This is a genomic window from Pseudomonas sp. BNK-7, assembly GCF_048072025.1.
Taxonomy (GTDB): Bacteria; Pseudomonadota; Gammaproteobacteria; order Pseudomonadales; family Pseudomonadaceae; genus Aquipseudomonas; species Aquipseudomonas danubii.
In genome coordinates this window covers 2,511,864-2,568,141 of the sequence record NZ_CP182252.1, presented here as the reverse complement: position 1 = coordinate 2,568,141, position 56,278 = coordinate 2,511,864, and the positions used below count along the sequence as shown (strand labels likewise).

Below are 56,278 nucleotides of genomic sequence, written 5' to 3'. Positions count from 1 at the left end.
CCAAGGGGTGACCCAGGGCAATGGCGCCGCCATTGGGATTGACCTGCGGCGCATCGTCGGCAAGACCCAGCTCCCGCAGTACCGCCAAACCCTGGCTGGCGAAAGCTTCATTGAGTTCGATCACATCGAAGTCGCTGACGGCCACACCCAGGCGCTCGATCAGTTTGCGCACCGCCGGCACCGGGCCGATGCCCATCACGCGTGGCGCCACACCGGCGCTGGCCATGCCCAGCACTCGCGCACGTGGAGTCAGGCCGTGTTTCTTGACCGCCTCGGCCGACGCCAGAATCAGTGCGGCAGCACCGTCGTTGACCCCGGACGCATTGCCGGCGGTGACGGTCTTGTCCGGGCCGTTGACCGGCTTGAGTTTGCCCAGGGCTTCCAGGGTCGTGTCGGCCCGTGGATGTTCGTCCTGTTCCACCACGCTCTCACCCTTCTTGTGGGCAATGCGCACCGGGACGATTTCCTCGGCGAAGAAACCGGCGGCCTGGGCCGCGGCGGTGCGCTGCTGGCTGCGCAGGGCGAAGGCGTCCTGGTCAGCGCGGGACACTTTATAGTCGTCGGCCACGTTGTCGGCGGTCTGGGGCATGGCATCCACACCGTACTGGGCCTTCATCAACGGGTTGATGAAGCGCCAGCCGATGGTGGTGTCTTCCAGCTTCATGTTGCGCGAGAAGGCGGCATCGGCCTTGCCCATCACAAAGGGCGCGCGGGACATGGACTCGACGCCGCCGGCGATGGCCAGTTCCATCTCGCCACTGGCAATGGCGCGGAAGGCGGTGCCGATGGCATCCATGCCCGAGGCGCAGAGGCGGTTGAGGGTGACGCCCGGCACGCTGTCCGGCAGGCCCGCCAGCAGCAGCGCCATGCGCGCCACGTTGCGGTTGTCTTCACCGGCCTGGTTGGCGCAGCCGAGGAACACCTCATCCACGGCATTCCAATCCACCGTCGGGTTGCGCTCCATCAGCGCCTTGATCGGCACCGCCGCCAGGTCGTCGGCGCGCACCGCCGACAGGCCGCCGCCAAAGCGGCCGATGGGGGTACGAATGGCATCACAGATGAATACGTCGCGCATCAGGCTTCTCCAGGTGCTTGGCCGTGGGCCGCAGCGGTGCGTGCTTCCAGCTCACGCAGGGCGGTCAGTTCGACTTCAGTAGGCGCGGCCGTCTCGGCCACGTGCTCGGCGAAACGGATCGCCCAGCCGGTGGCGGCCACCACCTGCTCGCGGGTCACCCCCGGGTGCAGGGAAGTGACGACGAATTCGTGGGTACCGGCTTCCGGCTCCATGATGCACAGGTCGGTGATGATCCCCACCGGCCCGGCGCCGGGCAGGCCCAGACGCTTGCGCGAGTCGCCGCCCTCGCCGTGACCGACGGAGGTGATGAAGTCCAGCTTGTCGACAAAGGAACGGGAAGACTGCTTGAGGATGATCAGCACGCTTTTAGCCGAACCGGCGATCTCCGGAGCACCGCCGGCCCCCGGCAGGCGCACCTTGGGCCGGTGGTAATCACCCACCACTGTGGTGTTGATGTTGCCGAAGCGGTCGACCTGGGCCGCGCCGAGGAACCCCACATCGATGCGCCCACCTTGCAGCCAGTAGCGGAAAATCTCTCCGGTGGGGACGACGGTGTCGGCAGTTTCCGCCAGTTCACCGTCACCGATGGACAGCGGCAGCACGCTGGGCTTGGCACCAATCGGGCCGGATTCGTAGATCAGCACCACGTCCGGCGACGAGGTCAGGCGCGCCAGGTTGGCGGCCTTGGACGGCAGGCCGATGCCGACGAAGCATACCGAACCGTTCTGCAGGCGACGGGCCGCGGCCACGGTCATCATTTCATTGGTGGAGTAGGTCATTACTGGGCCTCCGAAGCTGCGGCCAGCTTGGCCTGGAATTCGCTGAAGTCGGCACTGCCGTGGATGTATTCGTTGATCCACGCGGTGAAGGTCTCACGGTCGCGGGCAATCGGGTCCCAGGCCTGGTAGAAACGGTTGTCGCGCTCGGAATAACCATGGGCGTAGGACGGATGGGCGCCGCCGGGCACATGGCACACCGCGCTCAGGGCCCAGGTCGGCAGCACGCAGGCGTTCATCGGCGCATTCAGGTCGTCGACGATTTCCTCGACGGTGACGATGCAGCGCTTGGCGGCCAGGGCGGCCTCTTTCTGCACCCCAAGGATGCCCCACAGCAGGACGTTGCCCTTGCGATCGGCTTTCTGCGCGTGAATCACCGTCACGTCGGGACGCACCGAAGGCACCGCCGCCAGCACTTCACCGGTGAAGGGACAGGTCACGGTCTTGATCAGTGGATTGACCTTGGGCAGATCGGAGCCGGCATAGGCCCGCAGTACCGCGAATGGCAGGCCGGAGGCCCCGGCCACATAGGCGTTGGCCAGGTCGGCGTGGCTGTGCTCTTCAATTTCCAGGGGCTGTGGCCACTGCTTTTCCACGGCGTCGCGCAGGCGATGCAGGGAGCCAACACCCGGGTTGCCACCCCAAGAGAAAATCAGCTTGCGAGCGCAACCGGCACCGATCAACTGGTCGTAGATCAGGTCAGGCGTCATCCGTACCAGGGTCAGGTCTTTCTTGCCCTGGCGGATGATTTCATGACCTGCGGCCGTAGGAATCAGGTGGGTGAAGCCTTCGAGTGCGACGGTGTCACCGTCGTTGACGAATTGCTTCACCGCGTCGTGCAGCGAAAGGATTTCTGCCATGGATGGGGTCTCCCGATTGTTATTCAGCGACTGGAGAAAAAGGCGCTCTAGGCGCGCCGCAGTGACTGAAGATTAAGCCGGAGCAATACCCCAAACAATCCGATAATCGACTGAGCGTTCGATTATCGAACGGATTGTTGCAGGGCTATCGATTCTTCGCCCTGCACCCAATCCTGCTCCTTGTTGCCTGTCAGGTGGCGTCGGCATGGCTGACCATGCCCTTGATTACTACCGCTGTGGTGGCCAGCGCTGCCGGGATCACCAGCGCGGTCAGCACCTGCTCGAAGTTCCAGCCCAGGCCCAACAGGGTGGCGCCCATCCAGGCACCGAGAATGGCGCCGAATCGACCGATGCCGAGCATCCAGGACACCCCGGTGGCCCGTCCCTGGGTCGGATAGAAACGCGCCGCCAGGGAAGGCATCGCCGATTGCGCACCGTTGACGCACATGCCGGCGATCAGCACCAGGGTGGCGAGCACGGTGATGTTGCCCAGGCTTTGTCCCACGGCGTAGGCAAAGACCCCGGCCAGCAGGTAGAAGCAGCCAATCACCTTGTGCGGATTGAAACGGTCCATGGCCCAGCCCACGGCGACTGCACTGAGCACCCCGCCAAACTGGAACAAAGCGCCGATAAAGGCGGCCTGCTCCATGCTCGCGCCACTGTCGCGCATCAGGGTCGGCAGCCAGCTGGTCAGCAGGTAGACAATCACCAGGCCCATGAAATAGGTGAGCCACAGCAGCAGCGTGCCGACGCTGTAAGTGCCGGAGAAGATCACGGCAAAAACGTTGCGCGCCTTCACCGTCTTCTGTTCCGGCACGCTGAAACTGCCCGCCTCGCTGACGATGGCCGGAGCGATGGGGGCCAAGGTCTTGCGCACTTTGTCGGTGCCGCGATTGCGCACCACCAAGTAACGCGCCGACTCCGGCAGCCAGACCACCAGCACCAGGGCCAGGATCAGCGGCAGGACGCCACCGATCAGCAGCAGGCTGTGCCAGCCGAAGGCCGGGATCAGCTTGGCGGAAATGAAACCACCGCCCGCCATGCCCAGGTTGAACCCGCAGAACATGCTGGTCACCAACAGCGACTTATGACGCTCGGGGGTGTACTCCGAAAGCAGCGTGGTGGCATTGGGCATCCCCGCCCCCAATCCCAGGCCGGTGAGAAAGCGCAGCACCAGCAACTGGTCGACGTTGGTGCTGTAGGCCGAAGCCAGGCTGAAGGCGCCAAACAGCAGCACCGCCCCTACCAGCACCACCTTGCGACCAAAACGGTCAGCCAGGGGCCCGGAACCCAGGGCACCGAAGACCATGCCGATCAGCGCCGCACTCATCACCGGGCCCAGGCTGGCACGGTCGATGCCCCAGTCCTGGGACAGCGCCGGGGCGATGAAGCCCATGGCCGCGGTGTCCAGCCCATCGAGGAAGACAATCAGGAAACACAGGATCACGACTCGCCACTGGTAACGCGACAGCGGCTGGGAATTGATGAAGGACTGCACATCGAGGCAGTTCCCTACAGCGGATTGGGGTTGATTCATTGTTTTTATTTCCACACTAAAACGCAGGCGCGCACAGGCCGCCAAGGGCTGATCAGGTCACGTAGAAAAGGTGGCGAAAATCAGGCGATTCGAGCGGGACGGCAGGAACGGTCACGGCAACGACGCAGGGAGAGCATGCTCATGAGTTGGCCTCTTCATTATTATTGGACGGGTCATCGGCAGCAGGCTGGCCGCCGATGACGCTGGCGCGACATTAATGAGCCAGGGGAAAGAGCGTCAATTCGTCAAAGGCGGATCTGTGCGTTTATCGAACGCTTAAGCAAACAGCTGGGCGCTGAGATCGCGGCTGGCGCTCAGCAGGCCGGGGAGAAAACGCTGTTCCAATTCGGCGCGGCTGACCCGGCCCGCGTGGGTGCTGACGTTCAACGCCGCCAACACCTGGCCCGAAGCATCGTAGACCGGCACGGCAATTGAACGCAGCCCTTGCTCCAGTTCCTGGTCGACGATGCACCAGCCCTGCTGACGAACTTGCTGCAGGCACTCCAGCAATGCCTCCGGGGTGTGCAGGGTGCGGCTGGTCTTGGCCTGCAGATCGGCGTGTTCCAGATACTCATGCAGCGAAGAATCATCCAGCGCGGCCAACAGAATCCGCCCCATGGACGTGCAGTAGGCCGGTAGCCGGCCGCCCACCGAAAGATCGACGGAAATCAACCGCTGGGTAGTGGCCGAACGGGCGATATAGAGGATGTCGTCGCCTTCCAGGGTGGCCATGTTGCAGGCTTCATGGAGTTGCTCGCTCATGCGGTCCAGATAAGGCTGCGCGGAAACCGCCAGGGGCGTCGACGACAGGTAAGCATGCCCCAGGGTCAGCACCTTGGGCAGCAGCGAATAGGTACGCCCGTCGGTGGTGGCGTACCCCAGCTTGATCAAGGTATGCAGGCAGCGGCGCACTGCCGCTCGGGGAATCTCCGTGCGGTGGCTGATCTGGGCGATGGTCAGGTGACGCTTGCGTTCCTGAAACGCCTGCACCACCGCCAGGCCTCGGGCCAGAGACGTCATGAAATCCGGGTCACCGGTCAACGCCTGAATCCTCTTCGCTGCCGAAGCCACGATGGGCGGCGCCACTGAGGTGAAGGAATTACGCATCTGATCGTTCATTTCAGGGTCTCTGCGATGAAATTCTTCCGTATTACAAGCCGTATTGGAGAGGCAGCACAAGTCAGCCCCTGCAAGATTGGGCGATTATCGAACCGTCGACCGATAATCGCAATCTGCGGTGCTTGCCGCTGCCAACCACTCGCCCACTCTTTTATTGCAAAAACTCATGGTAATAATCACCAGCAGGCGGTGGACTCAGTGACCATCTTCAGGCCTGTCACTTGTATCAAGAGCGGATTAGCCCCATATAGATTTCTGCCAACGGAGTACGAAGACGGGAAGCGCCGTGTAGGAATTCATTAGAACTTCCGTGTCACAAAACGCTCACAATAAAGTTGACAGTTTTAAACTTGCCGAGCGTAGAGTTATTCTTTGCCGAGGCTATACTGCCGAAGTGAGTAACGCGCAATCAGTCCCGCTCGTACCTCGCTCAGGTGACCCAAGGCTGCAATCGGTCACCTGTCGCAAGCGCTTGACCCCTAACCAGATTCGGCCAATCCGCTTGCAACAAACAACACTGTAGCTACGACAGTCGTTTTCATCCGGTGACGTGGCCGCATGCAACAAAAGGCTGGCTGGAAAGAGCAGGCCCCAAGGCCTCGGCAGGCAATCAGTCTGCTTTCTTGATAGTCGCCCACAAGCAATGCGTTGCACCGGAATGGACCCTTACTCAATTAGGTAACACTGTGACGAAAGACGAACTGCGCGCGGAACTTGAGCGCCAGGAACAACGTTACAAGGAAGTTTACGGCGGCGAGATCACCCGTTATGCCGCCCAACCGGAACCTGAACGCAAACCTTGGCGCAAACGCGCAAGTATTCGCGACCAGGCGTTCACCCAAGAACTGCAAAAGATGGAAAAAGAGCTCAAGGCCGAACAGCCATAATGCCGGCAGCCTGAGCTTCTCAGGGCTTGCTCTCTTGTCCGCTCGATCACCCCAGCGGCCAGGCAGACCATTGATGCTCGCTACCCCGGGCCCCTCACCGCCTCGCCCCACCCACAGCGAGAAACGGTACCCGGCAGGCCCTTTCGTTGAAATTTCATACAAGCGTTTGAACCCTCTCACTCCCGGGCTCAAACCCTCGTCATCGTGCTTTGGCCCAATAAACTCAATGACTTGCCACATTTGGCGAGAATTGGCGAAAACTCTGCTCCCGGTCAGTTTTTTCGTTGAAGAATGTTACCGGTTAGCACCTTGTGCATTGATTAGCAGGGTTTTCTGGCATAATCGCGCCCCCTTATGACCGGGTCAGAAAACCTTCATGATCGATTTATTCAGCGGACTGGATGCTTGGGTGCTTGTGAGCCTCTTGCTCGCCCTGGCTTTTGTCCTCGCCTACGAGTTCATCAACGGCTTTCATGACACCGCAAACGCGGTTGCCACTGTCATCTACACCAAAGCCATGCCGCCACACCTGGCCGTGTTCTTTTCCGGTGTCTTCAATTTCCTCGGCGTGCTGCTGGGCGGCGTCGGCGTGGCCTATGCCATCGTTCACCTGCTGCCGGTCGAGCTGCTGATCAATGTCAACACCGGTCACGGTCTGGCCATGGTCTTCTCGTTGCTGGCCGCGGCCATCGCCTGGAACCTGGGCACCTGGTACTTCGGCATCCCGGCTTCCAGTTCCCACACCCTGATCGGCTCGATCCTCGGTGTCGGCCTGGCCAACGCCCTGCTCAACGACATTCCCCTGGGGGACGGCGTGAACTGGCAGAAAGCGATCGATATCGGGGCCTCCCTGGTGTTCTCGCCGATGGCCGGCTTCCTTATAGCTGCGCTGGTGCTGATTGGTCTGAAATGGTGGCGTCCGATCTCGAAGATGCACAAGACCCCGGAACAGCGCCGCAAGGTCGATGACAAGAAGCACCCACCGTTCTGGAACCGCCTGGTCCTAGTGATCTCGGCGATGGCCGTGAGCTTCGTCCACGGTTCCAACGATGGTCAGAAAGGCATTGGCCTGATCATGCTGGTGCTGATCGGCATCGTGCCTGCGCAGTTCGTGCTGGACCTCAACAGCACTACCTACCAGATCGAGCGTACCCGCGACGCGACCCTGCACCTGAGTCAGTTCTACGAGCGCAACCACGACTCCCTGGGCGAGTTCCTGGCCCTGGGCAAGAGCGTGAAAGACGACCTGCCGGGCAAGTTCCGCTGCAACCCGCAACAGACCGAGCCCACCATCAGCGCCCTGCTGAGCAGCCTCAAGGGTGTCGCCGACTACCACTCGCTGTCGCCGGAAAGCCGTATCGAAGTGCGTCGCTACCTGCTGTGCCTGGACGACACGGCGAAGAAAGTGGGCAAACTGCCGAACCTGTCGGCCCGCGAAAAGGCTGACCTGGACAAGCTGCGCAAGGACCTGACCGCCACCACCGAGTACGCACCGTTCTGGGTGATCCTGGCGGTGGCCCTGGCACTGGGCCTGGGCACCATGATCGGCTGGAAGCGTGTGGTACTGACCATTGGCGAGAAGATCGGCAAGCAGGGCATGACCTACGCCCAGGGCATGTCGGCACAGATCACCGCGGCGGGCCTGATCGGCCTGGCGAACATCTTCAGCCTGCCGGTCTCCACCACCCACGTACTCTCCTCCGGCGTGGCCGGGACCATGGTCGCCAACAAGAGCGGCCTGCAAGGCGGTACGGTTAAAACCATCCTCTTGGCCTGGGTCCTCACCCTGCCAGCGACCGTGGCCCTGTCTGCCGGTCTGTTCTGGGCGGCCTCCAAAGTCCTGGGTACCTGATACCCCAGCGCCAACAAAAAAGGTGCGCCCCTCGGGACGCACCTTTTTTTATACCTTTTCGACAGGCAAAAAAAAGGGCAACCGAAGTTGCCCAAAATGCCTTGCGTGCTCGTTGCTCTGGAGAGACTTAAGGTTTTTTACGCTTATTCGCGTCTTTCCAGATGAAGAAACCAAACCCTGCGAAAAACAGAACCATGAGGCCGACAGTCAGCACTCCGGCGATCACCACATTGTCGAAAAACATGACTGGCCTCCTGCTCTTGCCCTGTTGCGATGGGGCTAAGTTAACCAAAGAGGCCGCGGGGAAAATTGACCGGGGTCAATGTCGCCCAAGACTGGGCGCGAGGAAGGGGAAATAACTGACCTGTATCAACAGAAAGCGCCCAGTTCAGCGCTTTTTCGGTTTGTTTTTCGGCTTTTTCTTGGCCTTGCCCAAAGGCATGGCCTGCTCGAATGCCTGGCGTACTTCATTCAGGCGTTTCTCGTTCAGGTCATGCACACGCTTGGCGCGTTCAGCATTCAGGTCGATCAGCTTGTCGTCTTGATTCATGGCTTGGCTGGCATCACTGGGAGGTCAATATCAACCGCACTGCTACAGGATGCAGAGCGGCCCTGGCGGATAGGCCAATAATGCGGCGTGACGCCGCACCTGACCAGTGATCAGACCGGCACAGAGGCAATAAAGTCGCTGCCGTGAAGAGTTTTTATCCGCACAATGGCCCTTTGCAAACCGCCCCACGGAGCCTGATGTGGAAATGCCCAAGCACCTGCCGCCACTACTGGCCCTGCGCGCATTCGAGGCCGTGGCCCGCCACCTGAGCTTTATCAAGGCGGCTCGGGAGTTGTGCGTGAGCCAGAGCGCGGTCAGCCATCAAGTGCAGAAACTCGAACAGCACTTGGGCCAACGCCTGTTCATACGTCGGACTCGCGCCATCGATCTGACCGCCACCGGCGACACCTACTACCGACAGATTCGCCCGGCCCTGGAGCAGATCGCCCAAGCCACCCAGGCGCTGCTTGCGCCCGCTGGGCAGCACGTTCTGCGCATCGGTCTGCTGGCGTCCTTCGCCACCTTGTGGCTGGCGCCTCGCCTGGCAGACTTCAACCGCCGCCATCCAAAGATCCAGTTGGAATTGCTACCGGCCATCGACCTGGCGGATGTCGCCGGCGCCGAGGTCGACCTGGCCATTCGCTACGGCAAGGGCAACTGGCCAAAGGTCCGGGCCACGCGCTTTCTCGCCGAGCAGCTATCGCCAGTCTGCAGCCCTGCCTTCAAAGCCACCTCCCTGGCCAACGGCCCCTTGCTGTTGGCTCGCTCCCATCAACCCTTCGAGTGGGATGACTGGAGCAGGCAACAGGCCATGGACCTGGCCTCCCACCCCAGGGTGATGCTGCACGACTACAACATCGTGGTGGAAGCGGCCGTGGCCGGCCAGGGCATCGCTATGGGGCGCCGCCAGTTGATCCAACGCCACTTGGCCCAGGGCAGCCTGGTGGATGCCTTCGACCTGCCCCCTTTGTGCAGCCAGATCGGCTATTGGCTGGTGACCGCTGAAGGAGCGTCGAACCCGGCTCTGGAGTGCTTTGTACAGTGGCTACTGGAGCAAGGCCTCGACCCATGAGAAATTCAGATACGTCGAATTAGATCTATCCGTTTGTCGCTCCTGGACTGAACGCGGATGCTGCAGGCCTTGCATCCGAGGACTTCCCATGAGCGACTCCCTGAAATGCCGCGTACAGCAATTGGGGCTTGAGCTACCCGCCCCCAGCCAGCCAATCGCCAACTACGTCAACCATGTACGCAGCCAGAACCTGCTGCTGATCTCCGGACAGATTCCCTTGTTGCAAGGCCAACCGACCCTGCAGGGCCGTCTCGGCGAGAGTCTGACAGTGGAGCAAGGCACCCAGGCCGCCGAGCTCGCGGCCCTGGCCTTGCTGGCCCAGTTGAGCGCGGCGCTGGACGACGACCTGTCGCGGCTGCAGCGCATCAGCCGGCTCGGTGTATTCATTGCCGCCAGTGCCGATTTCCAGAGCCATGGCATCGTGGCCAATGGCGCTTCCAACCTGCTGGTCAACGCCCTGGGTGAGAAAGGCCGGCATGCGCGCACCGCGGTGGGTGTGGCCAGCCTGCCCGCCGGGGTCGCCGTGGAGGTCGACGCGATTTTCGAACTCAAGCCATGAGCCCCCTGGACCCAGCGCACCTCGCCCGTCTGCGCGAGGCCACACCCGGCTGCGCCCGGGTCTGTCACTTCAACCACGCGGGTGCTTCATTGCCCAGCCAGGGCACCCTGGACGCCATGCTCGGGCAACTGCAACGGGAAGCCAGTGAAGGGCCGATGGAGGCCGCCATCACCGGCGCACAGCTGCAGGAACAGGCCCGTGAGGCCGCGGCCCGGCTGCTCAATACCAGTCCCGCTGCAATCGCCTTTGCCAGCAGCGGCTCGGCAGCCTGGAGCATGGCCTTCAACGCCCTGCCGCCGTGGCAGGCGGGCGACCGGATTCTGGTGGGGCGCCATGAATGGGGTGGCAACCTGGCCTGCCTGGCCCAGGCGGTAAGTGCCGGCGCCCAACTGGAAATCATCCCCTGCGACCGCCATGGCGCGGTTTCGGTGGAGGCGCTGGAATCCATGCTCGACTCGCGCGTGCGCCTGATCGCCCTGACCTGGCTGCCGGCCAACGGCGGCTTGATCAATCCGGCCGCCGCCGTCGGCCAACTGGCCCGAAATAGGCGCATTCCCTATTTCATCGACGCTGGCCAGGCCCTGGGGCAACTGCCCTGTGATGTAGAGGCGCTGGGGTGCGACGTGCTCAAAGGCGCGGGACGCAAATACCTGCGCGGGCCACGGGGCACGGCCCTGCTCTATGTCAGGCCGGGCTTTCTGGAACAGTTGCAGCCACTGCCGCGGGATGTCTTGTCTGCTCCCTGGAACGGCCAGGGCTTCAGTTTGCGGGACGATGCACGGCGCTTCGAAACCAGCGAAGTTTCGCTGGTGCTGCTGGCGGGGCTGGCCAATGCCTTGCAGGAACTGCACAGCATCGGTATCGATGCCATCCGCCAGCGGATCAAGACCCTGGCCGACACGCTGCGTCAGGACCTCGACCGCCTGCCCGGCCTGCAGCGCCAGGACCTGGGGGTCGCCGGGCAGCAGTCAGGCCTGATTGCCTTCACCCTCAAGGGCTGGGACTGTTTTGCACTGAAGGAAGCGTTGGCTCGAAGGGGCATCAATATCGGAGCCAACGGCGTGGCCTACACCCCGCTGGACATGCAGGCCCGAGGCCTGACCCAGATTGCCCGGATCGCCCTGAGCTATTTGAATACCGAAGCGGAAATCCAGCGCCTGCTGGAGGCGCTGACGGAACTGGCCGGACGCGGCCCCGCGGGCTAGACCTGCACGTCCACCCACAGGCCCTGGCGCGGGGCATCCTCGATCAGCGGTGCCACCGGCACGGTGTTGTCGGCGTTCAATTCGTCGCCGGGCACGGCCAGGTGCTGCTCCGGATCATCGTCGGCCTCACGCTTGCGCCGCTGCTTTTCCTGTTGGCGCTGCTGCTCTTCGCGCAGTAGCAGGGCCGACTGCTCGGCATCGCGCTTTTGCAAGTCGATGGTGCTTTCGTTGGAGCTTTCCTGTACCGGCACCACTGGCGGGATATCCGGACGCTGCCGGATCGGGTCCTGCTGGGCGGTGATGGGCACGGCACTCAAGGGGAGCATCGGTGGCAGCATGTTATGGGTCTCCTGTCGGCAGGCTGTCGGCTGCGGCACGGGCGACTTGAGCCATCGGTCGCAAAACTGTGACCCGGTCGTCAGCCGATAGTGCCCTCGGGGCCGACGAACGCCGCTGTACGCTACCTTTTATTCCAGGGGTTTTTATCAGAGTTCTTTGGACTGGAAGCGTCGTTCCGTTAAGATAGTCGGCTTTTTCAAAGCGGGAGTCAGGCAGCATGGCGCAGCAGTATCAACCGGGGCAACGCTGGATTAGTGACAGCGAAGCCGAGCTAGGTTTAGGCACCGTTCTGGCACAGGACGGTCGCTTGCTGACCGTGCTCTATCCGGCCACTGGCGACACCCGCCAGTATGCGCTACGGAATGCGCCCCTCACTCGCGTGAGGTTCTCTCCAGGGGACAGCATCACCCACTTCGAAGGCTGGAAAATGACCGTTCAGGAAGTCGACGACGTCGACGGCCTGCTGGTCTATCACGGCCTCAACGGGCAGAACGAGGCCGTTACCCTGCCGGAAACCCAACTCTCGAACTTCATCCAGTTCCGTCTGGCCAGCGACCGTCTGTTCGCCGGACAGATCGACCCGCTGGCCTGGTTCTCCCTGCGCTACCACACCCTGGAACACACCAGCCGCCAACTGCAGTCCTCGCTCTGGGGCCTGGGTGGCGTGCGCGCCCAACCCATCGCCCACCAGTTGCACATTGCCCGTGAAGTCGCCGACCGTATCGCGCCACGGGTCCTGCTGGCGGACGAAGTGGGCCTGGGCAAGACCATCGAGGCCGGCCTGGTCATCCATCGCCAACTGCTCTCGGGCCGCGCCAGCCGGGTGCTGATCCTGGTTCCGGAAAACCTCCAGCACCAGTGGCTGGTGGAAATGCGCCGGCGCTTCAACCTGCAAGTGGCACTGTTCGACGAAGAGCGCTTTATCGAAAGCGATGCCAGCAACCCGTTCGAAGACACCCAGTTGGCCCTGGTGGCCCTGGAGTGGCTGGTGGACGACGAGAAGGCCCAGGACGCGCTGTTCGCCGCCGGCTGGGACCTGATGGTGGTGGACGAAGCCCACCACCTGGTCTGGCACGAAGATCAGGTCAGCCCGGAATACGCCCTGGTGGAACAGCTGGCCGAGACTATCCCTGGCGTGCTGCTGCTGACCGCGACCCCGGAACAACTGGGCCAGGACAGCCACTTCGCCCGTTTGCGCCTGCTGGACCCGAATCGCTTCCACGACCTCGCAGCCTTCCGCGCCGAGAGCGAGAACTACCGCCCGGTGGCCGAAGCGGTGCAGGAACTGATGGATAAAGGCCGCCTGTCTCCCGAGGCGCACAAGACCATCCACGGCTTCCTCGGCAACGAAGGCGAAGCCCTGCTGGCCGCGGTCAACGACGGCGACAGCGAAGCCAGTGCACGCCTGGTGCGCGAACTGCTGGACCGCCACGGCACCGGCCGCGTGCTGTTCCGCAACACCCGCGCCGCCGTGCAGGGTTTCCCGGAGCGCAAGCTGCACGCCTACCCGCTGCCATGCCCGGACGAATACCTGGAACTGCCCCTGGGCGAACACGCCGAGCTGTATCCGGAAGTCAGCTTCCAGGCCCAGCCCGACGCCAGCGATGAAGAACAGCGCTGGTGGAAATTCGACCCGCGGGTCGAGTGGCTGATCGACCAGCTGAAGATGCTCAAGCGCACCAAGGTCCTGGTGATCTGCGCCCACGCGGAAACCGCCATGGATCTGGAAGACGCCCTGCGCGTGCGCTCCGGCATTCCGGCCACGGTCTTCCATGAAGACATGAACATCCTCGAACGCGACCGCGCGGCCGCCTACTTCGCCGATGAAGAGTTCGGCGCCCAGGTGCTGATCTGCTCGGAAATCGGCAGTGAAGGCCGCAACTTCCAGTTCGCCCACCACCTGGTGCTGTTCGATCTGCCGTCGCACCCGGACCTGCTGGAGCAGCGGATCGGCCGTCTGGACCGGATCGGCCAGAAACACGTGATCGAACTGCATGTGCCGTACCTGGAAACCAGCCCGCAAGAGCGCCTGTTCCAGTGGTATCACGAAGCCCTGAACGCCTTCCTCAACACCTGCCCGACCGGCAACGCCTTGCAGCACCAGTTCGGCCCGCGCCTGCTGCCGCTGCTGGAAAACGCCGACGACGGCGAGTGGCAAGCCCTGATCGACGAAGCCCGTGGCGAACGCGAGCGCCTGGAAGCCGAATTGCATACCGGCCGCGACCGCCTGCTGGAGCTCAACTCCGGCGGCGCCGGTGAAGGCGATGCGCTGGTGGAAGCGATCCTCGAACAGGACGACCAGTTCGCCCTGCCGATCTACATGGAGACCCTGTTCGACGCCTTCGGCATCGACAGCGAGGACCATTCGGAAAACGCCCTTATCCTCAAGCCCAGCGAGAAGATGCTCGATGCCAGCTTCCCCCTGGGCGACGACGAAGGCGTGACCATCACCTACGACCGCAACCAGGCGCTGTCCCGCGAAGACATGCAGTTCATCACCTGGGAGCACCCGATGGTGCAGGGCGGCATGGATCTGGTGCTGTCCGGTTCCATGGGCAACACCGCTGTGGCGCTGATCAAGAACAAGGCGCTCAAACCCGGCACCGTGCTGCTTGAGCTGCTGTATGTGAGTGAAGTCGTGGCCCCGCGTTCGCTGCAACTGGGCCGCTACCTGCCGCCGGCCGCCCTGCGCTGCCTGCTGGACGCCAACGGCAACGACCTGTCGGCACGGGTGGCTTTCGAGACCCTCAACGACCAACTGGAAAGCGTGCCCAAGGCCAGCGCCAACAAGTTCATCCAGGCTCAGCGCGACCAGCTGGCGCCGAAGATCAACGCTGGCGAAGCCAAGGTCGCACCGCGTCACGCCGAGCGCGTGGCCGAGGCGCAACGGCGCCTGGCGGCCGATACCGATGAAGAACTGGCGCGCCTGACCGCGTTGCAAGCGGTCAACCCGACCGTCCGTGACAGCGAGCTGGTCGCCCTGCGCAAGCAACGGGAACAGGGTCTGGCGATGCTGGAAAAAGCCGCCCTGCGCCTGGAAGCGATCCGGGTGCTGGTGGCGGGCTGATTGCCCGACGCCAAGCGCTAAACAAAAGGCCCGCATCGTGCGGGCCTTTTTTTCATCTGCCAGATCAGACCGCCAACGCCGTCGCCGCAGGCTCAGCCAGCGCCAGCCCCTCCTTCATGCGCTGGGCATCGCGGACAAAGCAACGCGCGGCCTGGAACAGAAACAGCAGGGTCAGGAACAGCGCCACCGGAATCAGGTACATGGCGTCGTGCAGGCCGATGGCCTTGAACTCCTCGGTCATCAGCTCGGCACCGGCGGCATACATCGCCGAGTGGGCGAAGTGATCCGACAGCGCGCCGACCACCACTGGCCCCAACCCGCCGCCCAGCAGGTACAGACCGGCGAAAAACAAGGCCATGGCCGTGGCCCGCAAACGGGGTTCGACCACGTCCTGCAAGGCGGTATAGACACAGGTGTAGAAGTTGTAGGCAAACAGCCAGCCGACGCTGAACACTGCAACAAATACCCCGATCTCGACGCGCCCGGCATGCAACGCCCAGCCAGTGGCCAAGGTCGAGATGACCAGGCTGCAGGCCGCGAACAGCAGGCGGCCGTTGGCAACCCGCTGATGAATCTTGTCGGCGACCCAGCCACCCAGGGTCAAACCCACCAACCCGGTCACACCGACAATCAGCCCCGTCGCCATGGCCGCCTCCTGCAAGGGCATGAGGAAGTAACGCTGCAGCATCGGCACCAGGAAGGAGTTGCAGGCGTAAGTGGCGAAGTTGAAGGTCAGCCCGGCCAAGGTCAGCCAGAGAAAGGTCGGAATCGCCAACACCCGGCGAATCGGGCGGTCGACAGGCACTTGTGCCACCTTCACCGCTTCCGCCGCACCGCGCTTGGGCTCCTTGATGAAAAACATGAACACCGCCAGCACCAACCCGGGTACCGCAGCGATGAAGAACGGTGCCCGCCAGCTGTCAAAAGCCTTGACCATGGCCCCGATGGTGAAGAACGCCAGCACCAGCCCCAGGGGCAGCCCAAGCATGAAGATACCCATGGCCCGGGCCCGGCGGTGCGCGGGGAACAGGTCGCCGATCAGCGAGTTGGCCGCCGGTGCGTAGCTCGCCTCGCCAATGCCCACCCCCATGCGCACCAGCAGGAAACTCCAGAAACTGCCGACCATGCCATTGACCGCCGTCAGCCCGCTCCACACCGCCAGGCCCCAGCCCATCAGCTTGCTCCGCGAGCCGGTATCGGCCAGGCGCCCGAGGGGCAGGCCGGCGATGGCATAGACGATGGTAAAGGCGGTGCCGATGATCCCCAGCTGGAAGTCACTCAAGTGCCATTCCATGCGGATCGGCTCGATGATGATGGCGGGAATGGTGCGGTCGAAGAAGTTGAACAGGTTTGCCAAAAACAACAGGAACAGAATGCGCCAGGCATTTGCCGCTTGAGTCGAGTTATCCATGGGGTCGATCTCTTTATTGTTATTCGGCCAGACGCGAGCGAGCCTGGAAGCTGCAATCTAGTCAGGCCCGGCTTGGCTGTCTGTGATCATTCGTCAGCCTGATATCAAACCATCGCATGCCGGCCCCGGCCGCGACCTTCAAAACCCTCACAGCGCGGCGCGGCGAATTCGCCACAGCCCCCATTACCCGGGGCTTTCCCAGTCTTTTCAAGGGCTTGGCCGGCACTGAAAAAATACCTGGCGCCCCCCCTTCCCAAGGCCGATGGGAAGCCTAGAATAGCCGCCTTGCCTGCCCCCCTTACCCTTCCCTCTCCCTTTGAATACGCCTATGTCCGAAGCCAGTCCGTGTCTGAATTGCGGTGCCTGCTGTTCATACTTTCGTGTGTCTTTTTTCTGGGGCGAATGCGCCTCATCCGGTGGCACGGTCCCCGACGATCTGGTGCAGAGCATCAGTCCCACTCGGGTAGCCATGCTCGGCACCGACTGCAAATCGCCGCGCTGCATCGCCCTTGAAGGCGAGGTCGGCCAGGGCGTGAGCTGCTCGATTTATGAGCAGCGTTCCAGCCCCTGCCGGGAGTTCGAAGCCTCCTGGGCCGACGGCCAGCACAACAGCGACTGTGACGCCGCCCGGGCCGCCTTTGGCCTGGCGCCCCTGGAGCCGCTGGATCACGAGCCCTGGTTCGAGAAAAGCGCATAGCACCATTGGCGATAGGGCTCATAAGCAAATCATTAGAGCCAGATTGCCACCTCCCATTGCAGCCAACAGGTGCCTTCTATACTGCAAGCACTTGTTGGCGCGCGGGTCCGCCGACACCACATGACTCAGAGATGGGCATGCTATGGAATGGCTGGGTCTGCATTTCCTCACCGAGCTTCCAGATAGCGGGCAAGTGGTTCTGCAATGCAGTCACAACCCGGTCCTGGTGCTGCTGGCTTATCTGGTGGCCTGTGCCGCCAGCTTCGCGACACTGGATATGGCCGAACGTGTCAGCCACGTCGAACAAGCCACCCATCAACGCCTGTGGCGCTGGGTCGGGGTCTGCTGTCTGGCCGGCGGTATCTGGGCCATGCACTTCATCGCCATGCTGGCGCTCGAAGTCCCCCTGGAAATCCAGTACGACCTGCCACTGACCCTGGTTTCCCTGCTCCTCGCCCTGATCGCCGCCTGGCTGGCAATGAACACCTTGAGCCATATCGAGCTGCCGCTCTGGCGCTATGGCGTGGCCTCGGCGTGGATTGGCCTGGGCATCTGCTGCATGCATTACGTGGGCATGGCCGCTATGCGCTCCAGTGCCAGCCTGTACTACGAACCCATGCTCATGGGGCTGTCGCTGCTGGTGGCGATCGGCGGCAGCCTGGCCGCGCTGCTGCTGTCCCGGCACTTGCGCGATGGCAGCGGGATGTTCCATCAACTGCTCAAGTACGCCAGCAGCCTGGTGTTGGGCGGCGCCATCGTGCTGATGCATTTCACCGGCATCTGGTCCATGACCCTGGTGCTGCCCGCGGGCAGCCTGCCGACCTCAGTGGCACCCAACGGCCACATGCAACTGGGCCTGACCCTCAGCGTGATCACGCTCCTGATCATCGCCAGCGGTATCAGTGCGGCCCTGGCGGACAAGAAGCTGCAACACAAGGAGCGGGACCTGCGTCGGGTCAACGCCTTGCTCTCGCAACTGGACCAGGCCCGGGCCTCGCTGCAGCAGGTGGCTCATTACGATGCCCTGACCAACCTGATCAACCGCCGTGGCTTCAACCAGCTGTTCGCGGAAAAACTCATGGAGAAAAACACCTTCGGCGGCATGCTGGCGGTGATGTTCCTCGACATCGACCACTTCAAGCGAATCAACGACAGCCTCGGCCACGATGCCGGCGACGAGTTGCTCAAGGTCATCGCCGGGCATATCAAGAGTTCCACCCGCAGCCATGAAGACGTGGTGGCACGCCTGGGTGGCGATGAATTCTGCATTCTCATCAATCTCCATGAGCGAGATGAGGCGCGGCTCATGGCCCAGCGCATCATGCAGAAGATGAAGGAACCGATCGAACTGGGGGGCCGGCGCATGGTGATGACCACCAGCATCGGCATCAGTGTCTTCCCTGACGACGGCAAGACCTGCGAGGAGCTGCTGAAGAACGCCGACCTGGCGCTCTATCAGTCCAAGGGTGCCGGGCGCAACAGCCTGCACTTCTTCAGCTCCAACCTGAAGACCCGCGCCACCCTGGAGCTGCAACTGGAAGAAGAGCTGCGCAATGCCCTGCGCGACGATCAAGGGCTGCTGCTGTATTACCAGCCGATCTACGACCTCAAGCTCGGCAGGGTCACCAAGCTCGAAGCCCTGGTCCGCTGGCAACATCCGCAGCATGGATTGCTGTTACCGGATCGCTTCATCGACATTGCCGAAACCAACGGCATGATCGCCGAGCTGGACAACTGGGTATTGCGCAAGGCTTGCGAGGACCTGGCCTACCTGTCCCAAAACGGCAGTGGCGAGTTGAAGATCGCAGTCAACTGCTCGGCCCTGAACCTGACCCGTGACACCCTGGCCGAGGAAATCGCGGCCGCCCTGCGTGACGCCCAGGTCGCCCCGCAACGCCTGGAACTGGAGGTCACGGAAAACGCCCTGATGGGCAACATCGCCAGTACCCTGGCCCTGCTCCAGCAGATCCGCGACCTGGGCGTATCCCTGTCGATCGACGACTTCGGCACCGGTTACTCATCCCTGGCCTACCTCAAGCGCCTGCCGCTCAATACCCTGAAGATCGATCGATCGTTCATCCAGGACATCCCCAAGTCGACCCAGGACAGGGAAATAGTCCAGGCAATCATCGTCATGGCCCACACCCTGCACCTGCAGGTGGTCACCGAAGGGGTCGAGACCCTGGAGCAGCAGCAGTTCCTCGAACACTACGGCTGCGACTACCTGCAGGGCTACCTGCTCAGTCGCCCGGTGCCGCTGCAGGACCTGGGTCGGGTACTGGATGAACTGAACCAGCGCCACGACAGGCTCAATCTGCGGATGCCGGGTCTCGATAGAGGCGAATCAGGGTCGCCGGGTCCTGCTCCAGATAGCCCTGCCCACCATGCAGACGCATCAACTGCGCAGCTAATCCGCTGATCGGCGTAGCCGAACCCTGCTCCCGGGAAAACTTCACCGCACCGTCCAGATCCTTGAGCAGGGTCCGCACATGCCATTTCACCGGTTCGAAACGGCTCTCAGCCATCTGCGGGGCCAGGATCTGCAGCGGCTTGGAGTCAGCGAAACCGCCGGCCAGGGCCTCGGCAATCAACCGTGCATCCACGCCGGAACGCTCCGCCAGGGCCACCACTTCGGCAATCACCAGGGCATTGCAGGCGACAATCATCTGGTTGCAGGCCTTGGTGACCTGGCCTGCCCCCACAGCCCCCATGTGCGTGACCCGCTCCCCCAGGGCCAGCAACACCGGGCGGACCCGTTCGATATCCGCCGCCTCGCCGCCCACCATGATCGCCAGGCTGCCGGACTCGGCACCGGGGGTTCCACCGGAAACCGGGGCATCGACCCAGGCCATGCCGGTGTCGCGAGCCAGCGCCGCGGCCATCTCCCGGGTGGCGGTGGGTTCCAGGCTGGACAGGTCCAGCAGCAGTTGCCCGGCCCGGGCGCCCTGGGCGATGCCATCGGCAGCAAACACCACCTGGCGCACCACGTCAGTGTTGGCCAGGCACAGCAGCACCAGATCCGCGTGCTCGCACAGCTGCGCGGGTGTGGCCACTTGTCGCGCCCCGGCGGCCACCAGGGGCGCGCACTTCTGCGGATTGCGGTTCCACACCGTCAGCGGATAGCCCGCAGCCAGCAGGCGCCGGCACATGGGCAGCCCCATCAGGCCGATCCCGGCAAACCCGAGTGAAGGTAACGCTGACATCATATTGCCCCCATTTGATTAAAGATCATCGAATACTGGCCGATTCATCATGATTCAGGAAAGGATTCCCCCGAGCGACGCTCAGTAAATACCCTGACGCCTTGGGCAAAATTCGCGCTCCACGCAGCGGCGAGGTCCCATTCCGTGATGGTTCGCTGACACCTCGTCTCGAGCCAACCAGACCAGGCATATGGCGCACAATGACTTCTAAAAACAATCCTGCCAACGCAGTCTCCGAGATGACGCTGACCTCCCCCACATCAAGCCACTCAGATACGAAGCCATTGTCCAGTTCACGCCCCCTGTCGACCCAGCAGTACCTGTATTTCACCGAAACCAACACCGACCGCATCCTCGACAACCTCGATGGCCTGCGCGACTCCGTGTTCCCGCGCCCGCCGCACCTGGAAGACGAGCAGGAAAATCGCCGTGACCAGGAATTCCCCTCGGTGTGCCTGATCGGCCTGGGCCGCTGCGGCTCCAACATCGCCCTGGATGTGGCGGAGCTGGTGTACAACGCCCGCAAGTTCTACCTCAACGAATTCAATAACGAAGACAAGGCCTACGAAGGCGGCTACAGCCCCGGCCAGTGGATCCGCCAGAACCTGCGCCTGGGCCAGAGCAAGGCCAGCAAACCGGTATTCCTGGTGGAGCCCCTGGTGATGCTCGGTGACCTGGACAAGGACATCGCCGGGCGCATCCGCTTCTCGCGCAAGGGCGAAAAGAGCGGCTTCATCCGCGACTACAGCAAGATGAAGATCATGGACCTCTCGGAAGTCCACGCCGGTGGCGCCGGTAACGCGCCGATCCTCGGCCAGTACCTGGCCAAGATCATCCTCAACAAGGACACCCAGCGTTTCTCCAGCCCTGACTGGAAAATGATCCACTCGTACCTGATCGATTCCTGCGGGATCAAGGCCAACCAGTCGCGCCTGTACTTCTCGATCTTCAGTGCCGGTGGCGGTACCGGTTCGGGCATGGCTTCGGAGTTCGGCCTGGCCCAGCAGTACTCGTACATGAACAAGACCTTCGACACCAAGCCGATGGACGAGCACGACAGCAAGAGCGGCCACTCCTTCGTCTTCGAGCCGATCTTCACCAGCGGCATCTGCGTACTGCCGAACATCTCGGACCATCGCAGCGAAATGTCCGAGGCGCTGCACATCAACGCCGGCCGCCTGCTGTGCAAATACCTTTCGGAAGAGTGGGACTTCTCCTACAACTTCGACAATGAAGACAGCAGCGAAGCCAGCGTCATGGGGCGGATCCGCCCGTGGAACGCGATGATGCTGATCTCCAACGACATCATGCGCTATGCCGAAGAAAGCGATGACGGCAACATCCAGAACATTGACGTCAACGCCATGGAGAAGCACGCCAACCAGTACATCTCCCAGCAGATCTTCAACATCCTCACTGCCCAGGCAGTGACCACCGACTACGACCAGAACTACTTCCGTCGCGCCGGCATCGACATCGGCGAGACCATCCGCCTGGACGCCAACGACCTGTTCATGAGCCTGGCCGGCCCGGTGGCGATCGCCTACGCCGAATCCGTGGTGCCGGAGCAGCCGGTGCCCACCGGCGACAAGTTCAAGGTGTTCGAGAAAGAGCCGCAGCGCCTGAACATCGACGACCTGTTCTTCCGCTCCATCGACCTGCCGCACTTCAACAAGGTGACCCAGGCCATTGAAGGCATCAGCCTGCTGCCCATCGAGTCCAAGCGCTATCGTGCGGCTCTGGAGCAGTACAAGGCCTCGGGGTATGACGCCGCGGCGCTGCACGACCTGCATTTCTTCAAGAACTGCTCGTCGGTGGTATCGATTGTGTCCCTGCCCAAGGACTACAAGCTGTCCTACATGGACCTGAACCGGCTCAAGACTCACCTCAACAGCCTGTTCCCCAACACCACCCTCAAGCGCTACGCGCTGGTGATCGGCGCCTCGGCCAACCTGTCGCTGACCACCCTGATCGCCAAGAGCCCGTGCCTGTCGGATGACTTCCTGACCCTGATCGTGGCCTTTATCAAGCGTTGCTTTGCGCGCAATCCGTACCGTTTCGACGACACCCTGGACAACTCGGTGCTGGATTTCATCGTCAGCGAGCAATTCGACGAAGACCGCATCGACGATCTGCTCAACGAATTCGAGAACCCGGCGAAGATCCTCGATACCAACTGGTACGCGATCAAGCCGATGTACGAGAAGAAGTACCGCGAGCTGATCAACGACAAGGACAAGTTCGTCTCGATCAACGACATCCGCCTGTCCCGCGATTGCGTGAAGAAGGCCATCAAGTACCTGCGCGAGATCTACCGTCACCGCATCGGCAAGACCCGGGTCATCTCCCTCAATAGCCACACCGGCAAGACCGCCTATTAAGAAGGGCTTCGCCAGCGAGCCGGCTCCTACACCGCAGGGAAAAAACCTGCTGCCCTGTAGGGGCGGCCGGGCGGCGTTCCGCTCGCCGGCCAATGGTCAATTTGTTCACACCACGAAACAATTAAGCAGCTCGTCGGACCGACTTGAAACTGTGCCCCTTCCGTGAACGTCACCCTGGCTGAAATCCCTGTGGGGCCTTTCTCCACGGCAAGATGCCATCACTGGACTCACGGTTACTCGGCTACACACTTTTGTCCGACAAAATAGCGCACCAGATTGGCGCACACCTTCAGCGCGGCGCCCTCTCCTGGGTCAGAATCCAGGGCGAGACCACCACGGCCCACAGCTGCGGATCACGCTCCAACAGATCGGACGCCCGCGTCGCAGACAGCTTTTCAACCTTCCCTTCGGCCAGCCAGGCCGCGACTTTTTGTGCCTGATTCTCCGCTACCGCCTGGGCCGCCTCGATCAGATCCAGGTCGGCGTCGACCCACAATAGGGCACCCTTGGCAAAGAACGGCTCCAGTTCCTTCCAGCTGATAGATGCGGTCTCACCAAGCAGCTTGGCATAGAGGGTGCTAGGTTCTTGAGTCATGGGACTGTCCAGAAATGAAATCGGCGCAATCATAACGTCGGTGCTCTGGCAGAAAAACCCAGAAGCAAATGCATCACCGATCGAGAAGCTCAGAAGCGCCAGGGACTGACGCCGAACCGGGCGCGAGCCACGCCGCAAATCTGTCTTTTTCTTTCGATTAAGCGACACCCCGCGTTTTTGCCCCCAGCCGCCAGCTTTTCAAGCGAACAACCGGCGCTCTACACTGTACCGGTACAGTTGCCAGGGGCACTTCCGACGGATATTCGCGATATATCTGATTCGGTTCTGCGACCAAGGCCGCCGGAACTATAAAAATTACAACAGTAAGAGTGGAGCACTATGAATAAGGCTACTAAGCAGATTTCCAAACTGTTTGCCGCTATGGTCCTGGCCGGTGTTGCCAGCCATTCGTTCGCAGCTGACACCATCAAGATCGGTATCGCCGGCCCCAAGACCGGCCCGGTAGCCCAGTACGGCGACATGCAGTTCAGTGGCGCGAAAATGGCCATCGAGCAGATCAACGCCAAGGGCGGCGTCAACGGCAAGAAGCTCGAAGCCGTTGAATACGATGACGCCTGTGATCCAAAACAAGCCGTGGCGGTGGCCAACAAAGTGGTCAACGATGGCGTCAAGTTCGTGGTCGGCCACCTGTGCTCCAGCTCCACTCAACCCGCTTCCGACATCTACGAAGATGAAGGCGTGATCATGATCACCCCGGCAGCCACCAGCCCGGACATCACCGCCCGTGGTTACAAAATGGTGTTCCGCACCATCGGCCTGGACAGCGCCCAGGGCCCTGCCGCCGGTAACTACATCGCCGACCACGTGAAGCCAAAAGTCGTTGCCGTACTCCACGACAAACAGCAGTACGGTGAAGGCATCGCCAGCGCCGTGAAGCAGACCCTGGAGAAGAAAGGCACCAAGGTGGCCGTGTTCGAAGGCATCAACGCCGGCGACAAGGACTTCTCTTCGCTGATCGCCAAGCTCAAGCAAGCCAACGTCGACTTCGTCTACTACGGCGGCTACCACCCGGAGCTGGGCCTGATCCTGCGTCAATCCCAGGAAAAGGGCCTGAAGGCCAAGTTCATGGGTCCGGAAGGCGTGGGTAACGACTCCATCTCGCAGATCGCCAAGGACGCGTCCGAAGGCCTGCTGGTGACCCTGCCCAAATCCTTCGACCAGGACCCGGCCAACGTCGCCCTGGCTGACGCATTCAAGGCCAAGAAAGAAGACCCGAGCGGTCCTTTCGTATTCCCCTCCTACTCCGCGGTTGAAGTGATCGCTGGCGCCATCACCAACGCCAAGAGCGAAGACGCGGCCAAGGTGGCTGAAGCCATCCACGCCGGAACCTTCAAGACCCCGACCGGTGACTTGAGCTTCGACGCCAAGGGCGACTTGAAAGACTTCAAATTCGTGGTCTACGAGTGGCACTTCGGCAAACCTAAAACCGAAGTCTCTCCTCAGTAAGGCGCGCCCTGACTGACTGCCAATAAAGCCCACGGCTCGCCGTGGGCTTTGTTTTACGAATGTATGGGCCTGTGTTCCGTGATCCGGAATCCCGCCCACCTGAAAATCTCAAAACCGTCATCAGCGGTTCGCTGGCAAAACCCAGCCCGAAGTGGGTGCAGATCCACGGGGCCTGGGCGGGAAAATGACTCCACCAGTGAAATGCGTATCAGGTTTTTAGGAGCGTTGTAATGCCTGACCTCTATCACTTTTTCCAACAGCTGGTTAACGGTCTCACCGTTGGCAGCACGTATGCCCTGATCGCCATCGGCTATACGATGGTTTACGGCATCATTGGAATGATCAACTTCGCCCACGGCGAGGTGTACATGATCGGCTCCTATGTGGCGTTCATCGCCATCGCCGGGCTGGCCATGATGGGACTCGACAGCGTACCGCTGTTGATGACCGCAGCCTTTATCGCGAGCATCGTCGTCACCAGTGCCTACGGCTACAGCATCGAACGGATCGCCTACCGCCCCTTGCGGGGCAGTAACCGCCTGATCCCGCTGATCTCGGCCATCGGCATGTCGATCTTCCTGCAGAACACCGTTCTGCTGGCGCAAGACTCCAAGGACAAATCCATTCCCAACCTGATCCCGGGCAATTTCTCCATCGGGCCAGGTGGCGCACATGAAGTGCTGATTTCCTACATGCAGATCGTGGTATTCGTGGTGACCCTGGTCGCCATGCTCGGTCTGACGCTGTTCATCTCCCGTTCTCGTCTGGGTCGCGCCTGCCGTGCCTGTGCCGAAGACATCAAGATGGCCAACCTCCTGGGGATCAATACCAACAACATCATCGCCCTGACCTTCGTGATCGGCGCCGCACTGGCGGCCATCGCCGCCGTGCTGCTGAGCATGCAATACGGTGTGATCAACCCCAACGCCGGTTTCCTGGTGGGCCTCAAGGCCTTCACCGCAGCGGTCTTGGGCGGCATCGGCAGCATTCCGGGCGCGATGCTCGGCGGGCTGGTGCTGGGGGTGGCCGAAGCCTTTGGCGCCGACGTATTCGGCGACCAGTACAAGGACGTCGTAGCGTTCGGCCTGTTGGTTCTGGTGCTGTTGTTCCGTCCGACCGGCATTCTGGGCCGTCCGGAGGTTGAGAAAGTATGACTAGGAATCTTAAATCGGCGCTATTCAGCGCCTTGCTGGTCTGGGCCGTCGCCTACCCGGTACTGGGCCTGAAACTGACCATCGTCGGCATCAACCTGGAAGTCCACAACACCAGCCCGACCATCCTGGCCACCATCGCGGTGTGCTCGGTGCTGATGTTCCTGCGGGTGCTGTTCCATAGCCAGATCAGCGCCGCCTGGAAGTCCTCTCCCAGCATGCCGCTGATTCCGGCCAAGGCCAGCAACTTCCTGACCCTGCCGGGCACCCAGCGCTGGATCATCCTGGCATTGATCGTCGTTGCCCTGGTCTGGCCATTCTTTGGCTCCCGCGGTGCGGTGGACATCGCCACGCTGATCCTGATCTACGTGATGCTGGGCCTGGGCCTGAACATCGTCGTCGGTCTGGCCGGCCTGCTGGACCTGGGTTACGTGGGGTTCTATGCCGTCGGTGCCTACAGCTACGCGCTGCTCTCGCACTACTTCGGCCTGAGCTTCTGGATCTGCCTGCCGATCGCCGGGATGATGGCGGCCACCTTCGGCTTCCTGCTGGGCTTCCCGGTGCTGCGCCTGCGCGGTGACTACCTGGCGATCGTGACCCTGGGCTTTGGCGAGATCATCCGTCTGCTGCTACGCAACATGACCGATCTCACTGGCGGCCCGAACGGCATCAGCAACATCGACAAGCCGACCTTCTTCGGCCTGACTTTCGAGCGCAAGGCAGCAGAAGGCATGCAGACCTTCCACGAGTTCTTCGGCCTGCAATACAACTCGATCAACAAGGTGATCTTCCTCTACCTGGTGGCCCTGCTGCTGGCGCTGGCGGCGCTGTTCGTCATCAACCGCCTGCTGCGCATGCCCATCGGCCGTGCCTGGGAAGCCTTGCGTGAAGACGAGATTGCCTGCCGCGCGCTGGGCCTGAACCCCACCGTGATCAAGCTCTCGGCCTTTACCCTGGGCGCCGCGTTCGCCGGTTTCGCCGGCAGCTTCTTCGCCGCGCGCCAAGGCCTGGTGACCCCGGAGTCCTTCACCTTCATCGAGTCGGCGATCATCCTCGCCATCGTCGTGCTGGGTGGCATGGGCTCGCAGCTGGGTGTGATCCTGGCGGCGATCGTGATGATCCTCTTGCCTGAAATGATGCGTGAATTCAGCGAATACCGGATGTTGATGTTCGGCGCCATGATGGTGCTGATGATGATCTGGCGTCCTCAAGGTCTGCTGCCCATGCAACGTCCTCACATGGAGCTGCGCAAATGAGCCGTGAGATCCTCAAAGTAACCGGCCTGTCGATGCGCTTCGGCGGCCTGCTGGCGGTCAACGGCGTGGCCCTGACCGTCAAGGAAAAACAAGTGGTGGCGCTGATCGGCCCGAACGGCGCCGGCAAGACCACGGTGTTCAACTGCCTGACCGGTTTCTACCAGCCAAGCGCCGGCAGCATCCTCCTGGACGGTGAGCCGATCGAAGGCCTGCCGGGCCACCAGATCGCCCGCAAGGGTGTGGTGCGAACCTTCCAGAACGTGCGCCTGTTCAAGGACATGACCGCGGTCGAGAACCTGTTGATCGCCCAGCACCGTCACCTGAACACCAACTTCCTGGCCGGTCTGTTCAAGACCCCGGCGTTCCGCAAGAGCGAGCGCGAAGCCATGGAGTACGCCGGCTACTGGCTGGACAAGGTCAACCTGCGGGAGTTTGCCAACCGTCCCGCCGGCACCCTGGCCTACGGTCAGCAACGGCGCCTGGAAATCGCCCGCTGCATGATGACCCGCCCGCGGATCCTCATGCTCGACGAGCCGGCCGCCGGCCTCAACCCCAAGGAAACCGAGGACCTCAAGGCGCTGATCAGCGTGTTGCGTGAGGAGCACAACGTCACCGTGCTGCTGATCGAGCACGACATGAAGCTGGTCATGAGCATTTCCGACCACATCGTGGTGATCAACCAGGGCACACCCCTGGCCGACGGCACGCCGGAACAGATCCGCGACAATCCCGAAGTGATCAAAGCCTACCTGGGGGAAGCGTAAATGCTGCAGTTCGAAAACGTTTCCACCTACTACGGCAAGATCCAGGCGTTGCACAGCGTCAACGTCGAGATCCGCCAGGGCGAAATCGTCACCCTGATCGGCGCCAACGGCGCCGGCAAATCCACCCTGCTGATGACCCTCTGCGGCTCGCCACAGGCCCACAGCGGCAGCATCCGTTACCTGGGTGAAGAGCTGGTGGGGCAAAGCTCGGCGCAGATCATGCGCAAGAGCATTGCCGTGGTGCCGGAAGGCCGCCGGGTATTCGCCCGCCTGACCGTGGAAGAAAACCTCGCCATGGGCGGTTTCTTCACCGACAAGGGTGACTATCAGGAGCAGATGGACAAGGTCCTGGAGCTGTTTCCACGGCTCAAGGAGCGCTTCACCCAGCGCGGCGGCACCATGTCCGGCGGCGAGCAGCAGATGCTTGCCATCGGTCGCGCGCTGATGAGCAAGCCCAAGCTGTTGCTCCTGGACGAACCGTCCCTGGGCCTGGCGCCGATCATCATCCAGCAGATCTTCGACATCATCGAACAGCTGCGCCGCGACGGCGTGACGGTGTTCCTGGTGGAGCAGAACGCCAACCAGGCGCTGAAGATCGCCGACCGCGCCTATGTGCTGGAAAACGGCCGAGTGGTGATGCAAGGCACCGGCGAAGCGCTGCTGACCGATCCGAAGGTGCGCGAAGCCTATCTGGGCGGCTAAACACCTGCGTCACAAAAAACGGCCCTTCGGGGCCGTTTTTTTATTCCGGGAGAAAAAACTGTCCCGGGCTGTAACGAATGCCAATGAGCCTTCTCTAGAGGGGTAAGCAAGCACAAATGCTTCCTTACCCAACCGATCTGGAGAAACATCATGAGCACCACTCGCACCCTGTCCGCCACCGCCCTGGTCCTGGCCCTGGGCTCCGCCCTGAGCATCGCTGCCGTCTCCACCACCGCCCACGCCGCCGACGACATGGAGAAATGCTTCGGCGTGGCCATGAAGGGCAAGAACGACTGCGCCGCGGGCGCCGGCACCAGCTGCGCCGGCACCTCCAAGGTCAACGACCAGGCCAACGCCTGGAAACTGGTGCCCAAGGGCACTTGCGAAAAAACCGCCAGCAGCACCTCGCCCACCGGTTTCGGCCAGCTCGAAGCCTTCAAAGCCAAGTCCTGATCCTGCGCCAGCCTGAGTGTCGATGATGAACACAGCCTTGATCCCACGTCCCCGCCACGACATTCAGGCGTCCACCCCGAGCCTGCCGCCCTGTGCAGGCCTGGGGCTCAAGAGCCAACACTTCAAGGACGTCCTCGAACAGCGTCCCGACATTGGCTTTTTCGAGGTGCATGCCGAGAACTACATGGTGGCGGGCGGGCCCTTCCATCATTACCTGGGCCTGATTCGCCAGGAGTATCCCCTGTCGCTGCACGGTGTCGGTCTGTCCATTGGCGGCGAAGGCCCCCTGGACAGCGAGCATCTGCGGCGCCTGGCGGTGTTGATCGAGCGCTATCAACCCCAGTCCTTTTCCGAACACCTGGCCTGGTCGAGCCACGGCCCGGTGTTTCTCAACGACCTGCTGCCCCTGGCCTACGATGTGCCGACCCTGCAGCGGGTCTGCGACCACATCGACCAACTGCAGAATCATCTGGGGCGAACCATGCTGCTGGAAAACCCCGCTACCTACCTGCAGTTCCAACGCTCGACCCTGGACGAGACGGACTTCATCCGCGAAGTGATCCAGCGCAGCGGTTGCGGCCTGCTGCTGGACGTCAACAACCTCTACGTTTCCTGCATCAACCACCAGCGCGATCCCCTGGCCTATCTGCAGGCACTGCCGCTGCAGGCCGTGGGCGAGATCCATCTGGCCGGGTTCGCCGAAGACCGGGACAACCTCGGTGATCGCCTGTTAATCGACGACCACGGCGCCCCGGTGGACCGGGAAGTCTGGGCCCTGTACCAACAGGTGCTGGGGCGGATCGGCCCCATGGCCACCCTGATCGAACGGGACAATCAGGTGCCGAGCCTGACCACGCTGCTGGGGGAGGCCGCTCAGGCCCAGGCGCTGTTACACCAGGCGCGGGTGCAGCCATGAGCGACCACGCCCTCTTTGCCCAGGCGCTACTGAGCGCCGAATCCATCTGCCCGGAGGGGCTTTGCAGCAGCAACGGCGCCGATCCGGCCAGTCGCTTCGAGGTCTATCGCAACAACGTGCAAGGCTCGCTGATCAACGCTCTGGCGGAGGCCTACCCAGTGCTGGCGCAACTGGTGGGGCAGACATTCTTCAACGCCATGGCCCGTCTGTATGTGCAGGATTACCCTCCATACAGCCCGCTGATCAACGACTACGGCCAGGACCTGGCGAACTTCATCCAGGGTTTCGCTCCGGCAGCGACCCTGCCCTATCTGGCCGATATGGCGCGCTTGGAACGGCTGCGGGTCGAGGCTTATCACGCCGCCGACGCCGAGCCTTTGCAACCGGCCCAACTGCTGGCGGCAATGAACCAGCCCGATCGCCTCGGCCAGCTCTGCCTGCAGTTGCATCCGTCACTGCGCACCCTGCACTCGGCGTTCGCCGTCGTCAGCCTGTGGGCCGCTCACCAGAGCGACGCTGCCTGGCCGGCGTTCGACTTGCACCAGAGCCAGCACGCCCTGGTGCTGCGCGATGCCCTGGAGGTGCGGGTGATCGCACTGGACGCCGGCAGCGCCACCTTCATCGACAGCCTGCGCCACCACTGGCCGCTGGAAATCGCCGCCGCTTATGCCCTGGACGCCCAGGCCGACTTCGACCTGGGCCAGTGCCTGGGGCTGCTGCTGGCCCACGGCGCCCTCATTGACCTGCAACCTCACCAAAAGGCTTGACCATGAACACCCAGACACCTGCCCCCGTTAGCGGACTGCTGCACCGAATCATTCAAGGGTTCGAGCGTATTCCCTACAGCCTGATCGCCTTTCTCGCGCGCTTTTCCATCGCCGCGGTGTTCTGGAAATCCGGCCAGACCAAAGTCGAGGGACTGGCCATCGACCTGGTCGATGGCACCTTCGAACTGGGCTGGCCGCGCTTGGCGGACTCGACCATTCCCCTGTTCCAGAGTGAATACCACGTGCCGCTGCTGACGCCGGAAGTGGCGGCGCACCTGGCGGCCTTTGCCGAGCATTTTTTTCCGACGTTGATTCTGCTGGGCCTGGCCACGCGCTTTTCCGCCCTGGCGCTGCTGGGGATGACCCTGACCATCCAGTTTTTCGTCTACCCCGACGCCTACCCGACCCACGGCACCTGGGCGGCGATCTTGCTGCTGTTGATGGCCCGTGGCCCGGGCATGTTTTCCCTCGACCACCTGCTGGCCCGGCATTTTCACCACCGTCCTCTGTAGCCGCTGCCGCAGGCTGCGAAAAGGGCCTTAGGCCCTTGAACCGATTCAAGTTCGCAACCCACTGGCCGCGACTACAGACGATCCAGCGCCTCACCGCTGCGGCGGAACCAGTCCATCAGGTAATCGGCCAGCACCTGGGTGCGCCTGGGCAGGCCGCCCTGATAGGGATGCACCAGGTACATCGGCATGCTGCGGGTCTGGTAGTCCCGCAGCAGCCAGCGCAGGCGGCCATCGGCCAGCTCGCTGTGCAGCACATAGGACGGCAGCCGGGCGATTCCCGCCCCCACCAGGGCGGCCTTCTTCAGCAGGTTGTAGTGATTGCTGGCAAAAGGACCGCTGACCCGCACCCGCAGCAGTTCGTGACGCTGGTGATAGAGCCACTCTTCCCGCCCGCTGTAGTGGCTGTTGAGCAGGCAGCGATGCTCGGCCAGCTCCGCGGGAGTCTGCGGCTCACCGTATTGCTCCAGATAGGCCGGGCTGGCGCAGGTCATCTCATGCCAGGCCAGCAGCGGCCGGGCGACCAGGCGCTGATCGTTGGCCACTTCCGAGCGCACCGCCAGATCAAACCCCTCCCGGGCCAGGTCACGGTAGCTGTTGTTCAGGTCCAGCTCGATCTGCACCTGGGGATAGTGCCGGGAGAACTCCAGCAGCAGGCCGTCGAAAAAGGTTTCGCCCAAGGACACCGGCACCGTCAGGCGCACCGGGCCGGCCATGTCGTCCTTGAGCCGCGCCAGGGCCTGATGCGCTCGTTCCACTTGGGCAACCAGGGCTTGGGCCTGAGGCAGCAACGCCGCGCCGGCGGCGGTCAGGTCCAGGCGCCGGGTGGTGCGTTGCAACAGCACCACGGCGTAGCGTGCCTCCAGGGCGCTGAGGCGCTTGGACAACTGGCCCTTGCTGCAACCCAGGCGCTGGGCCGCCAGGGTAAAGCTGCCCGCCTCCACCAGCACGGCAAACGCCGCCAAGTCATCCATCTCGCTCATGGACTGTTTCCATTTTAAAACCAAAGGTTGCCTATTAGCGCGTTAATCCACGTAAAAAACCACTCTAGACTGCAAGTTCTTCCCCCCTTATCGAGGAACGCCCCATGAAGATTCTCTTGATCGGTGCCAACGGCACCATTGGTTCGGCGGTTGACCGGGAACTGTCCCAGCGTCACGAGGTGATCCGGATCGGCCGTAGCAGCGGCGACTTCCAGGTGGACATCAGTGATGCCCAGTCGATTCGCGCCCTGTTCGAGAAAACCGGACGCTTCGATGCGCTGGTCTGCGCCGCCGGCAACGTCACCTTCGCGCCCCTGGCGGACATGACCGCCGAGCACTTCAGCCTGGGCCTGCAGGACAAGCTGATGGGCCAGGTCAACCTGCTGCTGATCGGCCGCGAGTACGCCAACGATGGCGCGTCCTTCACCTTCACCACCGGCATCTTGAGCCACGACCCGATCCGCAGCGGGGCCTCGGCGGCCCTGGTCAACGGCGCCCTCGACAGCTTCGTGCGCGCCGCCGCCATCGAACTGCCGCGGGGCCTGCGGATCAACTCGATCAGCCCCAACGTGCTGCTGGAAGCCATGGGCAGCTATGCCCCCTACTTCCGTGGCTTCAAGCCGGTGCCGGCGGCTGACGTGGCCCTGGCCTACGCCAAGAGCGTGGAAGGCCTGCAGACCGGCCAGACCTATCACGTCGGCTAAGCCGGCTTGTGTAGGCGCTGGCCTGCCGGCGAAGGCGTCCTGCCGAACCGCACAAGGCTCCAGGGGCGCTTCGCCGGCAAGCCGGCTCCTGCGGTTGATGGCGCCGCAGCCTTCAATCCGGGGTTGTGGTGACCGGGCGGGCTGCGTAACGTGTCGGCTTCCGCTTGGAGGCCCGATGATGCGCACTGCCCGTTCACTGCTTTGTTTCGCCCTGTTGCCGCTGTTTGCCGGCTGCCAGATGCTGCCGATGTTCAACCAACAGCCCCAGGCCCCCTCCATGGCCGGGCTGACCCGGATGCAGGGTGAACTCAGTGCGGCGGACGGCAAATTGCTGTTCAAGCCCTGCACCGAGGATCGCCGCTATGTGGTCAGTGACGGCGGCGGCACCAGCGTGCTGCAGGAGGCCGCCACCCTGGCGGAGAAACAGGGCAAGCTGTTTGCCGACCTGCGAGGCAAGTTCTCCGCCAGTGGCAGCAGCGACGGCCAGCTGGACCTGCGCCAGCTGTACCGCGTCGAGCGCTCCGCCAGCGCCTGCGGCGACCCGAACTTCCAGCGCCTGATCCTGCGGGCCGGCAGCAAGAACCCGGCCTGGAACGTCGATGTCAGCGCCAAGGGCATGATGATCGAACGCGCCGGCCAACCGACCCTGGCCCTGCCCTATCTGGAAGAACAGTTGGGCGACGGCCGTTTCAACCTCAGCAGCGAAGCCAATCACCAGCGCGTGGAGCTCTGGGTGGCGCCGCAGCGTTGCGTCGACCCGACAACCGGCAGCGTCCAGCACCTCAGTGCCGAACTGCGGGTGGACGGTCAGGTGCAGCGCGGTTGCGGCTATTTCGGCGGCTCGCGCAACGACTGATTCGACGAGCAGCGGTTTTAGCCTCACGGCCAGGGAGGATTGCGGCTTATAATCGCCGGTTTGTGCAAAGCAAGCCGGCGCACTGTTGCGCACCGCCTACCCGGATCCTGTCATGTTACGAATCACCGAACTCAAGTTGCCGATCGACCATCCCGATGAAGACCTGCGCGCCGCTATCGTGCAGCGCTTGGGGATCGCCAGCGATGACCTGCTCGATTTCACCTTGTTCAAACGCAGCTACGATGCGCGCAAGAAATCTTCCGAGCTGTGTTTCATCTACACCATCGACCTCAACGTACGCGACGAAGCGGCGCTGCTGCTCAAGTTCGCCGACGACCGTAACGTCAACCCGGCGCCGGATGTCAGCTACAAGGTGGTGGGCCAGGCCCCGGCAGACCTGAGCGAGCGACCGATCGTGGTGGGTTTCGGCCCTTGCGGCATCTTTGCCGGCCTGTTGCTGGCCCAGATGGGCTTCAAGCCGATCGTCCTCGAGCGCGGCAAGGAAGTGCGCCAGCGCACCAAGGACACCTGGGGCCTGTGGCGCAAAAGCGTGCTCAACCCCGAGTCCAACGTGCAGTTCGGCGAAGGCGGCGCCGGGACCTTCTCCGACGGCAAGCTCTACAGCCAGATCAAGGACCCGCAGCACCACGGCCGCAAGGTGCTCCACGAGTTCGTCAAGGCCGGTGCGCCAGACGAGATTCTCTACGTCAGCAAGCCGCACATCGGCACCTTCCGCCTCACTGGCGTGGTGGAAAACATGCGCCAGCAGATCATCGCCCTGGGCGGTGAAGTGCGCTTCGAGCAGCGGGTCACCGACGTGCTGATCGAAGACGGTCAATTGCAGGGCGTGGAGCTGGCCAGCGGTGAACAACTGCATTCCCGGCACGTGATCCTGGCCCTGGGCCACAGCGCCCGCGACACCTTCCGCATGCTTCACAGTCGGGGCGTGTACATGGAAGCCAAGCCGTTCTCGGTGGGTTTCCGTATCGAACACCCGCAGTCGCTGATCGACAGTGCGCGCCTGGGCAAGTACGCCGGCCACCCGAAACTCGGCGCCGCCGACTACAAGCTGGTGCACCACGCCAAGAACGGCCGTTCGGTCTACAGCTTCTGCATGTGCCCGGGCGGCACCGTGGTGGCCGCCACGTCCGAGCCGAACCGGGTGGTGACCAACGGCATGAGCCAGTACTCGCGCAACGAGCGCAACGCCAACTCCGGCATCGTGGTCGGCATTACTCCGGAAGTGGATTACCCGGGCGGCCCGCTGGCCGGCATCGAATTGCAGGAACGCCTGGAGTCTCACGCCTTCGTCCTGGGTGGCAGCAACTACCAGGCCCCGGCGCAGTTGGTGGGCGACTTTATCGCCGGCAAACCCACCACGGCGCTGGGCAGCGTCGAGCCGTCCTACAAGCCCGGCGTGAGCCTGGGAGATCTGGCGCTGGCCCTGCCGGACTTCGCCATCGAGGCCATTCGCGAGGCACTACCGGCCTTCGAACGGCAGATCAAGGGCTACTCGTTGCACGATGCGGTGCTGACCGGCATCGAGACCCGCACCTCATCGCCACTGCGCATTACCCGTGATGCCTCGATGCAGAGCCTGAATGTGAAGGGTCTGTACCCCGCTGGCGAAGGCGCCGGTTATGCCGGGGGAATTCTTTCCGCCGGTGTGGACGGGATTCGTATTGCCGAAGCCGTGGCCCGCGACATCCTCGGCATTCAGGCCTGACGGACGGGTGCTTTCGCCGGTAAGCCGGCTCCTACCGCCTGCCGTAGGAGCTGGCTCGCCAGCGAAGATGTCATCCAGAACAGTGCAAGGCTCAAGGGCCTCTTCGCCGGCAAGCCGGCTCCTACGACAGGTTCAGATGCCGGCGCGCAATACGCTGGCCGGGAGTGCCTCGCTACGCTCGACGCTCGCCGCTACCGCATCGATCAAGGCATCCAACTCATACCCCTGCTCCGCCAGCCACTGCTGATCGTAGTAAGTGGTCGCATAGCGCTCACCGCCATCACAGAGAATCGCCACGATCGAACCGCTTTCGCCGGCCGCGGCCATGTGCTGGGCGGCCATCAATGCGCCGATCAGGTTGGTGCCACTGGAGCCGCCGACCCGCCGCCCCAGACGCTGGGCCAGGTAGTGCATGGCTGCCAGGGACAGGGCATCCGGCACCTTGACCATGGCGTCGATCACCTTGGGCAGGAACGAAGCTTCGACCCGCGGCCGGCCGATGCCTTCGATCCGCGAACCGCAGTCCAGGCGCAGGCTGGCATCGCCGCTCAGGTAGTAGTCGAAGAACACCGAACGCTCGGCGTCGGCACACAGCACCCGGGTGCCGTGCTGGCGATAACGCACGTAACGCCCCAGGGTCGCGGTGGTGCCACCGGTGCCGGGGCTGGAGATCAGCCAGCTGGGCTCCGGGTAACGCTCGAAGCGCAGCTGCTGGAAGATCGATTCGGCGATGTTGTTGTTGGCCCGCCAGTCGGTGGCCCGCTCGGCGTAAGTGAACTGATCCATGAAGTGGCCACCGCTCTCCCGGGCCAGGCGCTCGGATTCGGCATAGATCTGCGTGGGGTCCTGCACCAGATGGCTCTTGCCGCCATAGAAGGCGATCTGGGCGATCTTTTCCTGGGAGGTGGTGGCTGGCATCACGGCAATGAAAGGCAGTCCCAAGAGACGGGCGAAATAGGCCTCGGAAATCGCCGTGGAGCCGCTGGAGGCCTCGATCACTGGCGCGCCGGGCTTGAGCCAGCCGTTACACAGGGCATAAAGAAACAGCGAGCGAGCCAGGCGGTGCTTGAGACTGCCCGTGGGATGGCTGGATTCATCCTTGAAATACAATTCAATGCCCGGCAGTCCCGGCAAAGGCAGCGGAATCAGGTGGGTGTCGGCGCTGCGCTGGAAGTCGGCTTCGATAATGCGAATGGCCTCACGGGCCCACTGGCGATTGTCACTCATGTTCTATTCTCGTCAGATCGAACGCCGTACCGGCGCAAGAAGATGAAATGCACCCGGCGGAGATGATCCGGGTTCGTGGCTGACTGGCGTTTTCCCGGGAAAAACAGCTCGGAACGGCCCTGAAAAGACATGTTATGAAATAACTTTCGGACCTTACAGGTACAGCTGGGAAGCAATTGGAAACACAACTGCAAAAGCGCATTTTCAAACAGGCCCTTTAGCCTCTGCATATAACAAAAAAGAATATAATTTTTGTTTTAACAACTATCTGTACGGGTTAGGGTGTGCCACCTTTTTTAGATTTAGATGGAGAGCGACCTTGCCTCTGCGTAGCACTTTCACTCGTTTCTTTGCCATGGAAGCTGCCAGCGGTCTGTTATTGATCGCCGCTGCCATCCTGGCTCTCATCATCAACAACTCGCCACTGTCCTGGCTGTACAACGGCCTGCTGGAAACCCCGGTGGTGGCCCAGATCGGCGCCTTGAAGATCGCCAAACCGCTGTTGCTGTGGATCAACGACGGTCTGATGGCGCTGTTCTTCCTGCTGATCGGCCTTGAGGTCAAGCGCGAAGTCCTGGAAGGGCAACTGTCCAAGCCTTCGCAAATCGTCCTGCCGGGCATGGCGGCCATTGGCGGCATGCTGGTCCCGGCGCTGATCTACTGGTTTCTCAACCGGGACAATCCGGCGGCACTCAATGGCTGGGCGATTCCCACCGCCACCGACATCGCCTTCGCCCTGGGGGTCCTGGCCCTGCTGGGCAAGCGGGTGCCGACATCGCTGAAACTGTTCCTCATGACCCTGGCGATCATCGACGACCTGGGGGCCATCGTGATCATCGCGATCTTCTATTCCGGCGCCCTGTCGACCCTGTCACTGATGCTGGCGGCCGCCTGTATTGCCGCCCTGGTGGCGATGAACCGTATGGGGGTGGTGAAACTCGGGCCGTACATGATCATCGGCCTGATTCTCTGGGTTTGCGTGCTCAAGAGTGGTGTCCACGCCACCCTGGCCGGCGTGACCCTGGCCTTCTGCATTCCCTTGCGTACCCGTAATGCCGAATCCTCGCCCTCGCTGGCCCTGGAACATGCGCTGCATCCCTGGGTGGCGTTCGGCATCCTGCCACTGTTCGCCTTCGCCAACGCCGGCCTGTCCCTGAACGGCGTGACCCTTGAGAGCTTCACCCACCATGTCCCCATGGGCATCGCCATCGGCCTGTTGCTGGGCAAGACCATCGGTGTGTTCGGCCTCAGCTGGTTGGCGGTCAAAGCCGGACTTACGGCCTTGCCTGCCGGCGCCAACTGGGGCCAGATCCTCGGGGTGGCAATTCTCTGCGGCATCGGCTTCACCATGAGCCTGTTTGTCGGCTCCCTGGCCTTCGTGCCCGGTAGCAGCGAATACGCCGGCATGGATCGCATGGGGATTCTCACCGGCTCGTTGCTGGCCGCACTGATTGGCTATACGGTTACCGCCGCCGCCAGCCGCAAGAACACGGCGCTGGCCTCCTGATCCACACCGATCCGACAGCCTGAAAACACAAAACCCCGACCAGTTGCCTGGCCGGGGTTTTGTTTTGTAGCAGAAATATCAGCGGGTAACGCGGCTGGTACCGTTGACGGTCATGATGCGTACGCGATCGCCAACCCGGAACACTTCGTTTTCCTGTACCTGCTGCACATAGGCACGCATGCTGCCATCGTCTTCACGCACGGTGATTTCCACGCCCTGGGTACGGGTCAGGCCTTCTTCAGTAGCCGAACCCAACAGACCGCCAGCTACCGCACCGATCACAGCGGTGACGATGCTGCCACGGCCGCCGCCGATGGCGCTGCCACCCACGCCACCAATCACAGCGCCAGCAGCGCCGCCGATGGGGGTCTTGGTGCCTTCGATTTTCACCGGACGCAGGGACTCGATGGTGCCCATACGCACGGTTTGCACACGACGTGCTTCATCACGGGAGTAGGAGTCACCGGTCAGGTTAGAGGCACAACCGCCGAGCAACATTGCCATCGTGGTGAAAGACGCAACCAGCAAAACAGACTTACGCATAGGATCAACTCCAAAGGACAGATAGCCATTAGACTCCGCAGCTTGACGCCTGTCACGGCACCGCCCGGATAAAATTGGTTTCATTCAGCCAAAGTACAGACTGCAAAAAAGCCAAACCGTCTCAATACGGTAACGCCGATTTCCAGCATAGCGCCAACCAGCAAGGGATTTTCATGGATTACTTCATCATCATCGTGACCACCATCGCCGGTCTGTATTTCCATTGGTGGCTCTACGTGCGCATCAAGCGTTGGGTGGACAGGGACCTGGCTTTGTCCCTGGCCGGAACCGATGAACAGAAGAAACAATTCATGCTGCAAAAGCTAGCCGAGGCCCAACGCCAGAAAGTAAAACGCCGGGACCTGCCGCAATGGCTGGAAGCCGCTGCGGCCGGTTATCCCGGCGACTGACCTGCGCGCTTCAGGGGGCCAGGCGCTCCCGGCTCCACTGCCCCGCCTGCAGGCGATAGTTCAAACGGTCATGCAGGCGGCTGGGGCGACCCTGCCAGAACTCGATGCGCTCCGGCAGCAGGCGATAACCACCCCAATGCTCCGGGCAATCAGGCTGACTATCACTGAAACGCGCCTCGGTGGCCTTGAGCAATTCCTGCAACTCGTTGCGATCGGCGATGACCCGGCTTTGCGGTGAAGCCCAGGCCCCCAACCGACTCCCCAGAGGGCGCACCTGATAATAGGCATCAGACTCCTGGGGAGTGACCTTGACCACCTTTCCTTCGATCCGCACCTGACGCTCCAGGGTCGGCCAGAAGAAGGTCATGGCGGCAAAGGGCCGTGCGGCCAGTTGCTCGCCCTTGGCGCTTTCGTAGTTGGTGAAGAAGGTGAAACCCTGTTCATCCAGCCCCTTGAGCAACAAGATGCGGCAGTGGGGACGACCGTCAGTATCGACAGTCGCCAGCGTCATGGCATTGGCCTCTACCGGCGGTTGCTCGGTCTTCACCGCTTCGGCAAACCACTGATGAAACAGCGCGAAGGGTTCACCCGGGGCCTGGGCCTCGGACAAACCATCGCGGGTGTAATCCCGGCGCATATCAGCCAGAGACTGAGTCATGCCTGCTTCCTTATCCTTGAGAATCAGTTTTTAGCCTGAGCGGTAGCCGTTGTTTTCTTCGCTGGAGCTGCGGCCTTCTTCGCTGGAGCCTTCTTGGCGGCAGGCTTCTTGGCAACGGTGGACTTCTTCGCCGGCGCTGCGGCCTTTTTGCCTGAGGCGGCAGGAACAGGCGGCTTGGCATCTTGCACCGCGACCATTTCGGTCTCGGACGGCGTCGGCTGGTTGTACTTGCTCAGCAGGCCCAGCATGGTGCTGCGCTGGGTCAGCATGATTTCCACTCGACGGTTCAGCGAACGGCCTTGAGGGCTGTCATTGGCAGCACGCGGCATGACCGCCCCCATGCCACGCAGCATCAGGCGGTCCTGCTTCAAGCCGCTGAGGCTGAAGATGGCAGCAACGGACTGGGCGCGATCACGGCTCAGCTTCTGGTTGGCCAGGGTCGGGCCGGTTGCATCGGCGTGGCCGAGAATCAGTACGGCGGTCTTGGGGTCACCTTCAACAGCCTTGGCCACCCGGGTGAATGGGCCCAGGGTCACTGGCAGCAGCATGGCAGGACGGTCCGGGTTGAAGGACGCATCGACCAGCGCAGTCACCACCAGCACGTTTTCACGACGTTCTACTTGCAGCTTGCTGTCCTTCACCGCTTCACGCAGGCGCGGCTCGTAGTCGTCCAGCCAGGCCTGGGTGATTTTCGGGTCGGGCATTGGAATGTCCGCCACATTGACCTTGCTCAGGGGCTTGGGCTGGCTCTTGGCAAACGGCCACCACCAGTGGGTCTCGGAGTCGGCGGCCTTGGCGACCTCTGGAGCTGGAGTCGGCTCGGCTTTCTTGGTCTCAGCCACAGGCTTGTCGGCGGATTCCTTGGAGGAGAACGGCCACCACCAGTTGCTGCTCTCGGCCTTGGCAGCAGGAGCGGCAGGTGCTGCGGCTACAGGGGCAGGAGCTGGCTCGGCTGCTGCCGGCTTGGCGGCAACCGGCGCTTTGCCTGCCGGTGCTGCCTGCTTCGCGGAGGCGGTGGTTTTACCGGCAGCGGCCGCAGGAGCTGCGGGCTTGGCCGCCACTGCCGGCTTGCCTGCTGGAGCGACAGGAGCTGGCGCTTCGGCTGCGACGGTTTTTTCAGCGGTCTGCGGGGCTTCCTTGCTGCTGGCCTTATCGGACCCGAACGACCACCAATGGCCGCCATCCGCTTCATTTTGTGGGGTTTGTGCACAACCGGTGACGGTCAGGCAGATGGCCAAGGCTAGAGACTTGTTCGACGACATGGGATATCCACAAAATGAGATAAAAAATTCGGTCTACATGACCGGTACAAACAGACGCTTGGAAATTATAAAAGCCACAGGGTTCCGTCCTGCAGCTTTCCAAGCATGTTTAAGCAAAAAAGTGCTTAACAGCAACCTTTTTACAGACAATCCGACAAAGCCCGCACCAGCTTCTGTGCCCGTGGATCCATCAATACATAAGGCCCCAGGGTATTTGTCACAAAACCGAACGCCACATCATGCTCCGGGTCAGCAAAACCGATGGAACCCCCGGCACCCGGATGCCCGAACGCCCGAGCCCCCAGGCCAAAAGTGGCATTGGCGACCTGGGGTTGATCAAGCATGCAGCCCAGGCCGAATCGGGTCTGGGTCAGCAGGGTCTTGTCCATGCCCAGGCTGTGTTCGCGGGTCAGTTCTTCGAGCATATCGGCCTCCAGCAAGCTGCCATCGAGCAGGCCGCTGTAGAACCCGGCGAGACTGCGGGCGTTGCCATGGCCATTGGCCGCCGGCTGCTGCATGCGCCGCCACTCGGGTTTGTTGGTGCTGGTCATGATAGACGGTGGATTGGTGAAGGCCCGGGTGGTCATGGCCGTCGGCTCGCGCAGGGTCACCTGCAGCAAGCGCTGGGCTGCCGCGTCACCCACATTGCCTTTGCCACGGGCGATATGTGCCACCCGATGGAACTCTTCGTCGGCCAGGCCGACATGGAAGTCCAGCCCCAGGGGTCTTGCGACCCGGGCCGCAATGGACTCTCCCGGACCGCGTCCATCGGCGCGTCGGATCAGTTCACCCACCAACCAGCCATAGGTGATAGCGGCGTAGCCATGCCCGTCACCCGGCGTCCACCAGGGCTGCTCGGCGGCCAGGGCATCGACCATGGCCTGCCAGTCGTAGAGGGCCTCGGCAGGCAGCAACTCGCGCAGGGCCGGCAAGCCCGCCTGATGACAGAGTAATTGGCGCAAGGTAATGGCAGCTTTGCCTGCTGCGGCGAACTCCGGCCAGTAACTGGCGACCGGCGCATCCAGCCTGAGCTTGCCTTCGGCCACCAGTTGCAGGGCGGTGACCGCAGTGAAGGTCTTGGTGCAGGAGAACAGATTGGCGATGGTATCGCTGTGCCAGGCCTCGGCACCGTCCTTGTCGGCGGTGCCGGCCCACAGGTCGATGACGGTTTCTCCGCCGATCTGGATGCACAGCGCCGCGCCGCGCTCCTGGGGATCGTCGAACAGTGCCGCGAAGGCTTCGCGTACCGCCTCGAATTTAAGTTCGTAATGACCCTGAATCTGCACCCTGACTCCCCCAGCACATTTGCTCGACAACGAGGCGCGCATTGTTCCAGCCCGAAACGGATTTGGGAACAGCCAACGGAGCTCTGTGCAGCGCGGCAGAGCCCCGGATCGATCAATGACCGTTAGCGGAATGGCCGCCAGCGTGCTCACCCGCGCCCTTGCCTTCGTGGCCCTTGCCCGCTTCCTCGCTGCCATGCTCGGCGGCTCCAGCCTGCTGCGCCTGAACCCGGGCCTTCTGTGTTTCCTTGGCCAGTTGTTCAATCGCCTGCAGGTTGCTCTTGCGCACATTGTCGACAAAACCCTGGAAGGGCACATCGGTAATGCCCACCAGGCCAAAATGGCCATTTTCACCGTCCAGCAGACGTCCGGTTACCGGTTGGTCGAGATACTGGAACCAATGCACACCGACAATCGATGGCTCACTCACGGCCTGTTTGAGGAAGTTGGCGTAGGCCGGTCCACGATCTTCCTCCCGAGCCAGCTCGGTCACCCCGCCCCAGAACGGGCCACGATCCCGGGAGCCGAAATTGAACTCGGTCACCAGCACCGGCTTGTCAAGGCTGCGCAGGTACGCAAAGTCCTGACCGTCCTGAGGCTTGAGGGTGTACATGTTGAAGCTCAGCACATCGCAGTACTGGGCACAGGCCGCCACCGCTTCGGGGTTGCTGACGGCAAAGCGACCGCCCAGCAGCAGATGGTTGGGGGCATGCCACTTCAGCGAGTCGGCGATGGTCTTGAAATAGGTCTCGGCAAAGACTTTCTGGAAATACTTGAAGTCAGCCTCGATCTCCGGGTGCTCGGGACTTGGCTGTGGCGGCACGAAACCCGGGTCCTCCATCAACTCCCAGGCCGACAGATCGATGCCCCAGGCTTTCGACAGGCCCGCCTGGTTACGATATTTGTCCCGCAGTTGCTTGAGGAAGGCCCGTTTGGCCGGCACATCGGTGGTCAGGCGCAGGGTGCCGTAGGCCAGGGCATAGCGGGCTTGGGGATCATTACCGGGACCGGCCCAGGCCAGCTCGTTGTCGGCAAAATAACCAATCAGCCAGGGATCATCCCGATGGTCGCGGGCGGCGATGGCCACGGCGCGCTCGGTGGCCATGGCAAAGCGCGGATCGAAGGGGTCCGGCATGCCGCCCCACCAATCACTGCCCGTGCTGATGCTGGCGTAATCACCCACGATGGACAGCGGCAAGGTGTAGGGCACCCGGTCGGCCGCCCCCAGCGCCGGGGCGCTCCAATTACCGATGGTGTTGAATCCCCAGGCCTGCAAGCGGTCCAGGGTGTGGCTGACCCAGCGTCGCTCATCGAAGGTCGGTGTCGCGCATGGGACTGCGGCAGTTTCAGGCGCCGCTGGCTTGGGCTCGGTACCGGAGGCTTCGGCCGGAGCTTCGCTGGCCATTGCACAGGGGGCGCTGTAGGTACGTTGCAGGTTGGCCCGATAGAAGTCGTACCAGCGGCCGGCGTTGTAACCACGTCCCCGGTCGGCGCCGTTGCCGCCACGGTTGTCGCCCTCACCGTAATGGCTCGCCAGGGGCTCGCCGTCCTTGGGCAAGGCGCTGAACATCCACTCACGCCCGGCGACATAGGTCTGGCTGTTATCCGGGGCCACGGTGTTGACGCCCAGGGAGTAGAACGGGTGACCTTGCGGAGTCACCAGGAACCAGCGCCCGTCACGCTTTTCCGTGCGGAAGAAGCCGCTGGCCTTGAAGCTCGGGCCCTTGTCCCAGCCGCCAAACTTGTCCAGGGAAGTCTTCTCGCGCTCGCCAAGCCACGCCTTGAGTTGCTGCTGTTCCTTGGCATCGGCCGCCTTGAGCTGATCGTCGCTGGTAATCTTTTCCGGCCAGCGGGACCGGGTCGACTGGCCGTAGCCATCCACCAGGGAACCGTAGACCGCCTTGACCACGCCCTCGCCGTCCTGCACGCCAAAGCGCTCGAGGAGGATACTCTGAGCGGCCTTGGGGCTATCCAGGGACAAGGTCACCGACACCACCTGGCTGCGGTCCAATTGTCCCTCGCTGCTGGCCAGCAGGATGCGCTGACCGTCCACGGTCATCGGCATCGGCGGCGCGGCCTTCATGCCCTGGCTCAGGGGAGTGTTGGCCACCAGCGGCACCAGCAGGGTCTGCGCCGGCCCCGCGGGCAGATCGACGCGACTGACCAGGGTCTTGCCGTCGTTGCTTTGAATGGTCACATAGAGGGTCAGGGCCCAGTTCATCGCGCTCTGGATGCGCAGGCTCATCATCCCTGACTGCGACCAGTCCCAGGCACCGCTCTGGGGCGCCAGGGTCAGGCTAGGCCGACGGGTCGGGTTGAAGATGATACGCCGCAGCACCTCGCCTTCGGCCGTTTGCTCCGCGTTGGACTGCGGCAGGCTGGCATCTTGTGTCGCCACCTGCACCACAGCGGCAGGCCGGACAAAGTTGAACAGCGTCTGTTGTCCGGTCGGGGCCGCCCACACAGGCGCGGCAAACAACAGGGCAAATACAGCGGGCAACGAACGGCGAATCATATGAACCTGGCTCTCCCTAAAGACCGATGAACGGCCGGTGCTGAAGCGGTGATATGAAATAGACAGCAAGGCGCGCAAAGGTGCGCGCCTTGCTTATGATATTTCTCGGCGAAATGGCGGCAAGGCATTGAGGATAGCCTTGCCATAGCGCTGGGTGACCAGGCGGCGGTCCAGCAGGGTGATAGTGCCGCGGTCCTGCTCGGTACGCAGCAGACGGCCGCAGGCCTGAACCAGCTTGAGAGAAGCATCCGGCACCGAGATTTCCATGAATGGATTGCCACCCCGGGCCTCGATCCATTCCGCCAGCGCCGCTTCCACCGGATCATCGGGTACCGAGAACGGGATCTTGGCGATCACCACGTGCTCACAGTAGGCACCGGGCAAATCCACCCCTTCGGCAAAGCTCGCCAGACCGAACAGCACGCTGGAATCGCCACCGTCGACCCGGGCCTTGTGCTTGTTGAGGGTCTCCTGCTTGGACAGGTTGCCCTGGATGAACACCTGCTTGCGCCAATCCCGATCCAGACCGTCGAACACGTCCTGCATCTGCTTGCGCGAAGAGAAGAGCACCAGGGTGCCCCGGGAGCCTTCCACCAGTTCCGGCAGGTCGCGGATGATCGCCGCCGTATGCGCCGGCGCATCCCGCGGATCGGCACGCAGGTCAGGCACTCGCAACACCCCGGCATCAGCGTGATGGAACGGGCTGGGTACCACCGCAGTCACGGCTTTCTTCGGCAGCCCGGCACGCATGCGGAAGCGGTCGAAGGTGCCCAGGGCGGTCAGGGTCGCCGACGTCACCAGGGCGCCGTAGGCCACGTTCCACAAATTGCGTCGGAGCATCTCCGCCGCGAGGATCGGGCTGGCGTTGACCTCGATGTCGAACAGCGAGCCGCTCTCGGCCAGGGTCAGCCAACGGGCCATGGGCGGATTGTCTTCCGGGTCCTCGATGGTGAACGCGGTCCACAGTTCCCAGTTGCCCGACGCCCGCGCCAGCAGGCTACCGAACAGCGGATACCACTCTTCGGCCTGATTGCTGGCGATGCCGATATTGACCTCGCCATCCATGCCTTCCTTGAGCAGCTCAGTGAGGCGGGTGAACAGATCGGTGAGACGGGAGAAGCCCTTTTTCAACTCGATGCCCATCTCGCGCATGTGGTCGGGGATCAGCCCGCCGACGAAGCGATGGCGTGGCCGTTCGCGGCCTTCCATGTCTTCGCCGGTCTTGAAGTCGGCGATCTGCTCGCAGGCGCTGAACATGAACTGCTGCTGGGTCTTGATCTCCCGCGCCAGCTCCGGCACTTGCTCGATCAAGCGCCCCAGATCCCCCGGCAGCGGGTGCTGGGCCAGCAACTTGGTGAGGTTCTTGGCGGTCTGCTCCAGCCAGTCGGCGGTGGAGCGCAGCCGGGTGTAATGGGCAAAGTGGCCGATGGCCTTGTCCGGCAAGTGGTGGCCTTCGTCGAACACATAGAGGGTGTCGCGCGGGTCCGGCAGCACCGCGCCGCCGCCCAGGGCCAGGTCGGCCAGGACCATGTCGTGGTTGGTGACGATCACGTCCACCTTGCCCATGCCTTCCCGAGCCTTGTAGAAGGCGCACTGGCCGAAGTTCGGGCAATGGCGGTTGGTGCACTGGCTGTGGTCGGTAGTCAGGCGCGCCCAGTCGGCGTCTTCCAGGGCGGTGGGCCAGCTGTCGCGGTCACCGTCCCATTTATTGCCGGCGAGCTTCTCGATCATGCTGGTGAACAGCTTCTGGCTGGCTTCATCCACTTCGATCTTGAAGCCTTCTTCCTCGAACAGCTGGGCCGTGGCGGTCTGGGCGTGACCTTCCTGGAGCAACATATCGAGCTTGGACAGGCACATGTAGCGCCCGCGGCCCTTGGCCAGGGAGAAGCTGAAGTTCAGCCCGCTGTTGCGCATCAGGTCCGGCAGGTCCTTGTAGACGATCTGCTCCTGCAGGGCGACGGTGGCGGTGGCTATCACCAGGCGCTTGCCGGCGGCCTTGGCCGTGGGAATGGCCGCCAGACTGTAGGCCACGGTCTTGCCAGTACCGGTACCGGCTTCCACCGCGACTACCGCCGGGTCGCCACTGCGCCGGCCCTCGTCGTCGGTGTCGATATCACCCAGGACCTTGGCCACTTCGGCAATCATCAGGCGCTGGCCGTAACGCGGCTTGAGGCTCTTGGCTTCGAGAAAACGCGAGTAGGCGCCCTGGATCGTGGTTTTGAGTTCGTTGCTGATCATGGTTTTTCGGGCGCACAAAACGCTGGATAAATTTTCAGTGGTTCGAATCGGCCGCTATCATACCCCGCTAATTCATGTCGCGCAGAACGGAGTACCCGAATGACCGCTTTCGCCCTTGCCTACACCTTGCATGTACTGGCCGCCCTGGTCTGGGTCGGCGGCATGTTTTTCGCCTGGATGGTCCTGCGCCCGGCAGCCGTGGCGGCCCTTGAGGGACCGGCGCGACTGCAGCTCTGGGTGCAAGTGTTTCCGCGTTTTTTCGTCTGGGTCTGGGTCGCCGTGGTGCTGTTGCCGATCAGCGGTATCGGCCTGCTGCATTTGCGTTTCAGCGGCTTTGAAACCGCGCCGAAGTATGTGCAGATCATGATGGGGCTGTATCTGGTGATGACCGCCCTGTTCATCCGCATCCAGTCCCTGCAACTGCCGGAGCTGCGCAAGGCCGTCGCGGCGCAGGACTGGCCGGCCGGCGCCGCGGCGCTGGGCAAGATCCGCCGGCTGGTGGGCAGCAACCTGATCATCAGCCTGGTACTGGTGGCCCTGGCAGCGGCCCGGCCAAGCTTCTGAAAGCAACCGCCCGCTACAGGAGCGGGCGGCTGGAACAATCCATCTTTCGAGGTTGACTACAAGCGCTGGACCGTCAGTGACCCCGTCTCGCCCACAGGGCCCGGCTGCCCCTGAGCACCGGGACGCCCGCTTTTGCCGCCGTCGGCTCGGTAGACCAGGCAGCCCTTGGACTTGCCCCCGGCCCCCGGCTTGCCGCCGGCACCGGCCAGGCCGCCGGCGCCACCATCGACCAGGACCTTGATCTGCTCGCTGGGGTAATCACGGGGCAACTCCAGCCGGACCTCGGCGCCCGAAGCCCCGGGCCGGCCATCACCGCCGTTGTCACCGTCGGCACCGCGCCCGGCCTGCCCCCAGGTGCAACCCGGCTCCTGGCCATTGGCACCATCAAGGCCGACGTAACCGGGAGCCCCCTTGCCACCGCGGGCGTCCACGAACAATTGCTCGGCCTTCAAGGACTCGATTCGCAGGTTAAGATTGCGCCCCGGCTTGGCCACCTTCTCATAGGTGCCCGGTGCACCACGGGAGTTGATCTGGCTGCCGCTCTCCAACTGCGCATGGCGGACAATCAGTTGCAGGCTTTGCCCGGTAGGCACGATGGCGATCCGCGCGTCACGTCCCAGATGCAGGTCGTCGACATTGAGTTCGGTGACATTGGCCGGAATCAGCAAGGTGCCGTAGTCCGCCACATCCAGACGCTCCAACTGCAGGGTGCTGGCGGTATTGGGCAGGCGCATGAAGGAGTTGGTTTCAACCTGGACCACCTGGGCCACGGCCAGAGGACTGCAGAACAGGGCCAGCAGGCAAAGCTTACGCATGGTCGGTCTCGGCAACAGGAGCAGCAGCGGGAAGGGTTTGCAGGTGGAAGATCCCCACCAGCAGGATGTGTAAACGATCACGCCAGGGATGTGGACGCTCCTTGAGGCTGCCATTGAACAGCAGCAGTTCCAGCAAATGGGTCAAAAGCAACAGGCTACCCGCCAGGTTGACCAGCAGGTGCAACGGATTGATCAATGGCTTGACCAGATTGATCAACACCACCAGCCAAAAGACCAAGGTCAGAAACTTCCCCGCCCCCCATAAGACCTTCATAGGCTCCCCTTGTGAATTATTCTTTGCGCGCACAGTAACGACTTACCCCGGGGATACGCCAGAGGTCGATGAAAATTCTTCCCGAAGCGTCTGTTTAGCGGCCCGATCGGCGAGGATCGCCGACCCGGACCGACTCGTTTCAACGTTGGAGATGCAGCTCCACGCGACGATTCGTCGCTCGCCCCTGCTCACTGTCGTTATCCGCTACCGGCTGACTTTCTCCCAGGCCCTGGCTGCTGATTTTTTCCGACGCCACGCCCTGGCCAACAAGAAAGGTGACGACACTGCTAGCGCGGCGCTCCGAGAGCTTCTGGTTATAGGCATCGGAACCCTGGCTGTCGGTATGCCCGAGCACCTTGATGCTGACCACATCGGCATTGGCCAGCCTGGCCATCAGCCCCTGCAGTTGGTTGCGCGCCTCGGCGGTCAACTCCGCGGAGTCGAAGGCGAACAGCACATTGCCCTGGTCACTGAGGGTGATCACTTCCGCAGGCGCTGCTACCTCAGGCTCCGGCGCCTTGACCACTGCCGGATACTCGGGCATCGGGCAACCGCGATTATCCACCGCCGTGTTGGAAGGCGTGTCCGGGCAACGATCGCGACGATCGAATACCCCATCGCCATCCTCGTCGCCATCCTGGGCGTAACAGATCAGGCCACCACCGATCAGCCCCAGGGCCGCTCCTCCAGCCGCCCAACTACCACTCTCGATCGCTCCCAAGCCACCGCCGGCCAGCCCGCCGAGCAGACTACAGAGGGGCCAGGTGCGTTGGTTGAGGGGAGCAGTGCCATCACTGTGGGTTGCGCAACCTGTCAGTAGGCCGCCGAGCAACAGGACCGGGAAAACGGCCCGAGGAAGAAGGTTCATCATGAATGCTCCTGTGTCACCGGCAAGACCGGTCACACAGGAGTAAAGACTGCCATCGACGGCTGCACAAGCCGCGCAGGCAAAGGGTTTCAGCGGTTGATCTGGATCTCCGTACGACGGTTCATCGCCCGGCCCGCGGCCGTCTTGTTGTCCGCCACCGGCTTGCTTTCACCGGCTCCGGTCACTGACACGAAACTGTTGCGGGGGATGCCGTTGCTGATCAGATAGTCCACGACCGAATGGGCACGCTTGTCCGAGAGTTTCTGGTTGTAGGCATCGCTGCCGACGCTGTCGGTGTGTCCGGTCACGCGCAGCTGTGCAGTCGGCGCTTCCTGTTTCAGGCGGCTCACGATGGTGTTGAGCTTGGTCTTGTCGGCGTCGGTCAACTTGGCCGAGTCGAAATGGAAGTAGACATCGCGGATGACGATGGTTTCCTCCTTGACCACCACGACTTCTTCCACCACCGGTGGCGGCGGTGGGCAACCGTTGGCATCGACCTGTACACCTTTGGGGGTATGCGGGCACTTGTCGCGGCTGTCCGGCACGCCATCGCCGTCTTCGTCGCCATCGCCTTTTACCCAGCAGTAGGCACCTGCCAGACCACCAACCACCAGTGCGCCACCACCCGCCCACGAGGCGCTTTCGGTGGCGCCCAACGCCGCGCCCGTGACGCCGCCGACTGCGGCACAGGTTGGCCAGTCGGTTTTCTGCAAACCTGCACAACCAGTCAACACACTGGTTAACAGAACCAAGGGTACTGCCGTCCGAATGATGCTCATCTGATTTCTCCTGAGGGATCGGCTCGAGGCCGATTCACGGAGTAAAGACCGCGCATTTCATCTGCGCCAGCACCGGGCTATCAGTGATTTCGCCCCGTAAATACGGGAGGTTCGCCGATTTAGTGGCGAACCGCTCTAGGCCCGAGGGTGCCAGCACGCTAGTCTTGGGCGTTCTGATCGAGGAGCGACAATGAGCGCCGGCATTTCTACCCGTACCCCCCAGCAGGCTCTGGCGGCCTTGCTGGACCGTTACGCCCCCCAACAGCTGCTGCTGATCGGCGCCAGCGACTTCCCCGCCCTGGCCGCATTCAAGGAGGCTCATCCCGCTACCGAGGTGGCTCAGGCGGCCCCCGGCCCCTTGCCTGCGGAGCTGGCTGCACGGCGTTTCGACCTGGCCCTGGCGGTGGATTGCCTGGAGCATCTGCCCAAGCGCGATGGCCTGAACCTGCTTGGGGGTATTCGCAACCTCAATGCCAGCCGAATCGCCGTACTGGCCGACCTGAGTGCCTGCGGCTGGCAGGAGACCGACTTTTTCTCACTGGCGCTGCAGGCCAGTGAACGCTTCCAGCGGGACGAACAGGTGCTGACCCTGTTTACCTATGATCTGCTTGAATACAAACAAGTGCCCGACTGGCTCAACGCTCGCTTCTGGGCGAACCCGGAAAACTTTGGAAAGTATTGGTGGTAACACAATGAGCGCCTCGATTTGTCCTTGTGGCAGCGGCAACCTGCTGGACGCCTGCTGCGGCCACTACCACGCCGGTCATCCCGCTCCTTGCGCCGAAGCCCTGATGCGTTCGCGCTACAGCGCCTATGTGCTGGGGCAAGTGGACTACCTGCTGGCCACCACACTGCCCGTACAACAGGCAGGCCTGGATCGCCAATCCATCAGTGACTGGAGCGCACAAAGCACCTGGCTGGGGCTGGAGGTAGAAAGCTCGGAGGTCTTCGGCGGTCAGCCCGAACATGCCTTCGTCACCTTCACTGCGCGCTGGCATGACAACCAGGGCGAACACAGCCATCGCGAACGCTCGTCCTTCGTGCAGAATCATGGACGCTGGTATTTCATCGACCCCACCGTGCCCTTGAGTGCCGGACGCAACGACGCCTGCCCCTGTGGTAGCGGGCAAAAATTCAAGAAGTGCTGCGCTGGCTATTTCACACGCTGAGCCTTTGCAGGCCAGGCACCCCATGCCCAGGACGGGTACAGGGGGTTCAAAGGGAGTCTTGCAATGATCGGTGAACTGCGCGCACTACGGGCCGTCTGCCTGTTCGGACTATTGAGCCTGTCGGGATGCGCGTCCTGGTTCACCGATGAGGACCTGGCCCCTGCGGTACACCTGGTCAAGGTCGAGGTGGTCAAGGCCAACCTGCTGGAGCAGCGCTTCACCCTGCACCTGCGGGTCGACAATCCCAATGACAGCGACCTGACCGTGCGCCGCTTGACCTACCGGGTCTACCTGGAGCGTTTTCTGCTCAGCGAGGGCGAGCATGAACACTGGTTCACCGTCACGCCCCACAGCAGCCGCTATTTCAAAGTGCCGGTGCGCACCAATCTCTGGCCGCAGATCCGGGATGTGGTGAAACTGTTGCGCAAGCCCGAACGGCCGATCCCCTATCGCCTCGAAGGGGAGCTGGAAATCGGATTATTCATCGGCCAGGACGTGCACCTGAAGCGCAATGGCGTGATAATTCCCGGCGATTTTATCCCGGAGTAACCCGCAATGACCCAGCAACCTCATGTCCATGGCCCGGACTGCAACCACGATCATGACCACCACGATCATGACCATGGCCATGTTCACGGTCCGCACTGCAACCACGCCCACCAGGAACCCGTGCGCAACGCGCTGAAAGACGTTGGCCGCAACGATCCTTGCCCATGCGGCAGCAGCAAGAAGTTCAAGAAGTGCCACGGCGCTTGATCTGATCGCGCAAGAGGCCTGTCCGCGCACGTCGCCGTCCGGCCTCTCCTAAAAAAGCTGCGCCAGGTTCAACACCGTGGCGTACTCGCCGTGCAGGTTGGCCAGCGACATGTCATGCACCTCCTCGGCAGAACGGGCTCGACCGGCAAAGTCGCGCTTGTCGAAGGTGAAGCAGGCGTCGGCCACCACCCATACCGCAAAGCCCAGGTTACCGGCGGTTCTCGCCGTCGACTCCACCGAGTTGTTGGTGGCCACACCGACTATCACCAACTGCCCGATCCCCTGCTGGCGCAGATCCGCCTCCAGGGAGGTGCCACAAAAGGCATCCGGCACCTGTTTCTGAATCAGTCCCTCCCCCGTTTGCGGACGAAAACTCGGCTGAAACTCCACGCCGGACTGCCCGGGCCAGAACACCGAATCCGTCGAGCGCGACAGATGCTGCACATGGATCACCGGCCAACCCCGGGAGCGCCAGTGGGCCAGCAACTCGAGCATCCGCTCCTCTGCCTCGGGATTGTTTCGTGGACCGAGCCGGGGATGCAGGATGCCTTGTTGTTGATCGATGATTAGCAGCGCCGTGTCGGCCGGAATGGGCATGAAGCATTCTCCGTTGAAGCATCATTGAATTTTCCAACTTCAACATCACCTGCTGTGACAGGCAAGCCACTCATTACACACCGGACGACCTAATGCAGACGCTTGCTGTCGTGCCATCGTCGAGCATGAAACGACAGATGACGGCGCTCCGGCGCTGGCTATTTGTGGCGCGGTCAAGAAATACCTCCAGCCCCCGCTTGCGCGGCACTCGCCTGCTCACTAACGTAGCGCCTTTATCGACGCTACCCCCCGCAGGAGCTTTGCCATGGCCTCGCCAGCCCTCTCACATTTTCTTCCCCGGTTCGGCGTTGCCGCGGCAGTGGCCGGTGCTCTCAGCCTGGCCGGTTGCCAGTCCTGGAACTCTCAAAACAGCCTGCCACCCACCTCCGGCGTACAGCCCCTCAAGGGCCTGGCGCAGAATGTTTCGGTCAGGCGTAGCGTCGTCGGTGTACCGCTGATCGAAAGCAACAGTTTCCACGACGCGCTGTTCACCCTGGGCTACGTACACGCCAGCGATCGTATCGAGCAGATGGTCACCCTGCGCCTGCTGGCCCAGGGCCGCCTGGCGGAGATGTCCGGCGCCGAGGTGCTGGAAGTCGACCGCCTGATGCGCGCGGTGAATCTGAAGAAAAGCGCCGACGAGCTGTACAAGGCCTCATCACCACGGATCAAGCGTTTCTTCGAGGTCTACGCTCGAGGCGTCAACGCCTACCTGTTCCGCTACCGCGACAAGCTGCCGCCAGACCTGGCCGCCCGCAGCTACATGCCTGAATACTGGAAGGCCGAGGATTCGGCACTGATTTTCTGCCTGCTGAATTTCGGCCAGTCCGCCAATCTGTTGGAAGAGATCAACAGCCTGGTACTGGCACAAAAGGTCGGCAGCGACAAACTGCCCTGGCTGACCCCGAGCTACCCCGATGAACCGCTGCCCACGGCCGAGGCCGACAAGCTCAAGGGGCTGGCCTTGTATGTGCCGGGCTTGAGCGAACTCAGCCTGGCCGTCAAGCAGATGTCGACCCTCAACTCTCTGGGTGTCACGGCCGGCAGCAACCTGGCCGTCGCCCCGCAGCGCGCTCGCAGCGGTCGCAGCCTGCTGGCCAGCGACAGCCAGATCGGCGCCTGGTACTACGTACAGATCCGTGCGCCGAAATATCAGGCGGCCGGGGCCTCGATCGCTGGTCTACCGGCCATTCTGCAAGGCTTCAACGGCAAGCTGGCCTGGAGCATGAGCTCGGCGATGGGCGACAACCAGGACCTGTTCCTGGAAAAACTCAAACGCCAGGGCAACGCTCTGTACTACCAGAACAACGGAAAATGGCAGCCGGTCATCGTTCGCAACGAGACCTACTTCATCAAAGGACAGCGGCCAATTCGCGAAGCAGTGTACGAAACCCGCCACGGTCCGCTGCTCAACAGCACCCTGGGGATCAACGCCAACAATGCCCTGGCCAGTGGCTACGGCCTGGCGCTGCAAATGCCGCAACTCAAGGACGACCGGAGCCTGGATGCGTTCTTCGATCTGTCACGGGCGCAGAATGTGGAGAAGGCCTCCGACGCCAGCCGCGAAATCCGCGCCATTGCCCTGAATATGGTCTATGCCGATGCCAGCAACATCGGCTGGCAGGTCACCGGGCGCCTCCCCAACCGCCGCGAGGGCGAAGGCCTGCTGCCCTCTCCCGGCTGGGACGGACGCTATGACTGGGATGGCTACGCCGACCCGATGCTCCACCCTTATGACCAGGACCCGGCGCAAGGCTGGATCGCCACCGCTAATCAGCGAGTCATCCCCCGCGGTTACGGCATGCAGCTGTCCAATTCCTGGGACGCTCCGGAACGGGCCGAGCGCATCGGCCAATGGCTGTCGGGCGGCAAGCAGGACAACCGCAGCCTGATTGCCCTGCAGTACGACCAGACCACCCTGTTCGCCGCCAAGTTGAAGATGATGTTCGAGGCGCCGGGCATGGCCCAGCCGCTGAAAAACGCCATCGACGCCCTGCCCGATGCAGACCGCGCCAAGGCCCGTGAAGCCTACAGCCGGCTGATGGCGTTCGACGGCAAGCTCAGTGCAGGCTCTGCCGACGCCGCGCTCTACGAACTGTTCCTCCAGGAAAGCGCCAAGCAGACCTTCCTCAAACAGCTCGGTCCGGAGCCCGGCATTGCCTGGCAGGCGTTCGTTGCCAATGCGGGCCTGTCCTATTCGGCCCAGGCCGACCATCTTCTGAGCCGAGAAGACAGCCCGTTCTGGGGCGACTCGCGTAACGGGCAAAAAGAGGACAAGCCGGCCGTTATCGCCCGCAGCCTGGCGGCGGCCATCAGTTCGGGCGAGCAACTGCTGGGCACGGACCGCAAGGCCTGGCAGTGGGGCAAGTTGCACAGCTACCGTTGGACCAACAACAGTGGCCAGGCGATACGCGGTCCCTTGCAGGCCGGTGGCGACCAGAACACCGTCAACAACGCCGGCTATCGCTGGGGACAGGACTTTGCCATCACCACGACCCCGGCCCTGCGTTTCGTCGTCGACTTCGCGCTGAGCGAGCCGTTGATGGGCCTTAACAGCAGTGGTCAATCCAGCAACCCGGTGAGCCCGAACTACGCCAATGGCATCGACGGCTGGCTCAAGGCCCAGTACCTGAGTTTCCCGATGCAACCGCAGAACTTCGAACGCAGCTACGGCAAGACCCGCCTGACCCTGGTCCCGGGCAAGTAACCTCCCCGGCCGAACCCGCTGGCGCATCCTGCGCCAGCGGTGTCGCCTCATAACGATCACTCCGCTCTGCAGACGCCAGCGCCCAAACCAGCGGACATCCGCTCTGCAGCGCCTCGTAATCCGCTCCTCAGCATCGCCGCCCCCTCTTGGCGCCGCGCCGCCCACACGCCTCCTTTCAGTGCACAACAGGCCTTGCCCAAGTGTTGCCAACTGCTTTTAAAACACTTGTTCGGGGCTCTGGTTCGGAAATTGCTACTTTCAATAAGTCTTATGCGTTCCAGTAACAGTACTCATGCGCCACAAGCGCTCATATTGGTTCTTAGGGATTGAATAATGAAAAAAGCATTGCTGACCCTTTCCGCACTGGCTCTGTGCATGGCTGCCGGCTCCGCGCTGGCCAAGGAATACAAGGAACTGCGCTTTGGCGTCGATCCGTCCTATGCCCCCTTCGAGTCCAAGGCCGCCGACGGTAGCCTGGTGGGCTTCGACATCGACCTGGGCAACGCCATCTGTGCCGAGCTGAAGGTCAAGTGCAAATGGGTCGAAAGTGACTTCGACGGCATGATTCCCGGGCTGAAAGCCAATAAATTCGACGGTGTGATCTCGTCCATGACCGTCACTGCAGCCCGGGAAAAAGTCATCGACTTCTCCAACGAGCTGTTCTCCG

At 62.5% G+C, this 56,278-nt stretch carries 53 protein-coding genes and 1 pseudogene (2 of these 54 only partly in view); 30 read left to right on the top strand and 24 right to left on the bottom strand.

What is annotated here, in order from left to right:
* The 5 genes and pseudogenes from pcaF to pcaR all read right to left on the bottom strand — a co-directional run.
* Positions 1-1,078: pseudogene (gene pcaF, locus ACMGF8_RS11975) on the bottom strand (3-oxoadipyl-CoA thiolase); it reaches 129 nt to the left of the window's first position.
* Complete coding sequence (locus ACMGF8_RS11970) at positions 1,075-1,854, bottom strand: CoA-transferase subunit beta (RefSeq protein ID WP_102861494.1); 780 nt, start codon at positions 1,852-1,854, stop codon at positions 1,075-1,077. Before ACMGF8_RS11970 ends, pcaF begins: the two are co-directional and overlap by 4 nt.
* Positions 1,854-2,711 carry a CoA transferase subunit A gene (locus tag ACMGF8_RS11965; RefSeq protein WP_102861493.1) on the bottom strand — a complete coding sequence of 286 codons (858 nt, stop codon included), beginning with the start codon at positions 2,709-2,711 and terminating at the stop codon, positions 1,854-1,856. The genes ACMGF8_RS11970 and ACMGF8_RS11965 overlap by 1 nt, the downstream gene beginning before the upstream one ends.
* A gap of 190 nt (positions 2,712-2,901) precedes the next feature.
* Positions 2,902-4,248, bottom strand: a complete 1,347-nt coding sequence (locus ACMGF8_RS11960; RefSeq protein ID WP_102861492.1) for an MFS transporter — start codon at positions 4,246-4,248, stop codon at positions 2,902-2,904.
* A gap of 276 nt (positions 4,249-4,524) precedes the next feature.
* The gene (gene pcaR / locus ACMGF8_RS11955; RefSeq protein WP_016962563.1) at positions 4,525-5,367 is read right to left on the bottom strand and encodes a pca regulon transcriptional regulator PcaR; all 843 of its coding nucleotides are present in this window, start codon (positions 5,365-5,367) and stop codon (positions 4,525-4,527) included.
* Positions 5,368-6,053: 686 nt separating this feature from the next.
* On the opposite strand from pcaR, the gene ACMGF8_RS11950 reads away from it, so the two are divergent.
* Together ACMGF8_RS11950 and ACMGF8_RS11945 are read left to right on the top strand one after the other, a co-directional pair.
* Positions 6,054-6,254 carry a hypothetical protein gene (locus tag ACMGF8_RS11950; protein WP_102861491.1) on the top strand — a complete coding sequence of 67 codons (201 nt, stop codon included), beginning with the start codon at positions 6,054-6,056 and terminating at the stop codon, positions 6,252-6,254.
* A gap of 376 nt (positions 6,255-6,630) precedes the next feature.
* Positions 6,631-8,106, top strand: a complete 1,476-nt coding sequence (locus ACMGF8_RS11945; protein ID WP_102861490.1) for an inorganic phosphate transporter — start codon at positions 6,631-6,633, stop codon at positions 8,104-8,106.
* Between the two features lie 127 nt (positions 8,107-8,233).
* Here ACMGF8_RS11945 and ccoM read toward each other — a convergent pair whose 3' ends face one another.
* Positions 8,234-8,350, bottom strand: a complete 117-nt coding sequence (gene ccoM / locus ACMGF8_RS11940; RefSeq protein WP_015634423.1) for a cytochrome c oxidase subunit CcoM — start codon at positions 8,348-8,350, stop codon at positions 8,234-8,236.
* A gap of 144 nt (positions 8,351-8,494) precedes the next feature.
* Positions 8,495-8,656 (bottom strand): hypothetical protein, encoded by a 162-nt coding sequence (locus tag ACMGF8_RS11935; RefSeq protein WP_162884110.1) that lies wholly within the window; start codon positions 8,654-8,656, stop codon positions 8,495-8,497.
* Between the two features lie 205 nt (positions 8,657-8,861).
* On the opposite strand from ACMGF8_RS11935, the gene ACMGF8_RS11930 reads away from it, so the two are divergent.
* From ACMGF8_RS11930 to ACMGF8_RS11920, 3 genes are all read left to right on the top strand, one after another.
* Positions 8,862-9,728, top strand: a complete 867-nt coding sequence (locus ACMGF8_RS11930) for a LysR substrate-binding domain-containing protein (protein WP_115582476.1) — start codon at positions 8,862-8,864, stop codon at positions 9,726-9,728.
* Between the two features lie 88 nt (positions 9,729-9,816).
* A complete protein-coding gene (locus ACMGF8_RS11925) occupies positions 9,817-10,287 on the top strand; it encodes a RidA family protein (protein WP_207167179.1) in 471 nt (156 codons plus the stop codon).
* Positions 10,284-11,492: an aminotransferase class V-fold PLP-dependent enzyme gene (locus ACMGF8_RS11920; RefSeq protein WP_305948828.1), complete on the top strand. Its 1,209-nt coding sequence runs from the start codon at positions 10,284-10,286 to the stop codon at positions 11,490-11,492. The genes ACMGF8_RS11925 and ACMGF8_RS11920 overlap by 4 nt, the downstream gene beginning before the upstream one ends.
* Here the strand turns inward: ACMGF8_RS11920 and ACMGF8_RS11915 are convergent.
* Complete coding sequence (locus tag ACMGF8_RS11915) at positions 11,489-11,830, bottom strand: aspartate-semialdehyde dehydrogenase (protein WP_102861487.1); 342 nt, start codon at positions 11,828-11,830, stop codon at positions 11,489-11,491. The genes ACMGF8_RS11920 and ACMGF8_RS11915 overlap by 4 nt on opposite strands.
* A 218-nt stretch (positions 11,831-12,048) precedes the next feature.
* Between ACMGF8_RS11915 and rapA the strand changes: the two genes are divergently transcribed.
* Positions 12,049-14,898, top strand: coding sequence for an RNA polymerase-associated protein RapA (gene rapA / locus ACMGF8_RS11910; RefSeq protein WP_416759744.1), 2,850 nt, complete (start codon positions 12,049-12,051; stop codon positions 14,896-14,898).
* Positions 14,899-14,962: 64 nt separating this feature from the next.
* Here the strand turns inward: rapA and ACMGF8_RS11905 are convergent, their stop codons facing one another.
* Positions 14,963-16,309 carry a spinster family MFS transporter gene (locus ACMGF8_RS11905; protein ID WP_102861485.1) on the bottom strand — a complete coding sequence of 449 codons (1,347 nt, stop codon included), beginning with the start codon at positions 16,307-16,309 and terminating at the stop codon, positions 14,963-14,965.
* 328 nt (positions 16,310-16,637) lie between these two features.
* Between ACMGF8_RS11905 and ACMGF8_RS11900 the strand changes: the two genes are divergently transcribed.
* Both ACMGF8_RS11900 and ACMGF8_RS11895 read left to right on the top strand, forming a co-directional pair.
* Positions 16,638-17,006 (top strand): YkgJ family cysteine cluster protein, encoded by a 369-nt coding sequence (locus ACMGF8_RS11900; protein ID WP_102861484.1) that lies wholly within the window; start codon positions 16,638-16,640, stop codon positions 17,004-17,006.
* Positions 17,007-17,148: 142 nt separating this feature from the next.
* Complete coding sequence (locus tag ACMGF8_RS11895) at positions 17,149-19,425, top strand: putative bifunctional diguanylate cyclase/phosphodiesterase (protein WP_416759741.1); 2,277 nt, start codon at positions 17,149-17,151, stop codon at positions 19,423-19,425.
* On the opposite strand, the gene ACMGF8_RS11890 is transcribed toward ACMGF8_RS11895, so the two are convergent.
* Positions 19,316-20,212, bottom strand: a complete 897-nt coding sequence (locus tag ACMGF8_RS11890) for an NAD(P)-dependent oxidoreductase (RefSeq protein WP_416759739.1) — start codon at positions 20,210-20,212, stop codon at positions 19,316-19,318. The two genes, ACMGF8_RS11895 and ACMGF8_RS11890, sit on opposite strands and share 110 nt — an antisense overlap.
* Positions 20,213-20,409: 197 nt before the next feature.
* On the opposite strand from ACMGF8_RS11890, the gene ACMGF8_RS11885 reads away from it, so the two are divergent.
* Positions 20,410-22,590, top strand: a complete 2,181-nt coding sequence (locus tag ACMGF8_RS11885; protein WP_102861481.1) for a hypothetical protein — start codon at positions 20,410-20,412, stop codon at positions 22,588-22,590.
* 289 nt (positions 22,591-22,879) lie between these two features.
* Here ACMGF8_RS11885 and ACMGF8_RS11880 read toward each other — a convergent pair whose 3' ends face one another.
* Positions 22,880-23,185 carry a DUF2288 domain-containing protein gene (locus ACMGF8_RS11880; RefSeq protein WP_102861480.1) on the bottom strand — a complete coding sequence of 102 codons (306 nt, stop codon included), beginning with the start codon at positions 23,183-23,185 and terminating at the stop codon, positions 22,880-22,882.
* Between the two features lie 339 nt (positions 23,186-23,524).
* On the opposite strand from ACMGF8_RS11880, the gene ACMGF8_RS11875 reads away from it, so the two are divergent.
* The 9 genes from ACMGF8_RS11875 (at position 23,525) to ACMGF8_RS11835 (ending at position 31,173) form a co-directional block, all read left to right on the top strand.
* Complete coding sequence (locus ACMGF8_RS11875; RefSeq protein ID WP_102861479.1) at positions 23,525-24,652, top strand: branched-chain amino acid ABC transporter substrate-binding protein; 1,128 nt, start codon at positions 23,525-23,527, stop codon at positions 24,650-24,652.
* Between the two features lie 230 nt (positions 24,653-24,882).
* Complete coding sequence (gene livH / locus ACMGF8_RS11870; RefSeq protein WP_102861478.1) at positions 24,883-25,806, top strand: high-affinity branched-chain amino acid ABC transporter permease LivH; 924 nt, start codon at positions 24,883-24,885, stop codon at positions 25,804-25,806.
* The gene (locus ACMGF8_RS11865; protein WP_102861477.1) at positions 25,803-27,059 is read left to right on the top strand and encodes a high-affinity branched-chain amino acid ABC transporter permease LivM; all 1,257 of its coding nucleotides are present in this window, start codon (positions 25,803-25,805) and stop codon (positions 27,057-27,059) included. The genes livH and ACMGF8_RS11865 overlap by 4 nt, the downstream gene beginning before the upstream one ends.
* Entirely contained in the window at positions 27,056-27,823 is a 768-nt protein-coding gene (gene livG, locus ACMGF8_RS11860; protein ID WP_016967588.1) for a high-affinity branched-chain amino acid ABC transporter ATP-binding protein LivG, read from the top strand. Before ACMGF8_RS11865 ends, livG begins: the two co-directional genes overlap by 4 nt.
* Positions 27,824-28,525: an ABC transporter ATP-binding protein gene (locus tag ACMGF8_RS11855; protein ID WP_025127774.1), complete on the top strand. Its 702-nt coding sequence runs from the start codon at positions 27,824-27,826 to the stop codon at positions 28,523-28,525.
* Between the two features lie 147 nt (positions 28,526-28,672).
* The gene (locus ACMGF8_RS11850) at positions 28,673-28,978 is read left to right on the top strand and encodes a DUF2282 domain-containing protein (RefSeq protein ID WP_102861476.1); all 306 of its coding nucleotides are present in this window, start codon (positions 28,673-28,675) and stop codon (positions 28,976-28,978) included.
* Positions 28,979-29,000: 22 nt separating this feature from the next.
* Positions 29,001-29,894 (top strand): DUF692 domain-containing protein, encoded by an 894-nt coding sequence (locus ACMGF8_RS11845; RefSeq protein ID WP_372820913.1) that lies wholly within the window; start codon positions 29,001-29,003, stop codon positions 29,892-29,894.
* Positions 29,891-30,661 carry a DNA-binding domain-containing protein gene (locus tag ACMGF8_RS11840; RefSeq protein ID WP_416759734.1) on the top strand — a complete coding sequence of 257 codons (771 nt, stop codon included), beginning with the start codon at positions 29,891-29,893 and terminating at the stop codon, positions 30,659-30,661. The genes ACMGF8_RS11845 and ACMGF8_RS11840 overlap by 4 nt, the downstream gene beginning before the upstream one ends.
* Before the next feature lie 2 nt (positions 30,662-30,663).
* Complete coding sequence (locus ACMGF8_RS11835) at positions 30,664-31,173, top strand: DoxX family protein (RefSeq protein ID WP_207167174.1); 510 nt, start codon at positions 30,664-30,666, stop codon at positions 31,171-31,173.
* Positions 31,174-31,244: 71 nt separating this feature from the next.
* Here ACMGF8_RS11835 and ACMGF8_RS11830 read toward each other — a convergent pair whose 3' ends face one another.
* Entirely contained in the window at positions 31,245-32,153 is a 909-nt protein-coding gene (locus ACMGF8_RS11830; protein WP_102861472.1) for a LysR family transcriptional regulator, read from the bottom strand.
* Between the two features lie 104 nt (positions 32,154-32,257).
* Between ACMGF8_RS11830 and ACMGF8_RS11825 the strand changes: the two genes are divergently transcribed.
* The 3 genes from ACMGF8_RS11825 to ACMGF8_RS11815 all read left to right on the top strand — a co-directional run bounded on the left by ACMGF8_RS11825 (position 32,258) and on the right by ACMGF8_RS11815 (position 35,439).
* Entirely contained in the window at positions 32,258-32,857 is a 600-nt protein-coding gene (locus tag ACMGF8_RS11825) for a short chain dehydrogenase (RefSeq protein WP_102861471.1), read from the top strand.
* A gap of 178 nt (positions 32,858-33,035) precedes the next feature.
* The gene (locus ACMGF8_RS11820; protein WP_207167173.1) at positions 33,036-33,713 is read left to right on the top strand and encodes a hypothetical protein; all 678 of its coding nucleotides are present in this window, start codon (positions 33,036-33,038) and stop codon (positions 33,711-33,713) included.
* 112 nt (positions 33,714-33,825) lie between these two features.
* Entirely contained in the window at positions 33,826-35,439 is a 1,614-nt protein-coding gene (locus tag ACMGF8_RS11815) for an NAD(P)/FAD-dependent oxidoreductase (RefSeq protein ID WP_102861470.1), read from the top strand.
* A 132-nt stretch (positions 35,440-35,571) separates the two neighbouring features.
* Here the strand turns inward: ACMGF8_RS11815 and ACMGF8_RS11810 are convergent, their stop codons facing one another.
* Entirely contained in the window at positions 35,572-36,666 is a 1,095-nt protein-coding gene (locus tag ACMGF8_RS11810) for a PLP-dependent cysteine synthase family protein (RefSeq protein WP_416759730.1), read from the bottom strand.
* Positions 36,667-36,985: 319 nt separating this feature from the next.
* Here ACMGF8_RS11810 and nhaA point away from each other — a divergent pair, with 319 nt between their 5' ends.
* Entirely contained in the window at positions 36,986-38,173 is a 1,188-nt protein-coding gene (nhaA, locus tag ACMGF8_RS11805) for a Na+/H+ antiporter NhaA (RefSeq protein WP_416759728.1), read from the top strand.
* Positions 38,174-38,251: 78 nt separating this feature from the next.
* Here the strand turns inward: nhaA and ACMGF8_RS11800 are convergent, their stop codons facing one another.
* Positions 38,252-38,716 carry a glycine zipper 2TM domain-containing protein gene (locus ACMGF8_RS11800; RefSeq protein WP_011059627.1) on the bottom strand — a complete coding sequence of 155 codons (465 nt, stop codon included), beginning with the start codon at positions 38,714-38,716 and terminating at the stop codon, positions 38,252-38,254.
* Positions 38,717-38,889: 173 nt separating this feature from the next.
* Between ACMGF8_RS11800 and ACMGF8_RS11795 the strand changes: the two genes are divergently transcribed.
* Entirely contained in the window at positions 38,890-39,126 is a 237-nt protein-coding gene (locus ACMGF8_RS11795) for a hypothetical protein (protein ID WP_102861467.1), read from the top strand.
* A 10-nt stretch (positions 39,127-39,136) separates the two neighbouring features.
* Here the strand turns inward: ACMGF8_RS11795 and pdxH are convergent, their stop codons facing one another.
* The 5 genes from pdxH to dinG all read right to left on the bottom strand — a co-directional run bounded on the left by pdxH (position 39,137) and on the right by dinG (position 47,082).
* Positions 39,137-39,784: a pyridoxamine 5'-phosphate oxidase gene (gene pdxH, locus ACMGF8_RS11790; RefSeq protein ID WP_102861466.1), complete on the bottom strand. Its 648-nt coding sequence runs from the start codon at positions 39,782-39,784 to the stop codon at positions 39,137-39,139.
* A 23-nt stretch (positions 39,785-39,807) separates the two neighbouring features.
* Positions 39,808-41,046 carry an OmpA family protein gene (locus ACMGF8_RS11785; RefSeq protein ID WP_416759724.1) on the bottom strand — a complete coding sequence of 413 codons (1,239 nt, stop codon included), beginning with the start codon at positions 41,044-41,046 and terminating at the stop codon, positions 39,808-39,810.
* A gap of 140 nt (positions 41,047-41,186) precedes the next feature.
* A complete protein-coding gene (locus ACMGF8_RS11780; protein ID WP_102861464.1) occupies positions 41,187-42,332 on the bottom strand; it encodes a serine hydrolase domain-containing protein in 1,146 nt (381 codons plus the stop codon).
* Between the two features lie 112 nt (positions 42,333-42,444).
* Positions 42,445-44,844 (bottom strand): beta-galactosidase, encoded by a 2,400-nt coding sequence (locus tag ACMGF8_RS11775; protein WP_416759721.1) that lies wholly within the window; start codon positions 44,842-44,844, stop codon positions 42,445-42,447.
* Positions 44,845-44,937: 93 nt separating this feature from the next.
* The gene (dinG, locus tag ACMGF8_RS11770) at positions 44,938-47,082 is read right to left on the bottom strand and encodes an ATP-dependent DNA helicase DinG (protein WP_102878618.1); all 2,145 of its coding nucleotides are present in this window, start codon (positions 47,080-47,082) and stop codon (positions 44,938-44,940) included.
* Positions 47,083-47,181: 99 nt separating this feature from the next.
* On the opposite strand from dinG, the gene ACMGF8_RS11765 reads away from it, so the two are divergent.
* A complete protein-coding gene (locus ACMGF8_RS11765) occupies positions 47,182-47,646 on the top strand; it encodes a CopD family protein (RefSeq protein WP_416759719.1) in 465 nt (154 codons plus the stop codon).
* Positions 47,647-47,702: 56 nt separating this feature from the next.
* On the opposite strand, the gene ACMGF8_RS11760 is transcribed toward ACMGF8_RS11765, so the two are convergent.
* From ACMGF8_RS11760 to ACMGF8_RS11745, 4 genes are all read right to left on the bottom strand, one after another.
* Complete coding sequence (locus ACMGF8_RS11760) at positions 47,703-48,461, bottom strand: collagen-like protein (protein ID WP_416759717.1); 759 nt, start codon at positions 48,459-48,461, stop codon at positions 47,703-47,705.
* Positions 48,454-48,735: a DUF1145 domain-containing protein gene (locus tag ACMGF8_RS11755; protein WP_102861459.1), complete on the bottom strand. Its 282-nt coding sequence runs from the start codon at positions 48,733-48,735 to the stop codon at positions 48,454-48,456. The genes ACMGF8_RS11760 and ACMGF8_RS11755 overlap by 8 nt, the downstream gene beginning before the upstream one ends.
* A 139-nt stretch (positions 48,736-48,874) precedes the next feature.
* Positions 48,875-49,603, bottom strand: a complete 729-nt coding sequence (locus ACMGF8_RS11750; RefSeq protein ID WP_102861458.1) for an OmpA family protein — start codon at positions 49,601-49,603, stop codon at positions 48,875-48,877.
* Positions 49,604-49,692: 89 nt separating this feature from the next.
* On the bottom strand, positions 49,693-50,382 hold the full coding sequence (locus ACMGF8_RS11745; RefSeq protein WP_102861457.1) for an OmpA family protein: 690 nt from the start codon (positions 50,380-50,382) through the stop codon (positions 49,693-49,695).
* 190 nt (positions 50,383-50,572) lie between these two features.
* On the opposite strand from ACMGF8_RS11745, the gene ACMGF8_RS11740 reads away from it, so the two are divergent.
* The 4 genes from ACMGF8_RS11740 to ACMGF8_RS11725 all read left to right on the top strand — a co-directional run bounded on the left by ACMGF8_RS11740 (position 50,573) and on the right by ACMGF8_RS11725 (position 52,307).
* On the top strand, positions 50,573-51,070 hold the full coding sequence (locus tag ACMGF8_RS11740; RefSeq protein WP_102861456.1) for a DUF6231 family protein: 498 nt from the start codon (positions 50,573-50,575) through the stop codon (positions 51,068-51,070).
* A gap of 4 nt (positions 51,071-51,074) precedes the next feature.
* Complete coding sequence (locus ACMGF8_RS11735) at positions 51,075-51,551, top strand: YchJ family protein (protein WP_416759714.1); 477 nt, start codon at positions 51,075-51,077, stop codon at positions 51,549-51,551.
* 63 nt (positions 51,552-51,614) lie between these two features.
* A complete protein-coding gene (locus ACMGF8_RS11730; protein ID WP_102861454.1) occupies positions 51,615-52,100 on the top strand; it encodes an LEA type 2 family protein in 486 nt (161 codons plus the stop codon).
* A gap of 6 nt (positions 52,101-52,106) precedes the next feature.
* Positions 52,107-52,307, top strand: coding sequence for an SEC-C metal-binding domain-containing protein (locus ACMGF8_RS11725; protein ID WP_007923047.1), 201 nt, complete (start codon positions 52,107-52,109; stop codon positions 52,305-52,307).
* A gap of 48 nt (positions 52,308-52,355) precedes the next feature.
* On the opposite strand, the gene ACMGF8_RS11720 is transcribed toward ACMGF8_RS11725, so the two are convergent.
* Complete coding sequence (locus ACMGF8_RS11720; protein WP_416759711.1) at positions 52,356-52,904, bottom strand: cysteine hydrolase family protein; 549 nt, start codon at positions 52,902-52,904, stop codon at positions 52,356-52,358.
* Between the two features lie 265 nt (positions 52,905-53,169).
* Between ACMGF8_RS11720 and ACMGF8_RS11715 the strand changes: the two genes are divergently transcribed.
* Both ACMGF8_RS11715 and ACMGF8_RS11710 read left to right on the top strand, forming a co-directional pair.
* Complete coding sequence (locus ACMGF8_RS11715; RefSeq protein WP_416759709.1) at positions 53,170-55,611, top strand: penicillin acylase family protein; 2,442 nt, start codon at positions 53,170-53,172, stop codon at positions 55,609-55,611.
* 333 nt (positions 55,612-55,944) lie between these two features.
* Positions 55,945-56,278 carry the start of a transporter substrate-binding domain-containing protein gene (locus ACMGF8_RS11710; protein WP_102861451.1) on the top strand. Its footprint extends 449 nt past the window's final position, so the window shows 334 of its 783 coding nt (coding positions 1-334); it begins with the start codon at positions 55,945-55,947; its stop codon lies off the right edge, out of view.

Coding starts and splice junctions, on each gene's coding strand:
- ACMGF8_RS11895 (WP_416759741.1), top strand. CDS start 17,149: ATGGAATGGCTGGGTCTGCATTTCCTCACCGAGCTTCCAGATAGCGGG.
- ACMGF8_RS11855 (WP_025127774.1), top strand. CDS start 27,824: ATGCTGCAGTTCGAAAACGTTTCCACCTACTACGGCAAGATCCAGGCG.
- ACMGF8_RS11755 (WP_102861459.1), bottom strand. CDS start 48,735: ATGAAGGTCTTATGGGGGGCGGGGAAGTTTCTGACCTTGGTCTTTTGG.
- ACMGF8_RS11730 (WP_102861454.1), top strand. CDS start 51,615: ATGATCGGTGAACTGCGCGCACTACGGGCCGTCTGCCTGTTCGGACTA.
- ACMGF8_RS11795 (WP_102861467.1), top strand. CDS start 38,890: ATGGATTACTTCATCATCATCGTGACCACCATCGCCGGTCTGTATTTC.
- pdxH (WP_102861466.1), bottom strand. CDS start 39,784: ATGACTCAGTCTCTGGCTGATATGCGCCGGGATTACACCCGCGATGGT.
- ACMGF8_RS11865 (WP_102861477.1), top strand. CDS start 25,803: ATGACTAGGAATCTTAAATCGGCGCTATTCAGCGCCTTGCTGGTCTGG.
- ACMGF8_RS11875 (WP_102861479.1), top strand. CDS start 23,525: ATGAATAAGGCTACTAAGCAGATTTCCAAACTGTTTGCCGCTATGGTC.
- ACMGF8_RS11760 (WP_416759717.1), bottom strand. CDS start 48,461: ATGCGTAAGCTTTGCCTGCTGGCCCTGTTCTGCAGTCCTCTGGCCGTG.
- ACMGF8_RS11765 (WP_416759719.1), top strand. CDS start 47,182: ATGACCGCTTTCGCCCTTGCCTACACCTTGCATGTACTGGCCGCCCTG.
- pcaR (WP_016962563.1), bottom strand. CDS start 5,367: ATGAACGATCAGATGCGTAATTCCTTCACCTCAGTGGCGCCGCCCATC.
- rapA (WP_416759744.1), top strand. CDS start 12,049: ATGGCGCAGCAGTATCAACCGGGGCAACGCTGGATTAGTGACAGCGAA.
- ACMGF8_RS11920 (WP_305948828.1), top strand. CDS start 10,284: ATGAGCCCCCTGGACCCAGCGCACCTCGCCCGTCTGCGCGAGGCCACA.
- ACMGF8_RS11840 (WP_416759734.1), top strand. CDS start 29,891: ATGAGCGACCACGCCCTCTTTGCCCAGGCGCTACTGAGCGCCGAATCC.
- ACMGF8_RS11880 (WP_102861480.1), bottom strand. CDS start 23,185: ATGACTCAAGAACCTAGCACCCTCTATGCCAAGCTGCTTGGTGAGACC.
- ACMGF8_RS11785 (WP_416759724.1), bottom strand. CDS start 41,046: ATGTCGTCGAACAAGTCTCTAGCCTTGGCCATCTGCCTGACCGTCACC.
- livG (WP_016967588.1), top strand. CDS start 27,056: ATGAGCCGTGAGATCCTCAAAGTAACCGGCCTGTCGATGCGCTTCGGC.
- ACMGF8_RS11845 (WP_372820913.1), top strand. CDS start 29,001: ATGATGAACACAGCCTTGATCCCACGTCCCCGCCACGACATTCAGGCG.
- ACMGF8_RS11715 (WP_416759709.1), top strand. CDS start 53,170: ATGGCCTCGCCAGCCCTCTCACATTTTCTTCCCCGGTTCGGCGTTGCC.
- ACMGF8_RS11825 (WP_102861471.1), top strand. CDS start 32,258: ATGAAGATTCTCTTGATCGGTGCCAACGGCACCATTGGTTCGGCGGTT.
- ccoM (WP_015634423.1), bottom strand. CDS start 8,350: ATGTTTTTCGACAATGTGGTGATCGCCGGAGTGCTGACTGTCGGCCTC.
- dinG (WP_102878618.1), bottom strand. CDS start 47,082: ATGATCAGCAACGAACTCAAAACCACGATCCAGGGCGCCTACTCGCGT.
- ACMGF8_RS11945 (WP_102861490.1), top strand. CDS start 6,631: ATGATCGATTTATTCAGCGGACTGGATGCTTGGGTGCTTGTGAGCCTC.
- livH (WP_102861478.1), top strand. CDS start 24,883: ATGCCTGACCTCTATCACTTTTTCCAACAGCTGGTTAACGGTCTCACC.
- ACMGF8_RS11960 (WP_102861492.1), bottom strand. CDS start 4,248: ATGAATCAACCCCAATCCGCTGTAGGGAACTGCCTCGATGTGCAGTCC.
- ACMGF8_RS11930 (WP_115582476.1), top strand. CDS start 8,862: ATGCCCAAGCACCTGCCGCCACTACTGGCCCTGCGCGCATTCGAGGCC.
- ACMGF8_RS11775 (WP_416759721.1), bottom strand. CDS start 44,844: ATGATTCGCCGTTCGTTGCCCGCTGTATTTGCCCTGTTGTTTGCCGCG.
- ACMGF8_RS11965 (WP_102861493.1), bottom strand. CDS start 2,711: ATGGCAGAAATCCTTTCGCTGCACGACGCGGTGAAGCAATTCGTCAAC.
- ACMGF8_RS11725 (WP_007923047.1), top strand. CDS start 52,107: ATGACCCAGCAACCTCATGTCCATGGCCCGGACTGCAACCACGATCAT.
- ACMGF8_RS11810 (WP_416759730.1), bottom strand. CDS start 36,666: ATGAGTGACAATCGCCAGTGGGCCCGTGAGGCCATTCGCATTATCGAA.
- ACMGF8_RS11720 (WP_416759711.1), bottom strand. CDS start 52,904: ATGCCCATTCCGGCCGACACGGCGCTGCTAATCATCGATCAACAACAA.
- ACMGF8_RS11935 (WP_162884110.1), bottom strand. CDS start 8,656: ATGAATCAAGACGACAAGCTGATCGACCTGAATGCTGAACGCGCCAAG.
- ACMGF8_RS11900 (WP_102861484.1), top strand. CDS start 16,638: ATGTCCGAAGCCAGTCCGTGTCTGAATTGCGGTGCCTGCTGTTCATAC.
- ACMGF8_RS11800 (WP_011059627.1), bottom strand. CDS start 38,716: ATGCGTAAGTCTGTTTTGCTGGTTGCGTCTTTCACCACGATGGCAATG.
- ACMGF8_RS11905 (WP_102861485.1), bottom strand. CDS start 16,309: ATGGATAACTCGACTCAAGCGGCAAATGCCTGGCGCATTCTGTTCCTG.
- ACMGF8_RS11830 (WP_102861472.1), bottom strand. CDS start 32,153: ATGAGCGAGATGGATGACTTGGCGGCGTTTGCCGTGCTGGTGGAGGCG.
- ACMGF8_RS11890 (WP_416759739.1), bottom strand. CDS start 20,212: ATGATGTCAGCGTTACCTTCACTCGGGTTTGCCGGGATCGGCCTGATG.
- ACMGF8_RS11835 (WP_207167174.1), top strand. CDS start 30,664: ATGAACACCCAGACACCTGCCCCCGTTAGCGGACTGCTGCACCGAATC.
- ACMGF8_RS11970 (WP_102861494.1), bottom strand. CDS start 1,854: ATGACCTACTCCACCAATGAAATGATGACCGTGGCCGCGGCCCGTCGC.
- ACMGF8_RS11915 (WP_102861487.1), bottom strand. CDS start 11,830: ATGCTGCCACCGATGCTCCCCTTGAGTGCCGTGCCCATCACCGCCCAG.
- ACMGF8_RS11885 (WP_102861481.1), top strand. CDS start 20,410: ATGACTTCTAAAAACAATCCTGCCAACGCAGTCTCCGAGATGACGCTG.
- ACMGF8_RS11750 (WP_102861458.1), bottom strand. CDS start 49,603: ATGAACCTTCTTCCTCGGGCCGTTTTCCCGGTCCTGTTGCTCGGCGGC.
- ACMGF8_RS11815 (WP_102861470.1), top strand. CDS start 33,826: ATGTTACGAATCACCGAACTCAAGTTGCCGATCGACCATCCCGATGAA.
- ACMGF8_RS11925 (WP_207167179.1), top strand. CDS start 9,817: ATGAGCGACTCCCTGAAATGCCGCGTACAGCAATTGGGGCTTGAGCTA.
- ACMGF8_RS11820 (WP_207167173.1), top strand. CDS start 33,036: ATGCGCACTGCCCGTTCACTGCTTTGTTTCGCCCTGTTGCCGCTGTTT.
- ACMGF8_RS11740 (WP_102861456.1), top strand. CDS start 50,573: ATGAGCGCCGGCATTTCTACCCGTACCCCCCAGCAGGCTCTGGCGGCC.
- ACMGF8_RS11745 (WP_102861457.1), bottom strand. CDS start 50,382: ATGAGCATCATTCGGACGGCAGTACCCTTGGTTCTGTTAACCAGTGTG.
- ACMGF8_RS11735 (WP_416759714.1), top strand. CDS start 51,075: ATGAGCGCCTCGATTTGTCCTTGTGGCAGCGGCAACCTGCTGGACGCC.